The organism is Vibrio mytili, from assembly GCF_000830505.1.
Taxonomy (GTDB): domain Bacteria; phylum Pseudomonadota; class Gammaproteobacteria; order Enterobacterales; family Vibrionaceae; genus Vibrio; species Vibrio mytili.
Genome location: NZ_JXOK01000063.1, coordinates 57,672 through 98,605 on the forward strand (window position 1 = coordinate 57,672; position 40,934 = coordinate 98,605).

Annotated in this window: 33 protein-coding genes and 4 pseudogenes (1 of these 37 only partly in view); 14 read left to right on the top strand and 23 right to left on the bottom strand. The window is 45.0% G+C overall.

The annotated features are described in order from the left end of the window. Both mfd and SU60_RS16495 read right to left on the bottom strand, forming a co-directional pair. A pseudogene (gene mfd, locus SU60_RS16490) lies at positions 1-2,145 on the bottom strand (transcription-repair coupling factor); it reaches 1,316 nt to the left of the window's first position. 5 nt (positions 2,146-2,150) lie between these two features. Further along, positions 2,151-2,720 (bottom strand): hypothetical protein, encoded by a 570-nt coding sequence (locus SU60_RS16495; RefSeq protein WP_041156486.1) that lies wholly within the window; start codon positions 2,718-2,720, stop codon positions 2,151-2,153. Between the two features lie 338 nt (positions 2,721-3,058). On the opposite strand from SU60_RS16495, the pseudogene lolC reads away from it, so the two are divergent. The 3 genes and pseudogenes from lolC (at position 3,059) to lolE (ending at position 6,211) form a co-directional block, all read left to right on the top strand. Continuing rightward, a pseudogene (gene lolC, locus SU60_RS16500) lies at positions 3,059-4,265 on the top strand (lipoprotein-releasing ABC transporter permease subunit LolC). After that, positions 4,258-4,965 carry a lipoprotein-releasing ABC transporter ATP-binding protein LolD gene (gene lolD, locus SU60_RS16505; protein WP_041156487.1) on the top strand — a complete coding sequence of 236 codons (708 nt, stop codon included), beginning with the start codon at positions 4,258-4,260 and terminating at the stop codon, positions 4,963-4,965. Before lolC ends, lolD begins: the two are co-directional and overlap by 8 nt. A gap of 1 nt (position 4,966) precedes the next feature. Then, entirely contained in the window at positions 4,967-6,211 is a 1,245-nt protein-coding gene (gene lolE / locus SU60_RS16510) for a lipoprotein-releasing ABC transporter permease subunit LolE (protein ID WP_041156488.1), read from the top strand. A 248-nt stretch (positions 6,212-6,459) separates the two neighbouring features. Here lolE and SU60_RS16515 read toward each other — a convergent pair whose 3' ends face one another. Continuing rightward, positions 6,460-6,978: a DUF2062 domain-containing protein gene (locus tag SU60_RS16515; protein WP_041156489.1), complete on the bottom strand. Its 519-nt coding sequence runs from the start codon at positions 6,976-6,978 to the stop codon at positions 6,460-6,462. 8 nt (positions 6,979-6,986) lie between these two features. Between SU60_RS16515 and SU60_RS16520 the strand changes: the two are divergent. The 5 genes and pseudogenes from SU60_RS16520 (at position 6,987) to kdsB (ending at position 12,949) form a co-directional block, all read left to right on the top strand. Then, a pseudogene (locus tag SU60_RS16520) lies at positions 6,987-9,244 on the top strand (DNA internalization-related competence protein ComEC/Rec2). Positions 9,245-9,275: 31 nt separating this feature from the next. After that, positions 9,276-11,024, top strand: coding sequence for a lipid A ABC transporter ATP-binding protein/permease MsbA (msbA, locus tag SU60_RS16525; RefSeq protein WP_041156490.1), 1,749 nt, complete (start codon positions 9,276-9,278; stop codon positions 11,022-11,024). Between the two features lie 5 nt (positions 11,025-11,029). Beyond that, positions 11,030-12,037, top strand: coding sequence for a tetraacyldisaccharide 4'-kinase (lpxK, locus tag SU60_RS16530; protein WP_041156491.1), 1,008 nt, complete (start codon positions 11,030-11,032; stop codon positions 12,035-12,037). Then, positions 12,018-12,197, top strand: coding sequence for a Trm112 family protein (locus SU60_RS16535; protein ID WP_041156492.1), 180 nt, complete (start codon positions 12,018-12,020; stop codon positions 12,195-12,197). The genes lpxK and SU60_RS16535 overlap by 20 nt, the downstream gene beginning before the upstream one ends. Then, complete coding sequence (kdsB, locus tag SU60_RS16540) at positions 12,197-12,949, top strand: 3-deoxy-manno-octulosonate cytidylyltransferase (RefSeq protein WP_041156493.1); 753 nt, start codon at positions 12,197-12,199, stop codon at positions 12,947-12,949. Before SU60_RS16535 ends, kdsB begins: the two co-directional genes overlap by 1 nt. Positions 12,950-13,074: 125 nt before the next feature. Here the strand turns inward: kdsB and SU60_RS16545 are convergent, their stop codons facing one another. From SU60_RS16545 to SU60_RS16565, 5 genes are all read right to left on the bottom strand, one after another. Further along, on the bottom strand, positions 13,075-14,634 hold the full coding sequence (locus tag SU60_RS16545) for a SpoVR family protein (protein WP_041156494.1): 1,560 nt from the start codon (positions 14,632-14,634) through the stop codon (positions 13,075-13,077). An 11-nt stretch (positions 14,635-14,645) separates the two neighbouring features. Further along, positions 14,646-15,917 carry a YeaH/YhbH family protein gene (locus SU60_RS16550; RefSeq protein ID WP_041156495.1) on the bottom strand — a complete coding sequence of 424 codons (1,272 nt, stop codon included), beginning with the start codon at positions 15,915-15,917 and terminating at the stop codon, positions 14,646-14,648. Positions 15,918-15,964: 47 nt separating this feature from the next. Then, positions 15,965-17,899: a PrkA family serine protein kinase gene (locus tag SU60_RS16555; protein ID WP_041156496.1), complete on the bottom strand. Its 1,935-nt coding sequence runs from the start codon at positions 17,897-17,899 to the stop codon at positions 15,965-15,967. 476 nt (positions 17,900-18,375) lie between these two features. Next, positions 18,376-20,181 (bottom strand): DUF3413 domain-containing protein, encoded by a 1,806-nt coding sequence (locus SU60_RS16560; protein ID WP_041156497.1) that lies wholly within the window; start codon positions 20,179-20,181, stop codon positions 18,376-18,378. Positions 20,182-20,203: 22 nt separating this feature from the next. After that, entirely contained in the window at positions 20,204-20,431 is a 228-nt protein-coding gene (locus tag SU60_RS16565; RefSeq protein WP_041156498.1) for a YejL family protein, read from the bottom strand. 85 nt (positions 20,432-20,516) lie between these two features. Between SU60_RS16565 and yejK the strand changes: the two genes are divergently transcribed. Further along, positions 20,517-21,515, top strand: a complete 999-nt coding sequence (gene yejK, locus SU60_RS16570; RefSeq protein ID WP_041156519.1) for a nucleoid-associated protein YejK — start codon at positions 20,517-20,519, stop codon at positions 21,513-21,515. Between the two features lie 157 nt (positions 21,516-21,672). Here yejK and nhaC read toward each other — a convergent pair whose 3' ends face one another. Then, entirely contained in the window at positions 21,673-23,106 is a 1,434-nt protein-coding gene (gene nhaC, locus SU60_RS16575) for a Na+/H+ antiporter NhaC (protein WP_041156499.1), read from the bottom strand. A 417-nt stretch (positions 23,107-23,523) separates the two neighbouring features. On the opposite strand from nhaC, the gene asd reads away from it, so the two are divergent. Then, a complete protein-coding gene (gene asd / locus SU60_RS16580; RefSeq protein WP_041156500.1) occupies positions 23,524-24,639 on the top strand; it encodes an aspartate-semialdehyde dehydrogenase in 1,116 nt (371 codons plus the stop codon). 82 nt (positions 24,640-24,721) lie between these two features. Here the strand turns inward: asd and SU60_RS16585 are convergent, their stop codons facing one another. Continuing rightward, positions 24,722-25,588 (bottom strand): ion transporter, encoded by an 867-nt coding sequence (locus SU60_RS16585; protein ID WP_128814704.1) that lies wholly within the window; start codon positions 25,586-25,588, stop codon positions 24,722-24,724. A 35-nt stretch (positions 25,589-25,623) separates the two neighbouring features. Continuing rightward, on the bottom strand, positions 25,624-26,262 hold the full coding sequence (locus tag SU60_RS16590) for a YchE family NAAT transporter (RefSeq protein WP_041156501.1): 639 nt from the start codon (positions 26,260-26,262) through the stop codon (positions 25,624-25,626). 699 nt (positions 26,263-26,961) lie between these two features. Here SU60_RS16590 and adhE point away from each other — a divergent pair. After that, positions 26,962-29,664 (top strand): bifunctional acetaldehyde-CoA/alcohol dehydrogenase, encoded by a 2,703-nt coding sequence (gene adhE, locus SU60_RS16595; RefSeq protein ID WP_041156502.1) that lies wholly within the window; start codon positions 26,962-26,964, stop codon positions 29,662-29,664. 176 nt (positions 29,665-29,840) lie between these two features. Here adhE and SU60_RS16600 read toward each other — a convergent pair whose 3' ends face one another. The 3 genes from SU60_RS16600 to sodB all read right to left on the bottom strand — a co-directional run bounded on the left by SU60_RS16600 (position 29,841) and on the right by sodB (position 32,027). After that, entirely contained in the window at positions 29,841-30,524 is a 684-nt protein-coding gene (locus SU60_RS16600) for an SDR family oxidoreductase (protein ID WP_041156503.1), read from the bottom strand. A gap of 183 nt (positions 30,525-30,707) precedes the next feature. Then, entirely contained in the window at positions 30,708-31,211 is a 504-nt protein-coding gene (locus tag SU60_RS16605) for a VC2046/SO_2500 family protein (RefSeq protein ID WP_041156504.1), read from the bottom strand. Positions 31,212-31,442: 231 nt separating this feature from the next. Next, entirely contained in the window at positions 31,443-32,027 is a 585-nt protein-coding gene (gene sodB / locus SU60_RS16610) for a superoxide dismutase [Fe] (RefSeq protein WP_041156505.1), read from the bottom strand. Between the two features lie 287 nt (positions 32,028-32,314). Between sodB and SU60_RS16615 the strand changes: the two genes are divergently transcribed. After that, positions 32,315-32,650 carry a Grx4 family monothiol glutaredoxin gene (locus tag SU60_RS16615; RefSeq protein ID WP_041156506.1) on the top strand — a complete coding sequence of 112 codons (336 nt, stop codon included), beginning with the start codon at positions 32,315-32,317 and terminating at the stop codon, positions 32,648-32,650. Positions 32,651-32,725: 75 nt separating this feature from the next. Further along, positions 32,726-33,358, top strand: a complete 633-nt coding sequence (locus SU60_RS16620) for a DsbA family protein (protein ID WP_041156507.1) — start codon at positions 32,726-32,728, stop codon at positions 33,356-33,358. Positions 33,359-33,502: 144 nt separating this feature from the next. On the opposite strand, the gene SU60_RS16625 is transcribed toward SU60_RS16620, so the two are convergent. Next, positions 33,503-34,828, bottom strand: a complete 1,326-nt coding sequence (locus SU60_RS16625; protein WP_041156508.1) for a Na+/H+ antiporter family protein — start codon at positions 34,826-34,828, stop codon at positions 33,503-33,505. A gap of 21 nt (positions 34,829-34,849) precedes the next feature. Beyond that, positions 34,850-35,494: a ribonuclease T gene (gene rnt, locus SU60_RS16630; protein ID WP_041156509.1), complete on the bottom strand. Its 645-nt coding sequence runs from the start codon at positions 35,492-35,494 to the stop codon at positions 34,850-34,852. Positions 35,495-35,778: 284 nt separating this feature from the next. Here rnt and motY point away from each other — a divergent pair, with 284 nt between their 5' ends. Continuing rightward, a complete protein-coding gene (gene motY, locus SU60_RS16635) occupies positions 35,779-36,660 on the top strand; it encodes a flagellar protein MotY (RefSeq protein WP_041156510.1) in 882 nt (293 codons plus the stop codon). Here motY and SU60_RS16640 read toward each other — a convergent pair. From SU60_RS16640 to SU60_RS22925, 7 genes and pseudogenes are all read right to left on the bottom strand, one after another. Further along, a complete protein-coding gene (locus SU60_RS16640) occupies positions 36,657-37,091 on the bottom strand; it encodes a DUF2753 domain-containing protein (protein WP_041156511.1) in 435 nt (144 codons plus the stop codon). The genes motY and SU60_RS16640 overlap by 4 nt on opposite strands. Positions 37,092-37,239: 148 nt before the next feature. After that, positions 37,240-37,656 carry a lactoylglutathione lyase gene (gene gloA / locus SU60_RS16645; protein WP_041156512.1) on the bottom strand — a complete coding sequence of 139 codons (417 nt, stop codon included), beginning with the start codon at positions 37,654-37,656 and terminating at the stop codon, positions 37,240-37,242. Between the two features lie 32 nt (positions 37,657-37,688). Beyond that, complete coding sequence (gene nth, locus SU60_RS16650) at positions 37,689-38,330, bottom strand: endonuclease III (protein ID WP_041156513.1); 642 nt, start codon at positions 38,328-38,330, stop codon at positions 37,689-37,691. A gap of 65 nt (positions 38,331-38,395) precedes the next feature. Beyond that, entirely contained in the window at positions 38,396-39,088 is a 693-nt protein-coding gene (locus tag SU60_RS16655; protein WP_041156514.1) for an electron transport complex subunit E, read from the bottom strand. After that, positions 39,085-39,720 (bottom strand): electron transport complex subunit RsxG, encoded by a 636-nt coding sequence (rsxG, locus tag SU60_RS16660; protein ID WP_041156515.1) that lies wholly within the window; start codon positions 39,718-39,720, stop codon positions 39,085-39,087. Before rsxG ends, SU60_RS16655 begins: the two co-directional genes overlap by 4 nt. Positions 39,721-39,727: 7 nt before the next feature. Next, on the bottom strand, positions 39,728-40,774 hold the full coding sequence (gene rsxD / locus SU60_RS16665) for an electron transport complex subunit RsxD (protein ID WP_041156516.1): 1,047 nt from the start codon (positions 40,772-40,774) through the stop codon (positions 39,728-39,730). Beyond that, positions 40,774-40,934, bottom strand: a pseudogene (locus tag SU60_RS22925) (electron transporter RnfC); the annotation flags it as partial. The gene rsxD and the pseudogene SU60_RS22925, both read right to left, overlap by 1 nt.

Sequence of the window (40,934 nt, forward strand, 5' to 3'; positions counted from 1 at the left end):
GCTTATGTGTTCCGACCACGATATCGACTTTGCCGTCAGCCACATCTTGCAAGATCACTTTTTGCTCTTTCGCTGATTTAAAGCGTGACAACACTTCGACGCGAATCGGTAAGTTGGCAAAGCGGTCTCGGAAATTCTCAAAGTGTTGCTGGGCTAGGAGTGTCGTCGGAACTAATACGGCGACTTGTTTGCTGTTGTCAGTGGCGACAAAAGCTGCGCGCATCGCGACCTCGGTTTTGCCGAAACCAACATCACCACAAACCAGTCGATCCATGGCTTTCGGTTGGCACATGTCAGAGAGCACCGCATTAATAGCCATCGATTGATCGTCGGTCTCTTCAAACGGGAATGTGGCTTTAAATGTCGCGTACTGGCCGCGATCTAAGGCAAATTTATACCCCGGTTTAAGTTCTCGCTTGGCGTAAACATCCAATAGCTCAGCCGCAACATCGCGGACTTTCTCAGCCGCTTTACGGCGAGCTTTCGCCCAAGCTTCTCCACCGAGCTTGTGCAATGGTGCACTCTCTTCAGCTCCGCCAGAATAACGACTGATAAGGTTGAGCGATGAAACGGGCACATACAGTTTTGCATCGTTTTGGTATTCAAGCGTCACATATTCGGTTTGCATGCCACCTGCTTCAAGGGTTTGCAAACCAATATAGCGGCCAATACCATGGTCAATGTGAACAACCGGTTGACCGGGTTTGAGTTCCGCCAAGTGACGAATGACGGTATCGCTGTTGACCGCTTTTTTATCTTTACGGCGACGTTGGATGACACGGTCACCGAGCAAATCACTTTCGCAGATGAGGGCAAAATTCAGTTCTTCGTGGATAAAACCGTGTTCTGCGGCGCCAAGGACTAGGCTAAAACGATCTTTCGAATTCAACGCTTGGTAAAGAGAGCCATGCGAAACGGGGCGAACTTTGATGCCTTGTAACAGCTCAGTTAACGCTTCACGTCGGCCTTCTGATTCTACAGAGAATACAATCTTGCCAGTAAATTGCTCGCTGAATTGGCGTAAGCGTGAAAGTGGTTCTTTGTTTTGTTGCTGAACACCAAGCTCTGCGAGGGATTGCACCGCTAGGTTTTCGCGGCCTGCGCGTTTGACGACTTTTTCTAGGCTGAGCTGCGCTTGCGGTAACTGTTTAATATGAGAAAACAGTTCGTCTTTTTTGAGCCATAACTCATGGGGCGCGAGCAGCGGACGCAGTGGTCGATTTTTTTCTGGTCGTAGCGGTATTCAACGTCTGCTAAGAACGTATCAACCGCAGCTTCAATATCACCATAGCTGAGCAACTGAGAGTTTTCTGGTAGGTAGTCGAATAATGTCTCTGTGTGTTCAAAAAACAGCGGTTGCCAATACTCGATACCTGCTGGCCATGTTCCTTTTGTTACCTGCATATAGATGGATTCTGGCTCACGGCGGGCTTCGAACTGTGCGCGCCAGCGAGTACGAAATTCTTCAATGGCTTCCTGTGTGGTGGGAAACTCATGGGCCGGTAGCAACTGAATTTGCTTTATGTCTTCAATCGAGCGCTGGTTCTCTGGATCGAAGGTGCGAATGGTATCTATTTCATCATCAAAGAAATCAATGCGGTATGGATCCTCACTGCCCATAGGAAACAGATCGAGGATCGAGCCACGGCTGGCGTATTCACCGGGCCCAAATACTTGATCAACGTGGCGGTAGCCTGATTTTTCCAACTGCACGCGAAGTTTTTCTAATGAAAACAAATCACCGGCTTTGACCATCAATGTGTGCTGAAGCAAAAAGTCTCGCGGAGACTGACGCTGCAGAATTGTGCTGACTGGAACAATCGTTATCCCGCCAGTTTGGTTCGGAAGTTGATACAAGCGAGCAATACGATCAGATATGATCTCTTGATGCGGTGAGAAATTGTCGTAAGGCAAGGTTTCCCAGTCAGGAAACAGGCTGACAGGTTGATGCGTAAATTGTTCGATTTCCGCTTGTAGCTTTAAGGCTAATTGAGGGTCTGGGACGACGAGCAGAGTGTGGCTTGGGTGTTGTTTTGCCAGTTCTGCTATCGCCATCGGCAGTGCCGCACCAGGTAAATTACCAAGTTGTTTTTTATCACCCGGTTTAGACGGATTGGTGACGGAAAGAATGGTTGCTGTTGTCATAATCGTTATTTTTTATCTCGCTCCATTGAGCGCTGACGCAATAGTTTTTGCTGTTGATGCAAGGCCGCTTTAATCAATAGATCCTGATCGTCATCCCGGAGCATTTTATATCGAAGTGTGATGACGAATCCTTGTTCAGAAGGTTCGCATGCTTCGACTTCTGCGTAGCAATAGATGGCGGCTGCAGGGTGATCTAAGAACAGTTTTACTCGAACTAGTTGTTGCTCGTCGAGTGGGTTTGCTGCTTGATAGCTCAGTTTGCTGGCACCAAACTGCGTGGTTTGAAATCTGAGCATGGTGTCATCTTGCTGCGAAAGCATAAAACTAAGTAATAAGTTGAGCTTCGCGTTTTGTGTATCGAGTAAGCTAATGACGTGCTTTAAATCTTTGTTTTTTAATTCAAGTCGAGCATTGTCTGCTAACAAGTCCAGGTGGCTGAACTCACTTGCTACAATAAATGGGGCCGGAATTTCAGAAATAAAGGTCGCTTCGTCTGGCAATGTAACGTCAGTACCCAACGCTTCCACGTTGATGGTGAGATTGTGGTGAACAGTAAAGTATTCTTGCTCTGTCATGTAGAGGGTCCTTTTGCCAGCGAGCACTTTCTGAATCAATCACAATACAGAAAGAGGGTCTCTGATTATCGCTAACTGAATGAAGTTATCAAGTTAACCCTAACTTTCGATTGTATTTTTTTGGCGCAGGTGAGGCTGATATTCAAGTGGATTCACACTTAAAATGCGTTTAAACACCGAGTACAGATAAACTTACCATGACTATGTAGCAACATAATGGGCATATAATTGCATCTCGTTGACAAATTTAGTGATTATCCTGTCTTCTTCACTTTAAGAGTAGGGTAAGATAGTGCCCAAGTTTTTGCACGAATAGATAACCAGTTGGTTTTTCCTATATGTATCATCCTATCTCATTGTTTATTGGTTTTAGGTATCTTCGGGGGCGCTCTGGAGATAGGTTTAGCCGATTTGTCTCTTACATGTCGACCGCAGGTATCACCATTGGCGTGATGGCATTAGTGACGGTGCTTTCTGTCATGAATGGTTTTGAATCTCAGTTAAAAGAACGCATTCTCGGCGTGTTGCCACATGCAGTTGTTTCTCAGCATGATGGCAAGACACCGCTATCAGAGTCCGCGCCTGAATTCATTCGACACATGTCTAATGTCGCCGAACCTGAACCGATCGTTCGTGGTGAAGCCGTGATTCAAAGTTCAGCTCAACTGACCGCAGGCTACTTAGTTGGAATCGAGCCGAAAAAAGGCGATCCGATTGCCAATCATTTGATTGCAGGTCGATTGAAAAACTTACAAGCGGGGGAGTACAACGTATTTCTCGGTCAAGGATTGGCACGTTCGCTGAGTGTATCGATGGGCGATAAAGTGCGCTTGATGGTGACCAATGCGACTCAGTTTACCCCATTTGGGCGTATTCCGAGTCAGCGTAACTTCACCGTTGCTGGCATATTCAACACCGGTTCAGATGTCGATGGTCAGCTCATGATTGTGAATATGAACGATGCAGCCAGACTGATGCGTTTGCCTAAAGATACCGTCTCTGGATGGCGTGTTTTTTTCTCTGACCCGTTTATGGTGACTGAGTTTGCTGATAAACCTTTGCCTGAAGGTTGGCAGTGGAGTGACTGGCGAGCACAGCGGGGTGAGTTATTCCAAGCGGTCAAAATGGAAAAAAACATGATGGGATTGATGCTGGGTCTGATTGTTGGCGTGGCGGCATTTAATATTATTTCTGCGTTGATTATGGTGGTGATGGAGAAGCAATCGGAAGTCGCTATTCTTAAAACCCAAGGGATGACGCAAACCCAAGTGATGGCAATTTTTATGGTTCAGGGCGCAAGCAGTGGCGTGATCGGCGCTATTGTTGGTGGTTTAGTCGGCGTGGTGTTATCACTCAACCTCAACTCACTGCTGGAATCTGCTGGCGCATCCTTGTTTTCTTTTGGTGGCAATTGCCCATTGTGATTGATTCATTTCAGATTTTATTAGTGGTTGTATTGGCGATTGCTCTGAGCTTGCTGCAACCATTTACCCTTCTTACCGAGCATCTTCTGTTAAACCTGCTGAGGCACTTCGCTATGAATAAACTATTGGAATGTCGTGATATTCGTAAGATATACCGAGAAGGGTCGTTAGATACCGAAGTGTTGAAAGGCGTCAGCTTCGAGCTTGAAAAAGGAGATCTCGTATCGATTGTAGGCTCTTCGGGATCGGGTAAGAGTACTTTGCTCCATATTTTAGGCGCGCTAGACGATGCGACTCAAGGGGATGTCGAGTTTTTGGGACACAACTTGTCTGCATTAAGCTCGAACAAACAAGCGGCACTGCGCAATAAGCACTTAGGGTTTGTGTACCAGTTTCATCATTTGCTGGCCGATTTTACCGCCGTGGAAAACGTGGCGATGCCGTTAATGATTGGTGGCGAAAGAGCATCCGAAGCAAAAGCTCAAGCACAAGCACTGTTGGAGAAGGTCGGGCTGGCTCACCGTATGGATCACAGGCCATCAGAATTGTCGGGGGGAGAGCGCCAACGTGTTGCGATTGCCCGTGCATTGGTGAATAAGCCTGATCTGGTGCTCGCCGACGAACCGACCGGTAATTTGGACCATCAAACGGCACTGGCGATTTATGATCTCATGCGTGAGCTTAACCAAGAATCGAACATCGCGTTTCTTGTTGTCACTCATGACAATGAATTGGCTGCCAAAATGGATCGTCAAATGCACATGCAAGATGGTTTGCTGGTGGACCAGCTCGATACTGCGCTCACTACAGAGGAGAACTGATTTGTTTTCATCGTTAGCATTAATGATCGGTGGTCGTTTTAGTCGCGCAAAAAAGCGAAACAAAATGGTGTCGTTTATTTCACTCTCTTCGACCATCGGTATTGCCGTCGGCGTCGCAGTGATCATCATTGGCTTGTCAGCGATGAATGGTTTTGAGCGTGAACTGCAATCACGCGTGTTATCGGTAATTCCTCACGGTGAATTGGAGGGCGTAGAAGGGCCTCTCTACGACTATACGCAAACCATGCACCAGGCGCTGAAACACGAACATGTCGTTGCCGCTGCGCCTTATGTGCGCTTTACCAGTCTTGCTGAAAAGGGCAGTAAACTAAAAGCCATTGAAGTTCGCGGCGTTGAACCATCGTATGAACAAGCCGTGTCGAGCCTGTCTGACTTCATTGATCCACAAGCTTGGCAAAACTTTCATCCGGGCCAACAACAAGTCATTTTGGGACGTGGTGTCGCAGATGAATTAAGCGTGGATATTGGTGATTACATTACGTTGATGATCCCACAAACAGGTGGCTCAACGAATGTCCAAGCCCCAAAGCGTGTTCGTGTAAAAGTGACGGGCTTTTTGACCTTGAATGGTCAAATCGATCACTCTCTGGCGTTGGTACCACTGTCTGATGCTCAGCAATACGCGAGATTAGATGATGGTGTGACGGGAATTTCATTGAAAACCGATGACGTGCTCAATGCTCCATCAATCGTGAGAGAAGTCGGTAATCTGGTTGACGTTTATGTTTACTTGAAGAGCTGGCAGCAGCAATTTGGCTTTTTGTACCGCGACATACAGCTGGTACGAACGATTATGTATCTAGTCATGGTTCTGGTGATTGGTGTGGCGTGTTTTAATATTGTTTCCACGTTAATGATGGCGGTGAAAGACCGGGCCGCAGAAATTGCGATTTTACGTACCATGGGCGCCAAAGATGCGTTGATCAAGCGTATTTTTGTTTGGCAAGGCGTGTTTTCAGGTGTTTTTGGCAGTATTGCTGGCAGCATCATTGGTGTCTTGGTTGCGCTGAATCTCACGCCAATAATAAAAGGGTTAGAGCATTTAGTCGGACACCATTTCTTGTCGGGAGACATCTATTTTGTTGATTTCCTGCCTTCTCAATTGCATTGGGCGGATGTTGGCTTAGTTTCTGGTACCGCCATTATATTGAGCTTAGTTGCGACCTGGTATCCGGCTTCTCGGGCCGCGAAGTTGAATCCCGCTGCCGTATTGAGTGCAAAATAATCTAAATACGGATCAGCCTTAATCTTCACTGAGATAGCCAATGTTAACCAACCAGTGTACCGCGCAGGCAATGGCTTAAAACTAACGCTGTATTCATGATATGAAAAAGGACCGAGCTCGGTCCTTTTTCTTGTTCAATTGCTATCACGATATATGTTGGTACAGCTCACAACTTTTCATATTCTTCTCGCATCTTTTCTCAGAATTGCTGCCATTTCAGCCTCAACCCACATCTGAAAACCTGCATATTAGCTTCGTTTGAGTATATTGCGTTTTTGCCAGCTGCGTACAACAGAATAGCGCCACAAGCCACGAATGCCAAAATAGCCAACAATGGCGGATATCACACCGCAAATCATACATCCTAGGAAAAAAGGCGGTCCTATTGTGTGCATTTGTTGCATCAGGTATTCCCAAGAAAGCTCAAAATGGAATGGCTGAGGGGGGACATGTAAGACTAAGGCACCAATTTTGTAAGCAAAATAAAACAGCACAGGCATGGTAATTGGGTTACTAATCCAAACTAACGCAACAGAAAGGGGGAGATTCACCCCCAAAACAATGGCAAGACCTGCCGCCATGATCATTTGGCTTGGTAACGGCACAAACGCCATAAATAAACCCACGGCAAAAGCCCCCGAAGCTGAGCGACGGTTTAAACACCATAGGTTGGGGTTGTAAAGCACATTGCCGAAGACCTTCAACGCTTTCTGGCGTTTGATTAATTCGTGATCAGGCATGAAGCGTTTTATCAGCTTTCTAGGCATAGGACAGCATGACTCTCTCAGAAAAAAGTTGGACCTTAGTGTTATTTGTCACCACTGTTATATCGTCAGCATGGTGGCTGGCGATACCAGACGAACATTGGCTGCCGTTGGGAGTCGTGGCGATTGGCTTAATCATTAAATTGCGTCGTGGCCTAATTAGCATAGGCGCAATTTCCGGCTTTTTGGTTATTGTTGTCCATGGCAATGTAACAGATCATCAGAGACAAGCCCTTTTTCAAGCTGAAGAGAATATTACCATAACTGGTAAGGTTAACAGCTCTTTTAAGCAAATAAGTCACGGTTTTGAAGGTATTGTGACAGTAAACCAGGTCAATTCTCAAAAGCTGTTACCTTTCCTTAAACCTAAAGTCCGTTTTATCTCGCCTTTTATACTGCCAGTTAACAGCGAGTTTACGACAACTGCAACCATAAAACCCATTATTGGATTGAGGAATGAAGCGGGATTTGATGCTGAGAAGCAGTCCATGGGAAGGGGGATAATCGCGCGCGCAACAGCTGCGGACGATGCGCATTGGACCATTCGAAGCGCCTACTCTCTGCGCCAGGCGATCATTAGTAAGGTGACAGAGCAAATACGCCATTTATCACAGTTTCCACTGATCAGTGCCTTGGCTTTCTCCGAACGGGACTGGCTATCTGATGAGCACTGGCGAGCACTTCGAGATAGCGGGCTGTTACATTTGATCTCGATCTCGGGGCTGCATATCGGAATGGCATTTGGGATCGGCACCATGGTTGGGTCTGCCATTCGTTATGTGATACCTCGCTATCACTTTTTACCATCGATGAGTGGATTAGTGGCAGCCGTAGCGTATGCGTGGTTGGCGGATTTTTCTTTGCCAACCATTCGAGCCGTGTCAGTGTGTATGTTGTACGTTTTACTTAAGTTTTCATTAGTGCACTGGAGTCCCTGGCGCGTAGTGCTTTTAGCGGTTTCGTTACACTTGTTGTTTGAGCCTTTTGCATCGTACAGCATGAGCTTTTGGTTATCGTATTTGTCAGTTGGCGCAGTGTTGTTCGCGATCAATGCAGTACAGCGCACTGCATCCACCAAATTAGCAAAACTGCGCGTATTACTCCTCAGCCAACTGTTACTAAGCCTTTTTATAATTCCTGTTAGTGGGTACTTCTTCTCTGGCTTTAGCTGGTCATCACTTGTTTATAACATGGTGTTTATTCCGTGGTTTGGTTTTGTCGTTGTGCCAGTGATGTTTGCGGCCGTGTTTGCCGCTCTATTGGTGCCATCGTTTGCGATCTATTTATGGGAACTCCTGGATACAGCGTTGTTGCCGCTGAACCACTCCATCCAATATGCGGTCGGCACTTGGTTACCTTTGAGTAAGAAAATGGCGCTTTTCGTCGTTTTCATCAGTATTAGTGTGTTGGTGAAACGATTCATGCCTTATCGCGCTTGGTTGGTTGTATCTGCGGTAGTGCTATCTCTTCACCTTCTTCCTCAACGGAGCCAAAGCACTTGGCAAATTGACGTTCTCGATGTGGGTCATGGGTTAGCGGTCATGGTTGAAAAAGAAGGTAAAATCCTCCTGTACGATACTGGAAAATCATGGCAAGGAGCAGTGTCGCCGACCAAGTTATAACGCCTGTGCTTCATTCGAGAGGCATTAAGCGGATCGATACGTTCGTACTCAGTCACTCTGATAACGATCATGCGGGTGGACGTTTTGTTGTCGAAGATAACTTTGCTCCCACGCATAAACGTAGCAGCCAGAACTTTTTTGGTTACCAACCGTGCAACAGTCAAGAAGCGTGGCAGTGGCAAGGACTGAGGCTAAACGTGATTTGGCCACCCAAACAAGTAAAGCGTGCTTACAATCCACATTCTTGCGTATTTAAATTGGAGGACCCTATTTCTGGATTCACTATGTTATTTACCGGGGATATTGAAGCGATCAGCGAGTGGATATTACTTAGGGAGCCGGACAAATTACGCAGTGACATCATGCTCGTTCCTCACCATGGCAGTAGAAGTTCCTCTAACCCTAAGTTTATTCAGGCGGTCAGTCCGAGCGTTGCGATTGCCTCTCTAGCGAAAAATAATCAATGGGGTATGCCTGCACCTTCTGTGGTAGCGGCGTATAAAGAGAACGGTTCGACTTTGTTGGATACGGGAGAAAAAGGGCAGGTGAGCATTCGTGTTGATAAAGAGAATTGGGTTTTAAAAACGAAACGCAGTAATACATTTGAACCATGGTATAGGCAGATGCTGCGTAAGGGAGTAGAATAAGAGTCTTAATGTAAGAAAATAAAGCACTTCTATGTCGATTAATACTGATGAAACGACTTGGCAGACGTTTAAGCGTCTGTGGTTATATATTCGCCTTTATAAAGCAGGTCTTATCGTTGCTATCATTGCATTAGTCATTAATGCAGTCACAGATACTTATATGATTTCACTACTGAAACCTTTGCTGGATGAAGGTTTTGGCAGCGCGGAATCTGACTTCCTACGTACGCTTCCGTTGATCATATTTGTCATGATGTTTATCCGGGGTACCAGTGGGTTTGTCTCTGATTACTGCTTGAGTTGGGTTTCCGGTAATGTGGTTATGCAGATCCGACGCATGGTATTTAATCACTTCATGCACATGCCAGTATCTTACTTTGACAAAGAGAAAACTGGCAGTCTGTTATCCCGGATTACGTATGATTCAGAACAAGTGTCAGCGGCAACGAGTAAAGCGTTAGTGAGCATTGTGCGTGAAGGGGCGAGTATCATTGGTTTACTTGTGCTCATGTTTTACAACAGCTGGCAACTTTCTTTAGTGTTGTTCGCTGTCGCTCCTGTTGTTGCTTGGGGGATAGGCGTTGTCTCTAAGCGTTTTAGAAAAATTTCTAAAAATATGCAGACCATGATGGGTAACGTGACGGCATCCGCCGAGCAGATGCTCAAAGGTCACAAAGTGGTGCTGAGTTACGGTGGTCAAGACATCGAACGTGAGCGTTTCGAAAAAGTCAGTAACCAAATGCGCCAACAAAGTATGAAGTTGGTGACGGCACAAGCCGCTGCTAACCCTATCATTCAAATGATTGCATCGATTGCCATTGTTGCAGTGCTTTACTTAGCGAGTATCGATTCAATTAAAGAGCAATTGACACCGGGTACCTTTACGGTTGTGTTCTCGGCAATGTTTGGTTTGATGCGTCCGTTAAAAGCGTTGACCAATGTGACTTCGCAGTTCCAGCGTGGTATGGCAGCAAGCCAAACGTTATTTTCATTAATTGATCTGGAACCGGAGAAAAACGAAGGTAAGCACACTGTTGAGCGCGCCAACGGTGATATCTCAGTAAAAGACGTCACCTTTACTTATCAAGGGTCAGAGAAGCCCGCTTTGCAACATGTCAGTTTTGATATACCAAGCGGTAAGACAGTTGCGTTGGTGGGGCGTTCTGGTTCTGGTAAGAGCACTATTGCGAACTTATTTAACCGTTTCTACGATGTTGACAGCGGGTCCATCGAGTTAGATGGGCGTGATATTCGTGAATATGAATTAAGGAACTTGCGTCAACAGTTTGCGCTGGTATCGCAGAACGTTCACTTATTTAACGACACTATTGCGAATAATATTTCCTATGCGACGGAAGATAACTTCCAGCGCAGTGATATTGAAAAAGCCGCTGAGTTGGCTCATGCGATGGAATTTATCAACAAAATGGAAAATGGGCTCGACACCATGATTGGTGAAAATGGCGCGAGTCTGTCCGGTGGTCAGCGTCAACGAATCGCGATTGCTCGTGCGTTACTTCGTGATGCGCCCGTGTTGATTTTGGACGAGGCGACATCTGCATTGGATACCGAGTCAGAGCGAGCTATTCAAGCTGCGCTGGACGAGTTACAAAAAGACAAAACCGTGCTGGTGATTGCGCACCGCTTATCAACCATTGAAAATGCAGACGAAATTTTGGTGGTGGATGACGGCTCGATTGTTGAGCGAGGCAATCATGCTGACCTTATCAAAAAAGATGGGGAATACGCCCAACTTCACCGAATTCAATTTGGTGCTTAATCGTCGTGGTTGAAAAGATTTGGTTTGAAAACCATCCGTTAAAATATCTTTTGTGGCCGCTTTTGTGGCCACTGAGTTTGCTGTTTGGTGCGATTAGCCAATCAAAGCGCAAGCAATATCAAGCGGGGAAAAAGCGGGCGTATCGTGCACCGGTGCCTGTTGTTGTCGTAGGTAACATTACCGCTGGCGGCAATGGCAAAACGCCCGTCGTGGTGTGGCTGGTGGAGCAATTACAGCAATTGGGCTACAAACCTGGGGTTGTCTCGCGTGGCTATGGGGCGAAAGCGCCACACTATCCATTGGTCCTAGACTCAGATACACCGACGAAGCATTGTGGCGATGAGCCTAAACTAATTCATCGTCGAACCGGAGTGCCAGTGGCAGTGGATCCCGTGCGTGCTAATGCGGTTAAAGCTCTGATGGTTGAAGGTGTCGACATTATCATTACCGATGATGGCTTACAGCACTATGCACTTGAACGAGATATTGAACTGGTAATTGTTGATGGTAATCGACGCTTTGGTAACCAGAACCTAATTCCTTTAGGTCCTTTACGCGAGTCTGTCGAGAGGCTGAATGAGGTTGATTTCGTTATTACCAATGGCGGGCAAGCACATCCAGGTGAGATTGCGATGTCACTTGCACCAGAGAAAGCGATCAACTTAGCTACAGCACAGCAGGCTGACGTTGCAACGTTAAAGCAGCTCGTTGCCTTTGCTGGGATTGGGCATCCACAACGCTTTTTTAATACACTGGATGAAATGGGCGCGGATGTTAAACTCACCAAGGGTTTTGCTGACCACCAAGATTTTGACCAGCAAGAATTAGAGACATTAGCTTTGCAAGGAGCGAATGTCATTATGACTGAAAAAGATGCCGTCAAGTGTCGCCATTATGCGCAGGCTAACTGGTGGTATCTTCCCGTCTCTGCTCAATTGGATACACGCGATGCAGAGCGAATTTTAAATAGAATAAAAGAGGTTAAAGCGACTTATGGATCACCGTCTGCTTGAGATTGTAGCTTGCCCTGTATGCAAAGGTAAGTTGACGTACGATAAAGATAATCAAGAGCTGATCTGCAAAATGGATCGCCTTGCTTATCCAATCAAAGAGGGCATTCCTGTACTGCTAGAACCAGAAGCTCGTACCATGAGCATGGATGAGGGCCGCTAATGTCTTTTACTGTTGTTATTCCTGCTCGCTATTCGTCAAGTCGATTGCCGGGAAAGCCTCTGGCAGATATTGGTGGAAAACCAATGGTGCAGTGGGTGCATGAACAAGCAATGCAAGCAGGCGCTGATGATGTGATCATTGCGACCGATGATGAGCGTGTTTCCGCAGCAGTAAAGCAGTTTGGTGGTAAAGTCTGTATGACGTCAGCCAACCATGAATCAGGCACAGAACGCTTGGCCGAAGTGGTTGATAAGATGTCGATACCTGCCGAACATATCGTGGTGAACGTACAAGGGGATGAGCCGCTTATCCCACCGTCAATCATTCGCCAAGTGGCAGAGAACCTCGCGGCTTGTGACGCGCCAATGGCAACATTGGCTGTAGAAATTGATTCAGAAGACGAAGTGTTTAACCCTAACGCGGTGAAAGTAGTCACGGATGCAAACGGGTATGCTATGTACTTCAGCCGAGCAACGATTCCTTGGGATCGTGACAATTTCGCAGAACAAGGCAACAAGATTGTTAACCCACTGATGCGTCATATTGGCATTTACGCTTATCGTGCAGGATTTATCCATACCTACATCAACTGGGCACCGAGCGCACTTGAGCAAATTGAGTGCTTGGAGCAGCTACGAGTACTTTGGTACGGCGAAAAAATCCACGTGGCGGTCGCCAAAGAAGCACCAGCAGCAGGCGTCGACACTCAAGCTGACTTAGAAGCTGTACGAGCGATTGTCGCTAAAAGATAAGTGCGTTCAACTATCTAGCTCAGTTTGTGTAAGCCGGTTTTCGTAAGCCGTCGATTTTTATAAATATAAGTAAAAAGGCTCCTTTTCGGAGCCTTTTGCGTAAGTAGAGACTACAAAGAACGAGATTAACGTTCGTATTGGTTTGATTTCTGTTTTGGACACATTGCCAATGTCTCTCTGTGACCAGTTTCTTTTACTTCCTGCAAAATTACGTCAAAGCCCCAGAGTCGGTACACATGTTTTAATACTTCCTCATAACTGTCATCTAAAGGAATTCGGTTGTGAGGAACATATTGCAATGTTAACGAGCGATCGCCTCGTACGTCGACATTAAACACTTGGATGTTCGGCTCGAGATTAGAGAGGTTGTACTGGGAAGCTAGCTTTTCTCTGATCTGCTGATAACCCATTTCGTCATGAATGGCGGATATCTCAATGAAGTTCTTATGGTCATCATCTTTGATGGCAAACAGTTTAAAGTCGCGTATTAACTTCGGTGACAAATATTGGCTAATAAAGCTTTCGTCTTTAAAGTTATGCATCGCGAAATGCACAGTGTCCAGCCAATCTGAGCCTGCGATATCAGGGAACCATTCCTTATCTTCATCCGTTGGGTTTTCACAGATACGTTTAATGTCGGTAAACATAGCAAACCCAAGCGCATAAGGATTGATACCGCTAAAATAAGGGCTATTGTATGGCGGCTGAGCGATGACGCTCGTATGGCTATGTAAGAACTCTAGGATAAATTTTTCTGACACTAACCCTTCATCGTAAAGATGGTTAAGAATTGTGTAGTGCCAGAAGGTCGCCCAACCTTCGTTCATTACCTGTGTTTGTTTTTGTGGATAGAAGTACTGGCTTATCTTACGCACAATTCGCACGACCTCTCGTTGCCAAGGTTCGAGAAGCGGTGCATGTTTTTCAAAGAAATACAGCAAATTCTCTTGAGGCTCGCTTGGGAAGCGCTCTTTCATGTCCTCTTCTTTCGTTTTTGCTTGAGGAACGGTGCGCCACAGTTCATTGACCTGTGATTGTAGGTAGGCTTCTCGCTCCTCTTGACGAGCTTTTTCTTCGGTTATCGAGATTTTTTCAGGACGTTTGTATCGATCAACGCCAAAATTCATTAATGCATGACAGGAATCGAGCAGTTTCTCTACCTCCTGAACCCCATACCGCTCTTCGCATTCGGCTAAGTACTTTTTGGCAAACAACAAGTAATCGATGATTGAGCTAGCATCTGTCCAAGTTTGGAATAAGTAGTTGCCTTTAAAGAACGAGTTGTGACCATAGCATGCATGTGCCATGACCAACGCTTGCATGGTAACGGTGTTCTCTTCCATTAGGTAAGCAATACAAGGGTTGGAGTTAATCACAATCTCATAAGCGAGCCCCATTTGACCATGCTTATAGTTTTGTTCGGTTTGAATAAACTTCTTACCAAATGACCAGTGATTATAATTGATTGGCATACCGATACTTGAATATGCATCCATCATCTGCTCGGATGTGATCACTTCTATCTGATTGGGGTAAGTGTCAAGACGGTAATGCTCCGCAACGCGTTTAATCTCCTTGTGATAGCGTTCTAAGAGTTCAAATGTCCAGTCTGGACCATCCGGTAGTAACTTGCTGTTGCGCTTCTTAGTGGCTTCTTCAGCGTTTTTTTTCGTGAAAGTATTCATCGCCAGCCTCCTTACGCCGATTCTTTTTGAAAGAGTTCTCGGAAGACAGGGAAGATATCTTCCACTGAGCGAATATTCTTCATGGCGAAGTTCGGAAACTCCTCAGTGAGTTTTTCATACTCATGCCATAAAGTTTGGTGTGAACGACGCGTGATCTCGATATACGAATAATACTGACAATTTGGTAATAGGCTATTTACTAGCAGCTCACGACACCGCGGTGAGTCATCAGCCCAGTTATCACCGTCGGACGCTTGAGCTGCATAGATGTTCCATTGCCCAATAGGGTAGCGTTCTTTGATGATTTCTTTCATCAGCTTCAAGGCACTGGATACGATAGTGCCACCAGTTTCTTGAGAATAGAAAAACTCTTGCTCATCAACTTCTTTCGCCTGAGTGTGGTGTCGGATAAACACGACTTCGACATTCTCATAAGTACGAGTTAAAAACAGATACAGCAACACATAAAAGCGTTTTGCAATGTCTTTGGTTGCTTGATCCATAGAACCGGACACATCCATTAAACAGAACATGACAGCCTGGCTGGACGGCACCGGACGTTTTTCGTAATTTTTGAAGCGTAAATCGAATGTATCAATAAATGGAACCTTAGCAATTTTGGCTCGTAGCTCCTCAATTTCCTTTTTGAGTCGATTTTCTTCAAGCTGTTGTGCTGGCTCAATATTTTTAATACGTGTCAGTTCCTCTTCCAGTTCGTTAAGAAGACGTTTTTTACCTGCCGTCATTGCGGTTCTGCGTGCAAGCGACTGTTGAAGGGAACGAACTACGGCAATATTGGATGGAATACCTGCGGTTTTAAAGCCCGCTCGGTGGGTTTTCCATTCAGTTATTTTCGCGATTTGGTTTTTTTCAAGATTCGGCAACTCAAGGTCTTCAAACAAGATATCGAGGTATTCGTCTTTTGATATTTGGAATACAAATTCATCCTGACCTTCACCATCGGGACTTGCTTGACCTTCACCAGAGCCACTGCCTTGTCCTCCTTCTTTAGGACGTTCAATCTTATCACCGGTAATAAACTGGTCATTACCAGGGTGCACACGCTCTCTCAGCCCCCCTTTACCTTGGTGAAAGATTGGCTCTGTAATGTCTTTATGCGGGATGGCGACGTCTTCGCCCGTTTCTGTGTTTGTAATCGAGCGTCGATTCACTGCGTCTGCCACGGACTCTTTTATTTGCTCTCTATGGCGCTTCAAGAAGCGCTGTCGGTTAACAGCGCTCTTATTTTTGCCATTGAGCCTTCGGTCTATAAATTGCGCCATGAAATAGCCCTCTTCATGTTTCACAAGCGACCTAACTCAACAATGGGTTAGGATGACTTACGTACTCGTAGGTACCACTCAGAAAGTAGGCGAACCTGCTTCTCGGTATAGCCTTTTTCCATCATGCGAGCGACAAAGTCGTCGTGCTTCTTCTGATCTTCAGAAGAGGTTTTCGCATTAAATGAGATCACTGGAAGCAGTTCTTCGGTATTAGAGAACATTTTCTTCTCAATGACTGTGCGCAATTTTTCGTAGCTGGTCCAAACTGGGTTCTGACCATTGTTATTCGCTTTCGCACGAAGCACAAAGTTAACGATTTCGTTTCGGAAATCTTTAGGGTTTGAGATGCCAGCTGTTTTCTCGATTTTCTCAAGCTCTAAGTTGAGAGAGGCACGATCAAATAGCTGTCCAGTTTCCGGATCGCGGTATTCTTGATCCTGAATCCAGAAGTCTGCATAGGTGACATAGCGGTCAAAGATATTTTGGCCGTACTCAGAGTAAGACTCCAAGTAGGCAGTCTGAATTTCTTTACCAATGAATTCGACATAACGTGGAACGAGGTAACCTTTCAAAAACTCTTGGTATTTTTCCGCGGTTTCAGCAGGGAATTGTTCTCTTTCGACCTGTTGTTCTATGACATAGAAGAGGTGTACGGGGTTGGCCGCCACTTCTGCTTGGTCGAAGTTAAATACACGCGACAGGATTTTAAAGGCGAAACGAGTCGACAGACCGTTCATCCCTTCGTCCACACCCGCGTAATCTCGATATTCTTGATAGCTTTTCGCTTTTGGATCGGTGTCTTTAAGTGTCTCGCCATCGTAAACACGCATTTTTGAGAAAATAGACGAGTTTTCAGGCTCTTTTAAGCGGGAAAGAATACTGAACTGTGCCAACGTCTCTAGTGTGCTTGGTGAACAAGGCGCTTTTGATAGCTCACTGTTTTCAAGCAATTTTTTGTAGATTTTGACTTCTTCTGACACACGTAAACAGTACGGAACTTTGACAATGTAAACACGGTCAAGAAACGCTTCGTTATTCTTGTTGTTACGGAATGTTTGCCATTCTGATTCGTTTGAGTGAGCCAAAATCATGCCATCAAACGGGATGGCAGAAAGCCCTTCTGTACCATTAAAGTTACCTTCCTGAGTGGCAGTAAGTAATGGGTGAAGCACTTTGATTGGCGCTTTGAACATCTCAACGAACTCCATCAAGCCTTGGTTGGCTTTACAGAGGGCACCAGAATAGCTGTAGGCGTCTGGGTCATCTTGAGAGTAGTGTTCCAGTTTACGGATATCGACTTTACCCACTAGAGACGAAATATCTTGGTTGTTCTCGTCACCAGGCTCTGTTTTCGCTACCCCAACTTGATCCAAGATGGAAGGGCGCACTTTCACCACTTTAAAGCGGGTGATATCACCACCAAACTCATGCAGACGTTTTGCGGCCCATGGTGACATAATCGAGCGTAGGTATCGCTGTTGAATACCGTACTCTTTGTTGAGGATTTCACCATCTTCTGTGGCTTTAAATAAGCAGAACGGGTGATCGTTCACCGGACTGCGTTGTCCGTTTGCGGAAAGGACGTAGATCGGCATTTGCTCCATCAAGGCTTTGAGCTTTTCCGCGAGTGAGGATTTACCGCCACCCACTGGGCCAAGTAAATAAAGAATCTGCTTACGTTCTTCTAAGCCTTGCGCCGCATGTTTTAGGTACGAGACGATCTGTTCTATGGCATCTTCCATGCCGTAGAAATCTTTAAACGTTTCATAACGCGAGATAACACGATTCGAAAAGATCCGGCTTAGCCTTGGATCTTTAGCGGTATCAATTACCTCCGGCTCCCCAATCGCCATTAATAGGCGTTCTGCTGCGTTTGCGTAAGCGCTTTTGTCATCCTTGCACAGAGCCAAAAACTCTTGTAACGACATTTCTTCATCTTTAGCAGCTTCATATCTTGATTGATAGTGGTCGAAAATACTCATGTCGCTTTCCCCTTTAATAGTCAGTCTACCGACGAACGTTGATGCAGGCTTAACCACCTATTTCGTGCTCTTGCTGTATAGAGTTGTACGTCCTGTTATTTCTTTTGGTTCGCGCAATCTATAAACTCGCATCACCTATAAACTTGGCAGAACCAAAGATTTTGCTTTGTGGACAATGGGTTCGATACAACGGAGAGCGGTGGATATGAATCTTTCGATCACAGCCTTTCTCTATGTATAAGCCTAGTCGGGGATTTGCAATTCTGCTTAACAATTATGAATTTATTGTCGAAATTTACATTCAAATCACGCTTCAATATTAGAGTTATTGGTCTCGGTTATGAATTGCTCAGATATCAATTGCCTAATGTATGTGAACTGGGGTTGGGCAGAATTTGACGAAAAAAAAAGAGAGCCGAAGCTCTCTTATATTGCATATTTGTCTTAGTTGTTGTGGCGCTTGTCCACTTTTCGCTTTAGTTCTCTTTTGTGTAAAAGCGCTGAAGCTCGGTCAAACCTTGCATTAACACGGGCAGTTTTGGTGACTCATCGCGCAAGCGTTTATAGTGACTATCGTACAGTTTGTAGTTGCCGAACTTGTCTATTACCGTTGTTTGAGAATCAGTAATTAAAGCTAGCTCACGAGAGTCACCAGCAAGAATCCAACGACGGCGGCTTTCATCGAACAAGTTGCGACCGCTGCTGTAATCATTCGGGTTAGAAGAAACGCCCAACATGTCCTGCAGTAAAGTGACAGAAAGGTCTAGGTGGCTAGTATTGTGCTTAAACTCTCCAGGAACTTTACCCGGCCAATGAATCACCATCGGCACTTGCAATTGGTAGCGACTGTAGTTGCTATTAGCACCCCAACTGTTGGTGTTCGTTTCATTGAATTCACTACCGTGGTTCGAGGTAATGATCACGATTGTATTCGCAAGTAGGTTAGCTGCCTCAAGATCGCTGATGATTTGCCCAACGGTTTTGTCAGCCGATTTCACGGCAAATTCATACGCTTTTTTGAATCGTTCACCTGCTGGCATTTCTTTATCTGTCGAAGAGCTAGATTCGAAGTTATCAACCGTATTAATTTCGATAAAGCTAAACCAAGGTTGTTTCGCATTTTCAGTTAACCATGTATTCCAATGATCAACCGATTGCTGAACGGTTTGAGCTTGTGTGCCATCGAGTTTGTCCGCTAAGCGAAGATCTCTGAAAATGATTTCAGGGTAGAGATCGTCCTCAAAGCCGTTGCCGCTAAACAGACCGAAGCTATAACCTTGATCTTTTAGTACGTTCAGTAGGACAGGGGACGCGCCTTGTGCTTCGATACTTGATGCATAGCTAGTTGGTAAACCGTAGAACAAACCGAACGCACCATGGGAGTCGTTACTTGAACTATAGTGATTAAGAAAATTTTGACTGCTCTGCGCGAATTGATACAGGTTCGGCATCTCTTCTTGATTGAGGGCATCTGCGCGCAAATTGTTGACACTAAGCATCAGCACGTTGAGTTTATTGACTCTGCGGTTAAACTCAAGCGGTTCAATCGGGTAGTTAACAAGCTCTGAGCTGCCCTTATTCTCGGCCAATCGTTGTAAATATTCTTCACGATCAAGTAAACCGTGTTTTTCCATAAAGCTTTTTGCTGTCATTGGATACGACAACGGGAAGTTAGAACGTTGGCTAGTAATTGGATTGTAGAAATAAGCATCGGCCCAAATGTACACCAGATGGCTTGCGATAAAGCTGACGAAAAACAGTCCCGCTAATGGACGGCCAATATGCTTATGAGAAAGCTTGCGTTGTTTTCTCCACACCCATTCAGACAGTGCAAGCTGAGTGAGGAAAATCAGTGGCATCACGACAAACAGGTGTTGGAGATCTGAGCTCAGTGCACTTTTATCATCGCTGAATAATAATTCCCAAACAACCGGATTTAAATGTAAGTTGATTGACTGATACGCTTGAGTATCGACCAACAAAGCCGTCTGTCCGACTGTGGCAAATATCACTGCCACCAAGCGAAACAGCTTTCTTGATGGCAGGATAAAGGTTAACGGGAACAACACGAGTAAGTAGAGCGCAAACACTAGGAAGCCGAAATGGCCAACCCAGGACATCGCTAGATAGAATTGACCTAGCAGTGTCTCAGGCCAAGGTGACTGAACAATGTAACGTGTGCCTATCAACATCGAAGCAACGATATTGAAGAATGCAAACCAATGTCCCCAACCAACCAGTCGAGATACACGTTCGCCGTATGAATTTCCGCTGTCTACCATGTATGTGTCTAATTATCCGTTATTAATGTGTTTTTGGTGTGTCTAATGAAGACATCAGTGCCTGCGCAAATTTTTCAGCAATCGCTTGGCGTTGTGAAGCTGCAACTTGCTGATTTAAGACATTGGTTGCGATATTTCCGGCAATCATTAGCGTTAATTCAGGAGAGGAACCATGTTTTTCAAGGACCATGGCGACTTCTGCAAGAATTTTCTCTACTTGTTCGTCAGTATATTTAGATGTAATCGGCATAAAGACTCTAATAATGATAGTAAAAGCGGCTTATGATAACCTACAATGCCCTTCAACTAAAACCTTGTCGCAAGATAAAATCATTATGAGTCTTCATCTTTCAAACGTTATTCTGCATCAACTATGTAAAAACGATCAGGACGAATTGGTTGTTAACTTTCGTCCGGCATCATTAGAGAACGATGCGTCGACAGAAAATTTAGTCGCTGAGCTGCATCGAGTCTTCCATTCCAAAGCTGGTAAAGGCTTTGGCTGCTTCCAATCAGACAGTGAGTTTCAGTTTTGGCTCCAAGAGATGCGAAAAGGAGAGCGAGATTTTTATGACTTCTCACAAATTGGTGCAAATCGACTGAAAGATGAGTTGATTAAATATCCATTTGCTGATGAAGGCATCTTGGTCTTTGCCGAATACCAAAGCTTAGCTACAGATTATTTGTTCATTGGTATTCTACCGATGAATCAGAGCCTTAAGATCACGGAAGGCCTAGATATCAGTGCAACGGATTATCTAGACATCAGTAAAATGGATATAGCCGCGCGCATTGATCTATCCAGCTATGAAACCGATAAAGAGTCTAACCGTTACTTACAGTACATTAAAGGAAGAGTAGGGCGAAAAGTGGCTGACTTCTTCCTTGATTTCCTTCAAGCAGACATTGGCCTAGATACCAAACAGCAGAACTTAGTACTCATGCAGGCGGTGGACGACTTCTGCGCAGATTCAAAATTAGAAAAGCAGGAAGTAAACGAATACAAAAAACAAGTGTTTGATTACTGTAGCGAGCAAATTAAATCAGGCGACGAAGTTCAAATTTCCGAGCTTTCAGGCGAGCTACCAGCAAGCCAAGACGGCACAAGTTTTATGGACTTTACCAAAGAACAGGGCTATGAATTAGAAGAGTCTTTTCCGGCAGATCGAGCCACGGTGCGTAAATTGACTAAGTACGTCGGTGCGGGCGGTGGTTTGAACATCAGTTTTGATAGCCTGTTATTGGGTGAGCGTGTTTTTTACGATCCTGAAACCGATACGCTGACGATAAAGGGAACGCCACCCAATCTAAAAGATCAGTTAAGTCGCAATTAGGTCTCTTAACAGAGTTATCTAATATTGAATATCAACAAGAGGGCCATCGGCTCTCTTTTTAAATGTATGTTATTAAAGAATAAAAAAGAGCGCGATTGCGCTCTTTTTGCTCACTCTTATACCAGCAAGAGTGGTGAAATACTTATTTAGCGTAGTATTACGCCGTTTGCTGCTTCAACTCGTGTTCTTTTTGCTCTGTTGGTTCCATCGTCGGATCACATTTGTCGACGAACCAACCCATGTAAGAAGTGACAATGGTCACGACAATACACACAAAACTCAACCACATAAACGGCGCGTAGGAAAGGGTCGCGACACCAAGTATGCTCGCCATATAGATACCATTATCACTCCACGGCACCATGCCCGATGTTAGCGTGCCGCCGAACTCTGCGTTACGAGACAAATTCTTACGTTGGTAGCCCAAGCGATCGTAATTCTTCGCACAGATTTTTGGCGTTAATATCAAAGAGACGTACATCGCTGACCCAAAGACGTTACCCATAAATGCCGTACCTATGGTACTTGTCGCAAGTGAGCCTGCGCTTTGGACGCGCTTTTCGAACAGTTTAGCAATGGTCTCTAATACACCCACTTTATCGAGTAAACCACCAAAGCCAAGTCCGAAGACGATAACGGCAACTGACCCTAGCATTGAAGACATACCGCCACGGTTAAGAATTGAGTCGATGAACTCAACGCCAGAAGACAGTTCAAATGGCGCCCAAGCCGTATTGAAGGCAACCAAGAAATCGACTTCTTGGATCATGACAGCCCAAATAATCCCAAGCAATGAGCCAAAACTGATTACAGGAAAAGAAGGCATGCGCATCGCTAATAAAGATAAGACGATTAATACTGGCACAAACGAGTATGGCGTAATATAGAACTGTTGCTCCATGGCTCTAATAACCGAGTCAACTTGGCTCATGTCGACTTGTCCTGCGTAGTGGAAGCCAAATACAGTAAACATGATGCCAGTAATGATGTAGCTGATTAAAGCAATCGGAAGCATGCCTTTTATGTGCTCCACAACTTCGACATTGGACATTGAAGAAGCAAGAATGACGGAATCAGATAGGGGCGACATTTTGTCACCGAAGTAACAACCCGAAAGTACAGCACCCGCCGTAATCGGAGCTGGAACACCAAGACCTTGGCCAATCCCCATCATCGCGATACCTGCGGTACCAGCGGCGCCCCATGATGTACCAGTAGCAAGTGCTGTTAATGAACAGATGAGCATAGTGGCGAGTAAAAAGATAGAAGGGTGGATGGCTTTCAATCCGTAATAAATGATCGTTGGGACGATCCCGCCAGATATCCAAGTTCCGACTAACGCACCCACGGCAAGCAAAATTAATACGGCTCCAAGACCATTTGAAATGCCTTTTAATGCCGCTTTTTCAAGCTCTTTATACTTATGACCCAATTTTATGCCTAAGAACATAATAATAAACCATCCAATATACAGTGCTAGCTGGATTGGTAGATCAAGTTTGGCGGTAAATGAAAATGCCAAAAGCAAAAATAAACCTAATGAGATGAGTACCTGCATCAAGTTAGGAAGTCGCGGTGTAACTTGCTTCATATGTGCCTCTTTAAATGTTGGAGCAGTAGAGGAATGTGCTCCTTATCGCAATGGCGCACAACATACAGTACCCAGCGTTTTGTTTCGAATTTTTAGTTATATATATTGATTTTCGTCCGGTTAATCGTTTGCATTTGAAGTTAAATTTCAAAATGTGTCAAATTAAGTTATCTGAAATGTTATGTAATGTGAAAAATATGTGCTTCATCTGTTGCGGTCGCAAAAAGTTAATCATCTACCCATAGGTCGAATGTCTCGTTCGGGACTAAAGACGGACATAGGCAAGAAAAAGCACGGCTAGCACTAATTTTTTGTGGAAATCAGTAAAAAAAGACGACATTTACAAATTAGGGGTTGAGATTTTTTTGTGAAAAATGAACTATGGGGGAGGTTTTTAATACACGGAGAGTTAATGCGATGAGAGTTGGTTTAGTTGGTTGGCGCGGTATGGTGGGTTCTGTCCTTATGCAGCGCATGGTTGAAGAAAAAGACTTCGATCTCATCGAACCAGTATTCTACAGTACTTCTCAAATTGGTATTCCTGCTCCTAACTTAGGAAAAGACGCAGGCTTGCTGCAAGACGCGTTTGATATTGAAAGTTTAAAACAACTTGATGTGATCATTACGTGTCAAGGTGGTGGCTACACTGAAAAAGTTTACCCAGCACTTCGTCAAGCTGGTTGGAAAGGCTACTGGATTGATGCTGCTTCTACATTGCGTATGGCAGAAGATTCTATTATCACGCTTGATCCAGTCAACCTGAAACAGATTCAACAAGGCATTCATGCTGGCACTAATACATTTGTTGGTGGTAACTGTACTGTAAGTCTGATGCTCATGGGTCTTGGTGGCCTGTTCGAGAAAGGCCTTGTTGAGTGGACAAGTGCGATGACGTATCAAGCTGCATCTGGCGCAGGTGCTCAGAACATGCGCGAATTGATCTCTCAAATGGGTGTTATCAATGATTCTGTGAGCTCTGAGCTTGCGAATCCAGCCAGTTCTATTCTTGATATCGATAAAAAAGTCGCAGATACAATGCGTAGTGCTTCTTTCCCTACGGATAAGTTCGGCGCTCCTCTTGCTGGTTCATTGATTCCATGGATTGATGTAAAACGTGAAAACGGACAGAGCAAAGAAGAGTGGAAAGCAGGTGTTGAAGCGAACAAGATTCTAGGCTTCCAGGATTCACCAGTTCCAATTGATGGTACATGTGTACGTATCGGTGCAATGCGTTGTCACTCACAAGCTTTAACCATTAAGTTAAAGCAAAATGTCCCTATGGATGAAATCGAAGATATCATTGCGAATCACAACGAATGGGTGAAAGTGATTCCAAACGAACGTGATATCACAGCGCAAGAGCTAAGTCCTGCAAAAGTAACAGGTACTATGTCTGTGCCTGTTGGTCGTCTGCGTAAGATGGCCATGGGCGATGATTTCCTAAATGCATTCACCGTTGGTGACCAATTGCTTTGGGGTGCGGCAGAGCCACTGCGTCGTACATTGCGAATCATCCTTGCTGAAAAAGCGTAAGCTTATTGGCGATAGAACAAGGGCTCCTGTTTTGGAGCCCTTTTTATTGCACGCTTTTGTTTTTCTTTTTTTCTCTTCTCTTTTACTTCGATGACTGCTCACCCCTTACCACTCTTTTATCAGGGTCAGCCAATTCACTGCCACAATGCTTGCAATAGATAGCGTCAGGATCATGGCCTGCCTGTGAGCAATTTGGGCACTTAACCAGAGTTTTGTGTGACTGCATTTCTTGATGCAACTCTGCAGTGAATATCCCCGTCGGCACGGCCAAAATGGAATAACCCAATAACATTGTGAGTGAGGCGAGCGCTTTACCTAAATTTGTCTGTGGCACGAGGTCTCCGTAACCAACCGTTGTAATAGTGACAATAGCCCAATAGATGCTCTTGGGAATGCTGGTAAAGCCATTTTCAGGGCCTTCGACAATGAAAATTAAAGAGCCGAATATGGTGACGAGGATGGCGACGGAACTGAAGAAAATAAAAATCTTTCTGCGTGCCATCAGCAGCGAACGTAATAAAATGTTCGACTCTTGCAAGTAACGCACTAACTTTAATATTCGGAAAATCCGAAGCACACGAAGCGCTCTGATCACACCCATGAACGTTGCTGAAGGAAAAAACAACACTAAATAGGTGGGGAGTATTGCGAGTAAATCGACAACGCCATAAAAGCTTTTTGCATAGGCAGCAGGTTTTGGTGAACAGTACAGTCGAAGTAAGTACTCAACCGTGAATAAACCGGTAAAGGTGTACTCCAAGTACTTCAATTCTGTCGCCCATTCTGCCGATACCGCAGGGATAGAATCGAGAACCAATACGACTAATGAACTGATGATCGCGATAATTAGAGCGATATCGAAGGTACGCCCCGCTTTGGTGTGCGTACCAAAGATAGTGATGTAAAGCGTATGTTTAAGAGAGTCTTCCGTCATGATAAAGCGATCCATTATTGAGTCGCTTTATCATACAGTTTTATCGAAACTCAGGCTAATCCTGGGAATAGGCTTCTCAATCCGTTGGCAATAAATTCGATACCCAGTGCGCCCAGGATAAGGCCCATAATACGGGTAATGACGTTGATCCCGGTTTGGCCTAGCACGCGGACGATCAACGGCGCTGAACGAAATAGCAGCCAAGAGCAGAAGCAGAAAACACAAATCGTAATGCTGATGCCTACCGTATCCAACATATCTGGGTAACGAGAGCCATAGACGATGGTTGAGCTGATCGCACCAGGGCCAGCCATTAAAGGCATAGCAAGGGGAACGACCCCAATTTGTTCACGGCTAACCGATTCTGTTCTTTCTTGCTTGTTCTGCTTATCTTCACCCAACTTACCGCTCATCATTGAGAACGCGATGCTCAATAGTAGCAGCCCGCCTGCCACGCGAAACGAATCTAGAGAAATGCTGAACATGTCTAGCAGCATCTGACCTGCAAACAGTGAAATAGTCAAAATGATAGCAACCGCGATGTTCGCGGTCGTGGCGGTTTTGTGCTTCTCTTCGGGTGTCATGTGGCCCGTCAGAGACACGAACACAGGCATGATGCCGACGGGGTTAACGGCAGCGACCAATCCCAAGAAAAATTGCAGGAAAATAGCGAGCTCAAACGTTTGCATAGTGTTTACTCAATCAAGGTTCACATTAGTGAAAGACGGACGGGGTAACATGTTCCAAGTGAGACAAGTTTTCATACTTGGCCTATTGGTTTTTTAGGTCGTCAATGTAAGTCAAAAACTGCCTAGGATGAAATGAAAAAAACTAACGAATTCACGGCAATTTCGGTGAGAAAAACTAATATTTTAACGAACTGTGTAGAGGATGATTGAAAATTGTTGCATAAATTAAGGTTGACAAATAGTGAGATATGCATAAACGTTAACATTCGCACATTTTTGATAAAAAACTGGGGGCTTTGTAGAGAGCAAGGCAGGTTTCTATATACTCTCAGTAGCACAGAAATTCAGGACTACATGTAATTTGTTGTCTAAAAATGAAACTTTTTTACAGGTTGTTGTTGTTTCTTTTAATTATTTGAGCGTTTGGCTCTTTTTTGTTCAATAAAAGTTTAATTAAAAATAATTTATATATCAGTTAGTTAGGTTAGGTTTTGAAGGTGGGTTACTACTTAAAGGGTATTTCGAGAGTGAGAACTGATCCAAGTCAATTTTTTTCACACTCTGAAATATTATACTCAGTCCTGAAAGCAATTTACTAAGATGGTTGTTACCTAACTCGCTGAAGATAAATAGCAAACCGGACAGACAATAGCCTTAATAAAAAGTTTTTAATATTTTGTTAATTTTAGGAGAACCCCTATGCCTGTAACTAATATGGCTGAACTAGATGCAATGGTCGCTCGCGTTAAGAAAGCGCAAGAAGAGTTCGCTACTTACTCTCAAGAGCAAGTAGACAAAATCTTCCGCGCTGCGTCTCTTGCTGCTAACCAAGCTCGTATCCCTCTAGCGCAACAAGCGGTAGAAGAATCTGGTATGGGTATTGTTGAAGATAAAGTAATCAAGAACCACTTCGCTTCTGAGTTTATCTACAACAAATACAAAGACGAAAAAACGTGTGGCATCCTAGAAGAAGATGACAACCTAGGTACAATGACTATCGCTGAGCCTGTAGGTATCATCTGTGGTATCGTACCAACTACTAACCCAACATCGACAGCAATCTTCAAATCTCTTATCTCTTTGAAGACTCGTAACGGTATCATCTTCTCTCCACACCCACGTGCGAAAAACTCTACTAACGATGCAGCAAAACTTGTTTTAGATGCAGCGGTAGCAGCTGGTGCTCCAAAAGACATCATCGGTTGGATTGACCAACCTTCAGTTGAGCTTTCTAACGCACTTATGAAGCACGATGACATCGCACTTATCCTTGCAACTGGTGGTCCAGGCATGGTTAAAGCGGCTTACTCTTCTGGTAAACCAGCGATCGGTGTTGGTGCAGGTAACGTTCCTGTTGTTATCGATGAAACTGCTGACATCAAACGTGCAGTTGCTTCTATCCTAATGTCTAAAACATTCGATAACGGCGTAGTATGTGCTTCTGAGCAGGCAGCTATCGTTGTTGATGAAGTTTACGACGAAGTTAAAGCACGTTTCGCTTCTCACAAAGCATACGTTCTAAACAAAACTGAAGCAGATAAAGTACGTAAAGTACTGCTTATCGATGGCGCACTAAACGCGAAAATCGTAGGTCAACCAGCAGCAGCTATCGCAGAAATGGCTGGCGTTAAAGTTCCTGCTGATACGAAAGTTCTTGTTGGTGAAGGTCTGGGTAAAGTTGCGTACGATGACGCATTCGCTCACGAAAAACTATCTCCAACTCTAGGTTTGTTCCGTGCTGACAACTTCGAAGACGCAGTTGCTCAAGCGGTAACTATGGTTGAAATCGGCGGTATCGGTCACACGTCTGGTCTTTACACTAACCAAGATGTAAATGCAGACCGTATCCGTTACTTCGGTGATAAGCTAAAAACTGCACGTATTCTAATCAATATCCCGACTACACACGGTGGTATCGGTGACTTGTACAACTTCAACGTTGCGCCTTCTCTAACACTAGGTTGTGGTTCATGGGGTGGTAACTCTATCTCTGAGAACGTAGGTCCTAAGCACCTAATCAACAAGAAAACTGTAGCGAAGCGAGCTGAAAACATGTTGTGGCACAAACTACCTAAGTCAATCTACTTCCGTCGTGGTAGCCTTCCAATCGCACTTAGCGACCTAGAAGGTAAGAAACGCGCATTCCTAGTTACTGACCGTTTCCTATTCAACAACGGCTATGCAGATGACGTAGTGAAACTACTGAAATCTCAAGGCATGGAAGTTCAAACTTTCTTCGACGTAGAAGCGGATCCAACGCTATCTGTTGTTAAGAAAGGTGCCGCTCAAATGGCTAGCTACCAACCAGATGTTATCCTTGCTCTAGGTGGTGGTTCACCAATGGATGCAGCGAAAATCATGTGGGTAATGTACGAGCACCCAGAAACACACTTCGAAGAGCTTGCAATGCGCTTTATGGACATCCGTAAACGTATCTACAAGTTCCCTAAAATGGGTCAAAAAGCTGAACTTGTTTGTATCACAACAACTTCAGGTACGGGTTCAGAAGTTACTCCATTCGCGGTTGTTACAGACGACGAAACTGGTGCTAAATACCCACTAGCTGACTACGAACTAACGCCAAACATGGCTATCGTAGACGCGAACCTAGTGATGAACATGCCTAAGTCTCTAACGGCATTCGGTGGTTACGATGCTGTGACTCACGCTCTAGAAGCTTACGTATCTGTTCTTGCGAACGAATACTCTGATGGCCAAGCTCTGCAAGCACTTAAGATGCTTAAAGAGTACCTACCATCAAGCTACGCGAACGGTGCAAATGACCCAATCGCTCGTGAAAAAGTACACAACGCCGCAACTATCGCTGGTGTAGCATTTGCCAACGCATTCCTAGGTGTATGTCACTCAATGGCACACAAACTAGGTGCTGAGTTCCACGTACCACACGGTTTGGCGAACGCACTGCTTATCTCTAACGTTGTACGTTACAACGCGAACGATAACCCAACTAAACAAACTGCGTTCTCTCAATACGACCGTCCACAAGCACGTCGTCGTTACGCTGAGGTTGCTGACCACCTAGGCCTAAGCCAAGAAGGTGACCGTACTGCTCAGAAGATTGAACGTCTACTAGCATGGATGGATGAGCTAAAAGTTAACCTAGACATCCCAATGTCAATCCAAGCAGCGGGTGTTGCTGAAGCTGACTTCCTTGCGAAACTAGATGAGCTAGCAGTTGAAGCGTTCGATGACCAATGTACTGGTGCGAACCCACGCTACCCACTAATTAGCGAGCTGAAAGAAGTGCTATTGGCTTCTTACTACGGTAAAGCTTTCGTTGAAGGTGAAACTTTCGAAGGTACAACTGTAATCAAGAAAAAAGCAGACCAAGAAGCAGCTAAACCAGCAGCTAAAGCGAAAAAAGAAAAAGCTGACGCGTAATTAAGAGTCGCTTTGAGTAAAGGTTTTCGCTAGCACGAAACCTTAATCGGGAAATGTTAAAGCCCCAGTCGATATGACTGGGGCTTTTTTTTTGCTGCTCGTTTATTGCTTGTTCCTGCGCTTATTTTTTCGATATATAGCTGAAGATTAATGAAAAATTATGGTCATCATAGGTATTAAACTTCCGTCGCAACCACTCGGCCGCTAAAGTACTCATTGGAAACGATGTAAGCGGTGTTTCTCACCAGTTCGTCTTGAACTTCTGACCAATGGGTTGCGTTTCGACCCTCTTTCGTTTGGCTGACCGAAGGAATAACGCCCCCCACGCGAATATTAAATGGCGTAAGTTCTTTAGCCCAACTGTGCGTAAACCCAGACACTAATGCCGCCACATTTTCAATGCCACTTAAATCTTCATGATTATCATGAGAGATGACGTTGACGATCACGCCTTTTTTATTCTCAGCGCGAAGCCGTTCTGCTCCTACCTGACCATAGGCATAAAGAAAACGAGTAGCAGACGACAAGTGGTCGATGTAGACATTCATCGGTTCGGGCGTCATCAACCCAGGCATGGGCGTGCTGGTCCAGCAATTGACGATGACGTCAGGAGCCTCACCCAGTTGTTCGTGTATTTTGTCAAACATCAGCTGAATAGAAGCGGGGTCATCGTCCAGTGCCTTCATCGCATACACATTGTCTGTAAAAGCACTGATTTGGTCGTAACTGGTGCGTAACGCATTGCTATCTTGATCGCATAAGATCAAAATCGCACCTAAATGCGCAAAGTGGCTGGCGCACGTTCGACCGATTACCGACCCGGCTGACGTAACGAGAATAATTGAGTCTTTAATGTCCATAACATCTTCACTGTATCCGTACATAAAGCAGTAGCTTGTTCGAACAGCATGGTTTAATTTCGCCACATCTAGTGTGAATGGCTTCAAACTAACGATGATATTGTTTAGGTAAAGTGCCGGAATTGGTAAAGGGTCACACTTCTAGAGCGAGGGAAGTGTAAGTGGAGGGGAAAAAGCCGATCTCTACACTTGTGCTTGAATATGGTATTGGCGCTGGGCAGTGACTAACTGATTGTAAAGATTGGCATCTGGGATAAGTTTTTTGTTTCGTTCCCCTAAACTGCGACGCTCATGACCGGATAGGTTGTGGTAAACCTCTTCGGGTAGGTTAAACGTGTCTTCAGGTAAATACGTCAGAGCATCCGGCTTTAGGTAATGACAAAGCTTTGCTGAGGGTAATCCCGAAGTTTGGAATTGCTTGGCTTGTTCTGCCGCCAACTCATAACTGCTGGTGTCTGAACGCAAAGCCTGAGGTTGAGAAAGGCTGAACTGCTGACGAAGGATATCGTCGCTTGTCTTAACGCTATCAACCTCTTCTATAGGTACCGCATCACGGACATCGTTCGAGAACATCGACAAAATCAACGCAAAATCGGCGCGACGACCTTCGTTAACCGCATGGTTGATACCATTGCCGATATGAAGTTCGTTGATGACGCTCGCTTTGTCTAAAGTATGAATTTGCATGGTGTTCCTCTTGAGTTGCTTTTATAACGGCAGACTCAATAGAAACTTGAGTAAAAAGAAGTGACTACATTGAAAAAAGCAAATAAGCGGGGGGAGGTCGATTGTCGAGAAAGCACCTGAGTGAACAACATGTCACTACAGTATGACTTTTACCTCACAGGCTAACCAATAAAAAAGCTCGCTAAAAATAGCGAGCTTTTATAAAGACTAAATTGAACTAGGGGAAGTGAATTACTTCGCTAGGTTCTCTGCAACGAAGTCCCAGTTTACAAGAGCCCAGAAGCCGTTCATGTAATCAGGACGTAGGTTGCGGTAATCGATGTAGTACGCGTGTTCCCACAGGTCAACAGTAAGAAGTGGAGTAACACCTTCTTCAGTTAGTGGAGTTGCAGCGTTAGAAGTGTTAACGATGTCTAGAGAACCGTCAGCCTTCTTAACTAGCCAAGTCCATGAAGAACCGAAGTTGTTGATTGCTGAATCAGTGAACTTCGCTTTGAATTCTTCAAAAGAACCGAATGCCGCGTTGATTGCATCAGCAACTGCGCCAGTTGGTTCGCCGCCTGCGTTTGGAGCTAGACAGTGCCAGTAGAACGTGTGGTTCCAGATCTGAGCTGCGTTATTGAATACGCCACCAGTAGAAGTTTTGATGATCTCTTCTAGAGTTTTGCCTTCGAACTCAGTGCCAGGAATTAAGCCGTTTAGCTTCACAACGTAAGTGTTGTGGTGCTTACCGTGGTGGTAGTCTAGAGTTTCTGCTGAGATATGTGGTTCTAGTGCGTCTTTTGCGTATGGAAGTGCTGGTAGTTCAAATGCCATTACTCGATTCTCCGTTGATTTGAAAGGGGAGACCCTTTCGATTGCTTCCAGTTTATTCTTACTTATATGTCATCGTAACGACTGACTTGCTAGTTATTTTAATAAAGTTTTTACTTTATTAAAAGCCATATATGAAAAAAATTTCAGCGACTAACAGTGCAAAATGCTGAATGAGTCGTCGATAAACTACTTTACTATAGACCTTATCAATTATATGGTTTTTATTCTGTGTTTATTGAGTAGAATGTGACAAATAAACAAAGTGAACATCTAGGAATGAGGAAGCGATGGAAACTATCGACAAAATCAAACAGCAGATCTCAGAAAACACGATTCTGCTGTACATGAAAGGCTCACCGAAACTGCCAAGCTGTGGTTTCTCTTCTCAAGCAGCTCAAGCGCTTATGGCATGTGGTGAAAAGTTCGCTTACGTAGATATTCTACAAAACCCAGATATCCGTGCAGAGCTACCAAAATACGCACAGTGGCCAACGTTCCCTCAGCTATGGATTGAAGGTGAGCTAATTGGCGGTTGTGACATCATTTTGGAAATGTACCAAAAAGGTGAACTTCAGCCTCTAATCAAAGAAGCCGCAGAGCGCGCAGAAGGTCAAGCTGAGTAATTCGTAAATACTCGCATTTGGCGATAGAATACAAAGGAGCCGCATTGGCTCCTTTTTCTTTTTTAGGTTAGTGGAATGAACATAAAGCTTTACTACGTACATGACCCGATGTGCAGTTGGTGTTGGGGTTACAAGCCAACCATCGAGAAACTGAAACAGCAGCTGCCAGGCGTGATTCAATTCGAGTATGTGGTGGGTGGGCTTGCGCCTGATACGAATATGCCAATGCCACCAGAAATGCAGCAGAAGCTTGAAGGCATTTGGTCGCAGATTGAACGTCAACTGGGGACTAAGTTTAACTACGATTTCTGGAAACTGTGTACGCCAGTAAGAAGTACTTATCAGGCTTGTCGCGCCGTGATTGCGGCGGGGTTTCAGGACTCGTATGAGCAGATGTTAGAAGCCATTCAACACGCTTACTATTTACGAGCGCTGCCGCCACATGAAGAAGCCACCCATTTGCAGTTAGCCAGAGAAATCGGGCTTAACGTCCAGCAATTTAAAAATGATATGGATGGGACACTCTTAGAGGGCGTATTCCAAGATCAGCTTAGCCTTGCGAGAAGCTTAGGGGTGAACTCGTATCCGAGTTTGGTCCTGCAGATTAACGATGCGTACTTCCCGATCGAAGTGGATTACTTGTCGACAGAATCTACTCTTAAATTGATTCGTGAACGCATCTTAGAAAATTTGCCAGAACAAGAATGAGTGATAACGCTTAGCTGAACATGACCAAACGTTATGATTTTATCAAACGTTAAACAAAGAAAAGCCGCTGAAGTCAGCGGCTTTTTTGTCTCTATATTTTGTCAATAGGACTGGTTTTGCCAATAGCGACTGGCAAATCGTGTTCTACAGCACCATTGCTGCAATCCAACCGAAAATAATCAGTGGGACGTTGTAGTGTAAGAACGTAGGTACCACGGTTTCCCAAATGTGCTCGTGCTGACCGTCCGCATTCAGGCCTGATGTTGGACCTAACGTTGAGTCAGAGGCTGGTGAACCCGCATCTCCCAATGCTGCTGCTGTACCGACAAGCGCGATAGTTGCCATCGGTGAGAAGCCAAACGCCAATGAAAGCGGCACGTAGATGGTGGCGATAATTGGGATGGTTGAGAAAGAAGAACCGATCCCCATTGTGACCAATAGACCCACCACAAGCATTAACAGAGCCGCTAGCGGTTTATTGTCGCCGATGCTGGTGGATAGAGCTTGTACCAGAGTTTCCACGCCACCGGTCTCTTTCATTACCGCAGCAAAACCAGCGGCAGCAATCATGATGAAGCCGATCATCGCCATCATGTGTACGCCACGAGTAAACACGTCTTGTGTTTCTTTCCAAGCGATAACGCCACCAAAGGTGAACACCATAAAGCCGCCTAGGGCACCGATGATCATAGAGCCGGTATAAAGTTGTACGCTAAGTGCGGCAATGATACCGATCACGGCAACGACAATGTGCTTCTTATTAATCGTGTGGTCGGTTTCATGAATGACGGTTAATTTAGTCTCTTCGTAGATGCGTGGTTTACGATAGCTGACAAAAATAGCAATTAGCAAACCAAATACCATGCCTGCGCCTGGTAATAGCATCGCAGTAGGGACTTGGCTTGCGACGACGTTTACTAACCCATTATCATGCAGGTTCTTTAACAAGATATTGTTTAAGAAAATACCGCCAAAGCCGACCGGTAGAACCATATATGGCGTAATAAGGCCAAATGTTAGAACACAGGCAATCAAACGGCGGTCTAGTTTAAGTTTCGCAAATACGCCCAAAAGAGGTGGGATCAAAATTGGAATAAAGGCGATGTGAACCGGAATAACGTTCTGAGAAGACATGGTTACTAGTACCAACGCGACAAGTACAGCGTATTTTAAACCAGTCGTTGACGCAGAGTGCTCTTTGCCGTTAATACGTTTGATAACGTTTTTGGCCAAAAGGTCTGTGATGCCAGATTTCGAAATTGCCACAGCGAACGTACCAAGCATTGCGTAGCTTAATGCGATAGTTGCACCACCACCAAGACCGCTTTCAAATGCAGCGACGGTATCACCTACGCTCATACCTGCGACAAGGCCACCAACGATGGCACTAAACGTGAGGGCGACCACCACGTTGACGCGCATCAATGCTAATACGAGCATGACGCAAACAGAGATAACAACAGGGTTCATACTTTTCCTAATATGTTAAGATTATTCTTGGTCAACAAGCGGCCAGCCGCCTAAGGCCTTCCATTTGTTAACGATGCCACAGAATAATTCTGCAGTTTTTTGTGTGTCGTAAAGCGCGGAGTGCGCTTCGCGATTGTCGAATTCCATCCCTGCTGTTTTGCACGCTTTGGCAAGCACAGTTTGACCATAAGCAAGGCCACTGAGTGTGGCGGTGTCAAATGTGGCAAATGGATGAAAAGGGACTCTCTTTAGTTTGCAGCGTTCATTGGCTGCATTAACAAAACTCAAGTCAAAGGCCGCATTATGGGCGACCATTATCGCTCTCGAACAGTCGGCCGCTTTTTGCTCTTTGCGGATCAGTTTATAGATCTCTTTTAACGCTTCTTGTTCGCTAACTGCGCCACGTAATGGGCTGAATGGGTCACGAATACCATTAAATTCAAGTGCTTCTTTCTCTAAGTTCGCACCTTCAAAGGGCTCTACATGAAAATGAATGGTGGAGGCGGGATGCAATACGCCATCTTCGTCCATGCGAAGAGTGACAGCGCATATTTCTAAAAGTGCATCTGTCTGAGCGTTGAAACCTGCTGTCTCAACGTCAACAACCACAGGAAAATAACCACGAAAACGCTTTTTCAAGGTAAGAGCTTCATTTTCTATTGTCATGTTTACTTATATTAGTGTGACGAAGGCTGCATTATTGCAGATTCTAGTGATGAGAAAAACCGCAAACTAAAAGAATTACTTAATTCTCGTTAACCTTGTTTCAAAAATTAGAACCGTGGATTACTTACGTTTTATCACTCTGTCGCTCGGTATTGAATCTCGCTTTATTTTCTTTTTTAACTGCCATCCTCTCTTTGCTGGTAAGGATTTTGCATCTTAGGTTGCAGAGAGTTCAATTGATTAATGTAAGCGGCAATCGACTGCCGCCGAGAGACCAGACGTAAATGAATAAATGGCTTATAACAACTGGCATGATGTTTTCGTTGTTCAGCGCCAATAGCTACGCGGCGTTGGGGAAACGGTACATCGCGACACCGCAGCAATCGCAGTGGGAAATGGTTGTGAACACTCCGCTAGAATGTCGGTTGGTTCATCCAATCCCAAGCTTTGGGGATGCGGTGTTTTCTTCACATGCGAGTAAAAAAATCAATTTGGATTTCGAATTGAAAATGCGCCGTCCTATGGGGGAAACGCGCGATGTCAGTTTGGTCTCTCTACCACCGCCTTGGCGTCCTGGTGATCGCGCTGACCGCATTACCAATTTGAAATTTTTTAAGCAGTTTGATGGTTACGTTGGTGGGCAAACCGCGTGGGGGATACTTTCTGAACTGGAAAAAGGCCGCTATCCAACATTCAGCTATCAAGATTGGCAAAGCCGTGATCAACGAATTGAAGTGTCGCTCTCCTCGGTTCTATTCAAGTTCAAATATAATGCGTTCAGCGACTGTATTTCTAATTTGCTCCAGTACAGCTTTGAAGATATTGCGTTCACGATTTTACATTATGAACGACAGGGTGATCAGTTGACTAAAGCATCGAAAAAACGACTCTCTCAGATAGCCGATTACGTTAGATACAATCAAGACATTGATCTTGTGCTGGTGGCCACTTACACGGATTCGACAGATGGAAAAAGCGAAAGCCAAAACTTGTCTGAAAGGCGTGCCGAGTCGCTCAGAAAATATTTTGAGTCTTTAGGTCTACCAGAAGATCGAATCCAAGTTCAGGGATACGGCAAACGACGACCGATTGCGGACAATGGCTCGCAGATCGGAAAAGACAAGAACCGTCGTGTCGTGATTTCTCTGGCCCGAACGCAAGTCTAATTTAAGCGGAACTTAGCGATGATCTCGCAGTTCGTCGCCGTATCGATTTTTTCGACTTGTTGAGCGATGACTGGGTTTGGATGACGCTTCATAAAGTCGATGAGTGCTTTGGTACAGCAACCAATAGACTCAATAAAACTTGCGCAATCTTTATTTGGGCATTGAGGGATGAGCGTGAGCACTTTTTCTGAGGCAAGCTGTAAGTATTTTAGTTCGTATTCGGTATCCCCAGCCCAGCGCCAGAACTGCGCCAAGTTGTGACAAGAAATGACAGATATCAGTAGTCTTTCATCTGCCTCTATCTCTATGCATTCACTGATATCTTCACTTAGGTTAAGTGCTTGTTGGTAGTGAAGAATACTCCGTATGGGATCATCGAGTTGTAAGGCGGTGTCTGCCAAAAGTGTATGTTTTTCCCATTCACTGATCATTATTATCGTCCTAGCCGTGGATGTTGCGGATAAAACTAAACGATAATTATTATCAAGTAAAGTGTTTTGTTTATAAACCGTCCATAAAAAAATAGGCAGATCTTTGATCTGCCTATTATCGTTATCAGCGTATGATTAATTCGTCTGATTAGCCTTCAAGACCTGCTGAAGCTTGTTTGTTCTGAATCAATTCAATCATGTAACCATCAGGATCTTTGACGAACGCAATGTGTGTCGTGCCGCCTTTCACTGGACCTGGTTCGCGAGTGACGTTACCGCCGACGGCTTTGATGGCATCACAAGTCGCGTAAATATCATCAAATCCAATTGCGATATGACCATAAGCGTTGCCAAGATCATACTCACTGGTGCCCCAGTTGTAAGTCAGTTCGATCACTGCACCTTCAGACTCGTCGCCGAAGCCCAGAAACGCTAGTGTGTATTCATATTCTTTGTTTTCGTTTGTACGAAGAAGCTTCATTCCCATGACTTCTGTGTAGAATTTGATGGACTTGTCCAAGTCACCAACACGTAGCATGGTATGTAGAATTCGACCGTTTGACATTATTTGCTCCTAGCTTTCGTTTGCAGATAGCGCTAACTATCTGGGTAGACTTTCTCTTTAAACTCACACAAATCTTCAATGATGCAGCTACCGCAGCGTGGCTTTCTGGCCAGGCAGGTGTAACGACCATGAAGAATTAACCAGTGGTGCACGTCAAGTTTGAACTCTTTCGGTACCACTTTCAGTAATTTTTGTTCTACGTCGTCAACGGTTTTACCCATCGCAAATTTTGTGCGATTTGAGACTCGGTAGATGTGCGTATCGACGGCAATCGTTGGCCAGCCAAACGCGGTGTTGAGAACCACATTCGCAGTTTTACGGCCAACACCAGGCAATGCCTCTAGTGCGGCACGATCTTCCGGTACTTCACCATTGTGCTTTTCCAGCAAGATCTTACACGTTTTGATGGTGTTTTCTGCTTTTGAGTTAAACAGGCCAATGGTCTTGATGTACTCTTTTAACCCGTCAACGCCTAAGTCTAGAATCGTTTGCGGGGTGTTCGCGACAGGAAACAGCTTATCCGTTGCTTTGTTGACGCTCACGTCGGTTGCCTGTGCAGACAACAGTACCGCGATTAATAACTCAAATGGCGAGTCCCAGTTGAGCTCGGTTTGAGGGTTGGGGTTGTTTTCTCGTAATCGTTCTAGGATTTCAATTCTTTTTATTTTATTCATTGCTGACTTCCAATACCGTCTATGCGGTTTATGAAAAAGACCCTCGTTTGCAGGGCCTTTAATTTTTATGCGTTGGTCACGCGAGCGCGCTCTATTGTCGGCTTTTCTTCTTTTGGCTGACGTGCCTGAATGGCACTATCAATAATATTTTTTAGAGCAATCAGCAATCCAACACCAATAAATGCGCCTGGTGGGAGTAGGGCAAGTAGGAAGCTGCTATCAAAATGGAAGATTTCGATTCGCAGCGATGATGCCCAATCACCGAGCAGCAAGTCAGCGCCATCAAATAACGTGCCGTTACCGATTACTTCTCGCATTGCGCCTAATACGACCAACACACTGGTCATGCCCAAACCCATCCACAAGCCATCAAGTGCGGCAGGTAAGACATCGTTTTTAGAGGCATACGCTTCTGCTCGACCAATAATGATACAGTTGGTGACGATCAATGGAATGAAGATGCCCAAAGACAGGTATAAACCGTAAGCGTAGGCGTTCATTAATAACTGAACACAGGTTACCAGTGAGGCGATGATCATTACAAATACGGGAATACGGACTTCTTTTGGAACGTAATTACGAATAAGAGAGACGGTCACGTTGGAGCTAACCAATACCAATAGCGTTGCGATGCCAAGACCAAGGGCGTTAGTGATCGTCGATGAAACAGCGAGTAGGGGGCATAAGCCCAATAGCTGGACTAACGCTGGGTTATTGTCCCACATGCCATTTTTCATCAGTAATTTGTTGTCACTCATTCTTGGCCTCCTGCGCAATTTAGGGGCTGGTTGAGAATATCGTCACGAGACTTATTCACATAGTTTACCGTGTTTCTTACTACTTTGACGACGGCTCTTGGTGTAATGGTTGCTCCGGTAAACTGATCAAAATCGCCACCATCTTTGCGTACTTTCCATGAATCCCAATTCTCTTCCGTCACTTCTTTGCCAGTAAAACCGAGGATCCAATCCGTTATACGTAGATCGATTCTATCTCCTAACCCTGGCGTTTCTTGGTGGCTTAATACGCGGGTACCAAGAATTTTTCCTTGGTTATCAATGCCAGTAATGACTTTTATCTCCCCGTTGTAGCCGTCGGGTGCGATGGATTCGATCGCAATCGCTGTTGGTTCATCACCTTGTTTCGCGATATAAGCTGGCATCGCATGCAATGTACCAAGCTCTGGTGAAGATACCAGGGTACACGCTTGAGTCAGCGCATTGTCGTGCATGGTTTTAGGTATAACTTGGTTAAGAACAGATAACAACTGTTTCTGTTCTTGACGTTGTATTTGATCTTCGGTCAGGTATTGAGTCAATGCCACCAGACCAGTGGTTGCACACGCAAAAATTGCGAGTGTCAGGCCATTTTTTCTAATTGCAGTTAACATGTTTTCCTCAGTGGCCGTAAGTTCTAGGTTTGGTGTAGTAATCGATAAGAGGTACACACATATTCGCGATAAGGACGGCGAACGCGACACCGTCGGGGAAACCACCCCAACTACGAATCATAAAGACTAACGCGCCAATCAATGCACCAAAAATCAGACGACCTTTTACCGTTGTCGATGCCGAGACTGGATCGGTGGCAATGAAAAAAGCACCAAGCATGGTGGCACCAGAGAATAGATGAAATACGGGTGAGGCGGTTTCTCCTGGCGTTAACAGGCTAAACACCAAACTAAATACAGCCAAACTCGCCAAGAAACCTGCAGGGATATACCACTGGATAATGCGTTTTTTGATCATGACGATGCCGCCAAGCAAGTAAGCAAGGTTTACCCATTGCCAACCAATACCTGCAAAACCACCAAAAATAGGGCTTGAAAAGACTTCACTCGGTGTCGCGCCACCACGAATCCCCGTTTTAAACGCGTCAAGTGGGGTTGCCATTGTCACGCCATCAATACCAGCTCGCACTTGCTGCAAAGATAATCCATCGGAATCGAAGCCAGTAAAAATGAGTGACAGTGTATCCGCGAAGTTAACCTGATCAGGTATAAGTGATGTCGGTGCGCTCCAACTGGTCATTTGAACAGGGAAGGAGATAAGCAGCACTACATACGCGACCATCGCGGGGTTAAACAGGTTTTGCCCCAGGCCGCCATACAAATGTTTAGCAATGACGATCGCGAAGATTAAGCCAATCACTACTATCCACCAAGGAGACCAAGGTGGGATAGCGACGGCAAGCAGCCAAGCAGTGACGATAGCACTGTTGTCACGTAATGCACGTAGCGGAGAACGTTTGCGAGCTATCATCACAAGTGCTTCCAATGATAGAGCAACGGCGATGGCAAAAATCAATTGGATCAGCGTCCCCCAGCCAAAAAAATACGTCTGAGCGGCTAAACCAGGAATCGCACAAAGGGCAACCCACTTCATCAGGTCGGGCGTGCTGCGTCGGCTGTGGGTATGCGGTGAACTCGCAATAAAAAACGACATTACTCGTTCTCCTCAGTATTGTTCTTATTGGCGTTTTGTTGCGCTTTACGCGCTTTGGCACGGGCAATGGCAGCAGCAACAGCGGCTTTCTTCGGATCGTCTTCTGGCTTAACTGGCGTGCTTTCTTCTTCTGCTTCGTCGTCTTGTTTAGCCGGTGTGC

Bases quoted from the DNA above. Each gene is read 5' to 3' on its own strand.
- SU60_RS16495 (WP_041156486.1), bottom strand. From the start codon at position 2,720: ATGACAGAGCAAGAATACTTTACTGTTCACCACAATCTCACCATCAAC.
- lolD (WP_041156487.1), top strand. From the start codon at position 4,258: ATGAATAAACTATTGGAATGTCGTGATATTCGTAAGATATACCGAGAA.
- SU60_RS16515 (WP_041156489.1), bottom strand. From the start codon at position 6,978: ATGCCTAGAAAGCTGATAAAACGCTTCATGCCTGATCACGAATTAATC.
- msbA (WP_041156490.1), top strand. From the start codon at position 9,276: ATGTCGATTAATACTGATGAAACGACTTGGCAGACGTTTAAGCGTCTG.
- SU60_RS16535 (WP_041156492.1), top strand. From the start codon at position 12,018: ATGGATCACCGTCTGCTTGAGATTGTAGCTTGCCCTGTATGCAAAGGT.
- kdsB (WP_041156493.1), top strand. From the start codon at position 12,197: ATGTCTTTTACTGTTGTTATTCCTGCTCGCTATTCGTCAAGTCGATTG.
- SU60_RS16545 (WP_041156494.1), bottom strand. From the start codon at position 14,634: ATGAATACTTTCACGAAAAAAAACGCTGAAGAAGCCACTAAGAAGCGC.
- SU60_RS16550 (WP_041156495.1), bottom strand. From the start codon at position 15,917: ATGGCGCAATTTATAGACCGAAGGCTCAATGGCAAAAATAAGAGCGCT.
- SU60_RS16555 (WP_041156496.1), bottom strand. From the start codon at position 17,899: ATGAGTATTTTCGACCACTATCAATCAAGATATGAAGCTGCTAAAGAT.
- SU60_RS16560 (WP_041156497.1), bottom strand. From the start codon at position 20,181: ATGGTAGACAGCGGAAATTCATACGGCGAACGTGTATCTCGACTGGTT.
- SU60_RS16565 (WP_041156498.1), bottom strand. From the start codon at position 20,431: ATGCCGATTACATCTAAATATACTGACGAACAAGTAGAGAAAATTCTT.
- yejK (WP_041156519.1), top strand. From the start codon at position 20,517: ATGAGTCTTCATCTTTCAAACGTTATTCTGCATCAACTATGTAAAAAC.
- nhaC (WP_041156499.1), bottom strand. From the start codon at position 23,106: ATGAAGCAAGTTACACCGCGACTTCCTAACTTGATGCAGGTACTCATC.
- asd (WP_041156500.1), top strand. From the start codon at position 23,524: ATGAGAGTTGGTTTAGTTGGTTGGCGCGGTATGGTGGGTTCTGTCCTT.
- SU60_RS16585 (WP_128814704.1), bottom strand. From the start codon at position 25,588: ATGGATCGCTTTATCATGACGGAAGACTCTCTTAAACATACGCTTTAC.
- SU60_RS16590 (WP_041156501.1), bottom strand. From the start codon at position 26,262: ATGCAAACGTTTGAGCTCGCTATTTTCCTGCAATTTTTCTTGGGATTG.
- adhE (WP_041156502.1), top strand. From the start codon at position 26,962: ATGCCTGTAACTAATATGGCTGAACTAGATGCAATGGTCGCTCGCGTT.
- SU60_RS16600 (WP_041156503.1), bottom strand. From the start codon at position 30,524: ATGGACATTAAAGACTCAATTATTCTCGTTACGTCAGCCGGGTCGGTA.
- SU60_RS16605 (WP_041156504.1), bottom strand. From the start codon at position 31,211: ATGCAAATTCATACTTTAGACAAAGCGAGCGTCATCAACGAACTTCAT.
- sodB (WP_041156505.1), bottom strand. From the start codon at position 32,027: ATGGCATTTGAACTACCAGCACTTCCATACGCAAAAGACGCACTAGAA.
- SU60_RS16615 (WP_041156506.1), top strand. From the start codon at position 32,315: ATGGAAACTATCGACAAAATCAAACAGCAGATCTCAGAAAACACGATT.
- SU60_RS16620 (WP_041156507.1), top strand. From the start codon at position 32,726: ATGAACATAAAGCTTTACTACGTACATGACCCGATGTGCAGTTGGTGT.
- SU60_RS16625 (WP_041156508.1), bottom strand. From the start codon at position 34,828: ATGAACCCTGTTGTTATCTCTGTTTGCGTCATGCTCGTATTAGCATTG.
- rnt (WP_041156509.1), bottom strand. From the start codon at position 35,494: ATGACAATAGAAAATGAAGCTCTTACCTTGAAAAAGCGTTTTCGTGGT.
- motY (WP_041156510.1), top strand. From the start codon at position 35,779: ATGAATAAATGGCTTATAACAACTGGCATGATGTTTTCGTTGTTCAGC.
- SU60_RS16640 (WP_041156511.1), bottom strand. From the start codon at position 37,091: ATGATCAGTGAATGGGAAAAACATACACTTTTGGCAGACACCGCCTTA.
- gloA (WP_041156512.1), bottom strand. From the start codon at position 37,656: ATGTCAAACGGTCGAATTCTACATACCATGCTACGTGTTGGTGACTTG.
- nth (WP_041156513.1), bottom strand. From the start codon at position 38,330: ATGAATAAAATAAAAAGAATTGAAATCCTAGAACGATTACGAGAAAAC.
- SU60_RS16655 (WP_041156514.1), bottom strand. From the start codon at position 39,088: ATGAGTGACAACAAATTACTGATGAAAAATGGCATGTGGGACAATAAC.
- rsxG (WP_041156515.1), bottom strand. From the start codon at position 39,720: ATGTTAACTGCAATTAGAAAAAATGGCCTGACACTCGCAATTTTTGCG.
- rsxD (WP_041156516.1), bottom strand. From the start codon at position 40,774: ATGTCGTTTTTTATTGCGAGTTCACCGCATACCCACAGCCGACGCAGC.